At 59.1% G+C, this 57,671-nt stretch carries 47 protein-coding genes (1 of these 47 cut by a window edge); 18 read left to right on the top strand and 29 right to left on the bottom strand.

Annotated features, from left to right (window positions below; translation table 11 throughout):
* The 5 genes from DLM_RS03545 to DLM_RS03525 all read right to left on the bottom strand — a co-directional run.
* On the bottom strand, window positions 1–408 hold the 5' end (the start) of the coding sequence (locus DLM_RS03545) for a YeaH/YhbH family protein (RefSeq protein WP_089082792.1). 867 nt of this gene lie to the left of the window's left edge; only the first 408 of its 1,275 coding nucleotides appear in the window; its start codon is at window positions 406–408; the stop codon falls past the left edge of the window.
* A gap of 144 nt (window positions 409–552) precedes the next feature.
* Window positions 553–2,481, bottom strand: a complete 1,929-nt coding sequence (locus DLM_RS03540) for a PrkA family serine protein kinase (RefSeq protein WP_089082736.1) — start codon at window positions 2,479–2,481, stop codon at window positions 553–555.
* Between the two features lie 347 nt (window positions 2,482–2,828).
* A complete protein-coding gene (locus DLM_RS03535; protein WP_089082737.1) occupies window positions 2,829–3,146 on the bottom strand; it encodes a PilZ domain-containing protein in 318 nt (105 codons plus the stop codon).
* The gene (locus tag DLM_RS03530; protein ID WP_089082738.1) at window positions 3,133–3,690 is read right to left on the bottom strand and encodes an NUDIX domain-containing protein; all 558 of its coding nucleotides are present in this window, start codon (window positions 3,688–3,690) and stop codon (window positions 3,133–3,135) included. Before DLM_RS03530 ends, DLM_RS03535 begins: the two co-directional genes overlap by 14 nt.
* Entirely contained in the window at window positions 3,677–4,225 is a 549-nt protein-coding gene (locus tag DLM_RS03525; protein ID WP_089082739.1) for a DUF2062 domain-containing protein, read from the bottom strand. The genes DLM_RS03530 and DLM_RS03525 overlap by 14 nt, the downstream gene beginning before the upstream one ends.
* A 186-nt stretch (window positions 4,226–4,411) precedes the next feature.
* Here DLM_RS03525 and DLM_RS03520 point away from each other — a divergent pair, with 186 nt between their 5' ends.
* Window positions 4,412–6,196, top strand: coding sequence for an acyl-CoA dehydrogenase C-terminal domain-containing protein (locus DLM_RS03520; RefSeq protein WP_089082740.1), 1,785 nt, complete (start codon window positions 4,412–4,414; stop codon window positions 6,194–6,196).
* Between the two features lie 234 nt (window positions 6,197–6,430).
* On the opposite strand, the gene aldA is transcribed toward DLM_RS03520, so the two are convergent.
* The 7 genes from aldA to rhmD all read right to left on the bottom strand — a co-directional run bounded on the left by aldA (window position 6,431) and on the right by rhmD (window position 13,266).
* Entirely contained in the window at window positions 6,431–7,855 is a 1,425-nt protein-coding gene (gene aldA, locus DLM_RS03515; protein WP_420000708.1) for an aldehyde dehydrogenase, read from the bottom strand.
* A gap of 79 nt (window positions 7,856–7,934) precedes the next feature.
* Window positions 7,935–8,744 carry an HpcH/HpaI aldolase family protein gene (locus tag DLM_RS03510; RefSeq protein ID WP_089082742.1) on the bottom strand — a complete coding sequence of 270 codons (810 nt, stop codon included), beginning with the start codon at window positions 8,742–8,744 and terminating at the stop codon, window positions 7,935–7,937.
* 9 nt (window positions 8,745–8,753) lie between these two features.
* Window positions 8,754–9,521, bottom strand: coding sequence for an SDR family NAD(P)-dependent oxidoreductase (locus DLM_RS03505; protein WP_089082743.1), 768 nt, complete (start codon window positions 9,519–9,521; stop codon window positions 8,754–8,756).
* Window positions 9,522–9,755: 234 nt separating this feature from the next.
* Window positions 9,756–10,814 (bottom strand): L-rhamnose/proton symporter RhaT, encoded by a 1,059-nt coding sequence (gene rhaT / locus DLM_RS03500; RefSeq protein WP_089082744.1) that lies wholly within the window; start codon window positions 10,812–10,814, stop codon window positions 9,756–9,758.
* Window positions 10,815–10,818: 4 nt separating this feature from the next.
* Window positions 10,819–11,718, bottom strand: coding sequence for an amidohydrolase family protein (locus tag DLM_RS03495; protein ID WP_089082745.1), 900 nt, complete (start codon window positions 11,716–11,718; stop codon window positions 10,819–10,821).
* Window positions 11,706–12,065, bottom strand: a complete 360-nt coding sequence (locus DLM_RS03490; protein ID WP_089082746.1) for an L-rhamnose mutarotase — start codon at window positions 12,063–12,065, stop codon at window positions 11,706–11,708. The genes DLM_RS03495 and DLM_RS03490 overlap by 13 nt, the downstream gene beginning before the upstream one ends.
* Before the next feature lies 1 nt (window position 12,066).
* Window positions 12,067–13,266, bottom strand: a complete 1,200-nt coding sequence (rhmD, locus tag DLM_RS03485; RefSeq protein ID WP_089082793.1) for an L-rhamnonate dehydratase — start codon at window positions 13,264–13,266, stop codon at window positions 12,067–12,069.
* Between the two features lie 352 nt (window positions 13,267–13,618).
* Between rhmD and DLM_RS03480 the strand changes: the two genes are divergently transcribed.
* Window positions 13,619–14,512, top strand: coding sequence for a LysR family transcriptional regulator (locus DLM_RS03480; RefSeq protein WP_231960039.1), 894 nt, complete (start codon window positions 13,619–13,621; stop codon window positions 14,510–14,512).
* Between the two features lie 66 nt (window positions 14,513–14,578).
* Here DLM_RS03480 and DLM_RS03475 read toward each other — a convergent pair whose 3' ends face one another.
* Entirely contained in the window at window positions 14,579–15,250 is a 672-nt protein-coding gene (locus DLM_RS03475) for a YecA family protein (RefSeq protein ID WP_089082748.1), read from the bottom strand.
* A gap of 96 nt (window positions 15,251–15,346) precedes the next feature.
* Window positions 15,347–17,035, bottom strand: coding sequence for an AMP-binding protein (locus tag DLM_RS03470; protein ID WP_089082749.1), 1,689 nt, complete (start codon window positions 17,033–17,035; stop codon window positions 15,347–15,349).
* A gap of 194 nt (window positions 17,036–17,229) precedes the next feature.
* On the opposite strand from DLM_RS03470, the gene DLM_RS03465 reads away from it, so the two are divergent.
* From DLM_RS03465 to DLM_RS03430, 8 genes are all read left to right on the top strand, one after another.
* Window positions 17,230–17,634 (top strand): MerR family transcriptional regulator, encoded by a 405-nt coding sequence (locus tag DLM_RS03465; protein ID WP_089082750.1) that lies wholly within the window; start codon window positions 17,230–17,232, stop codon window positions 17,632–17,634.
* Between the two features lie 139 nt (window positions 17,635–17,773).
* Entirely contained in the window at window positions 17,774–18,943 is a 1,170-nt protein-coding gene (locus DLM_RS03460) for an isovaleryl-CoA dehydrogenase (protein ID WP_089082751.1), read from the top strand.
* A gap of 146 nt (window positions 18,944–19,089) precedes the next feature.
* Window positions 19,090–20,688, top strand: coding sequence for a carboxyl transferase domain-containing protein (locus DLM_RS03455; protein ID WP_089082752.1), 1,599 nt, complete (start codon window positions 19,090–19,092; stop codon window positions 20,686–20,688).
* Window positions 20,689–20,697: 9 nt separating this feature from the next.
* Window positions 20,698–21,495: an enoyl-CoA hydratase/isomerase family protein gene (locus tag DLM_RS03450; protein ID WP_089082753.1), complete on the top strand. Its 798-nt coding sequence runs from the start codon at window positions 20,698–20,700 to the stop codon at window positions 21,493–21,495.
* Window positions 21,496–21,505: 10 nt separating this feature from the next.
* The gene (locus DLM_RS03445) at window positions 21,506–23,473 is read left to right on the top strand and encodes an acetyl/propionyl/methylcrotonyl-CoA carboxylase subunit alpha (protein WP_089082754.1); all 1,968 of its coding nucleotides are present in this window, start codon (window positions 21,506–21,508) and stop codon (window positions 23,471–23,473) included.
* An 18-nt stretch (window positions 23,474–23,491) separates the two neighbouring features.
* The gene (locus tag DLM_RS03440) at window positions 23,492–24,385 is read left to right on the top strand and encodes a hydroxymethylglutaryl-CoA lyase (RefSeq protein ID WP_089082755.1); all 894 of its coding nucleotides are present in this window, start codon (window positions 23,492–23,494) and stop codon (window positions 24,383–24,385) included.
* Window positions 24,386–24,455: 70 nt separating this feature from the next.
* Window positions 24,456–26,417, top strand: a complete 1,962-nt coding sequence (locus DLM_RS03435; protein WP_089082756.1) for an acetoacetate--CoA ligase — start codon at window positions 24,456–24,458, stop codon at window positions 26,415–26,417.
* A gap of 155 nt (window positions 26,418–26,572) precedes the next feature.
* On the top strand, window positions 26,573–26,977 hold the full coding sequence (locus DLM_RS03430; RefSeq protein ID WP_089082757.1) for a hemerythrin domain-containing protein: 405 nt from the start codon (window positions 26,573–26,575) through the stop codon (window positions 26,975–26,977).
* A gap of 65 nt (window positions 26,978–27,042) precedes the next feature.
* On the opposite strand, the gene DLM_RS03425 is transcribed toward DLM_RS03430, so the two are convergent.
* The 6 genes from DLM_RS03425 to DLM_RS03400 form a co-directional block, all read right to left on the bottom strand.
* Window positions 27,043–28,698, bottom strand: a complete 1,656-nt coding sequence (locus DLM_RS03425; protein WP_089082758.1) for an ArnT family glycosyltransferase — start codon at window positions 28,696–28,698, stop codon at window positions 27,043–27,045.
* A gap of 105 nt (window positions 28,699–28,803) precedes the next feature.
* Window positions 28,804–29,019 (bottom strand): 50S ribosomal protein L31, encoded by a 216-nt coding sequence (rpmE, locus tag DLM_RS03420; protein WP_089082759.1) that lies wholly within the window; start codon window positions 29,017–29,019, stop codon window positions 28,804–28,806.
* Between the two features lie 226 nt (window positions 29,020–29,245).
* Window positions 29,246–30,619, bottom strand: a complete 1,374-nt coding sequence (gene cysS / locus DLM_RS03415; protein WP_089082760.1) for a cysteine--tRNA ligase — start codon at window positions 30,617–30,619, stop codon at window positions 29,246–29,248.
* Window positions 30,620–30,773: 154 nt separating this feature from the next.
* Entirely contained in the window at window positions 30,774–31,991 is a 1,218-nt protein-coding gene (locus tag DLM_RS03410) for a 6-phosphofructokinase (RefSeq protein WP_089082761.1), read from the bottom strand.
* A gap of 399 nt (window positions 31,992–32,390) precedes the next feature.
* Window positions 32,391–34,076, bottom strand: coding sequence for a glutamine--tRNA ligase/YqeY domain fusion protein (locus tag DLM_RS03405; protein WP_089082762.1), 1,686 nt, complete (start codon window positions 34,074–34,076; stop codon window positions 32,391–32,393).
* 142 nt (window positions 34,077–34,218) lie between these two features.
* A complete protein-coding gene (locus DLM_RS03400; protein ID WP_089082763.1) occupies window positions 34,219–35,073 on the bottom strand; it encodes a Kdo hydroxylase family protein in 855 nt (284 codons plus the stop codon).
* Window positions 35,074–35,369: 296 nt separating this feature from the next.
* On the opposite strand from DLM_RS03400, the gene DLM_RS03395 reads away from it, so the two are divergent.
* Together DLM_RS03395 and DLM_RS03390 are read left to right on the top strand one after the other, a co-directional pair.
* Window positions 35,370–37,655 carry a YgiQ family radical SAM protein gene (locus DLM_RS03395; RefSeq protein WP_089082764.1) on the top strand — a complete coding sequence of 762 codons (2,286 nt, stop codon included), beginning with the start codon at window positions 35,370–35,372 and terminating at the stop codon, window positions 37,653–37,655.
* Between the two features lie 115 nt (window positions 37,656–37,770).
* The gene (locus DLM_RS03390; RefSeq protein WP_089082765.1) at window positions 37,771–39,111 is read left to right on the top strand and encodes an HD-GYP domain-containing protein; all 1,341 of its coding nucleotides are present in this window, start codon (window positions 37,771–37,773) and stop codon (window positions 39,109–39,111) included.
* On the opposite strand, the gene DLM_RS03385 is transcribed toward DLM_RS03390, so the two are convergent.
* Window positions 39,108–40,775, bottom strand: coding sequence for a SulP family inorganic anion transporter (locus DLM_RS03385; RefSeq protein ID WP_089082794.1), 1,668 nt, complete (start codon window positions 40,773–40,775; stop codon window positions 39,108–39,110). The two genes, DLM_RS03390 and DLM_RS03385, sit on opposite strands and share 4 nt — an antisense overlap.
* Window positions 40,776–41,184: 409 nt before the next feature.
* Here DLM_RS03385 and ppk2 point away from each other — a divergent pair, with 409 nt between their 5' ends.
* The 6 genes from ppk2 (at window position 41,185) to DLM_RS03355 (ending at window position 48,089) form a co-directional block, all read left to right on the top strand.
* Complete coding sequence (gene ppk2, locus DLM_RS03380; RefSeq protein ID WP_231960173.1) at window positions 41,185–42,042, top strand: polyphosphate kinase 2; 858 nt, start codon at window positions 41,185–41,187, stop codon at window positions 42,040–42,042.
* Between the two features lie 103 nt (window positions 42,043–42,145).
* The gene (locus DLM_RS03375; protein ID WP_089082767.1) at window positions 42,146–42,703 is read left to right on the top strand and encodes a peptidylprolyl isomerase; all 558 of its coding nucleotides are present in this window, start codon (window positions 42,146–42,148) and stop codon (window positions 42,701–42,703) included.
* 85 nt (window positions 42,704–42,788) lie between these two features.
* Window positions 42,789–43,280, top strand: coding sequence for a peptidylprolyl isomerase (locus DLM_RS03370; RefSeq protein WP_089082768.1), 492 nt, complete (start codon window positions 42,789–42,791; stop codon window positions 43,278–43,280).
* A 109-nt stretch (window positions 43,281–43,389) separates the two neighbouring features.
* Window positions 43,390–44,112: a UDP-2,3-diacylglucosamine diphosphatase gene (locus tag DLM_RS03365; RefSeq protein WP_089082769.1), complete on the top strand. Its 723-nt coding sequence runs from the start codon at window positions 43,390–43,392 to the stop codon at window positions 44,110–44,112.
* A 531-nt stretch (window positions 44,113–44,643) separates the two neighbouring features.
* A complete protein-coding gene (locus DLM_RS03360) occupies window positions 44,644–46,230 on the top strand; it encodes a methyl-accepting chemotaxis protein (RefSeq protein ID WP_089082770.1) in 1,587 nt (528 codons plus the stop codon).
* Window positions 46,231–46,424: 194 nt separating this feature from the next.
* Window positions 46,425–48,089, top strand: coding sequence for an L-lactate permease (locus DLM_RS03355; protein ID WP_089082771.1), 1,665 nt, complete (start codon window positions 46,425–46,427; stop codon window positions 48,087–48,089).
* 91 nt (window positions 48,090–48,180) lie between these two features.
* Here DLM_RS03355 and DLM_RS03350 read toward each other — a convergent pair whose 3' ends face one another.
* The 8 genes from DLM_RS03350 to DLM_RS03315 all read right to left on the bottom strand — a co-directional run bounded on the left by DLM_RS03350 (window position 48,181) and on the right by DLM_RS03315 (window position 57,515).
* Window positions 48,181–48,828, bottom strand: coding sequence for a GntR family transcriptional regulator (locus DLM_RS03350; RefSeq protein WP_269461351.1), 648 nt, complete (start codon window positions 48,826–48,828; stop codon window positions 48,181–48,183).
* Window positions 48,829–48,979: 151 nt separating this feature from the next.
* Window positions 48,980–50,470: a mannitol dehydrogenase family protein gene (locus DLM_RS03345; protein WP_089082773.1), complete on the bottom strand. Its 1,491-nt coding sequence runs from the start codon at window positions 50,468–50,470 to the stop codon at window positions 48,980–48,982.
* A gap of 50 nt (window positions 50,471–50,520) precedes the next feature.
* Window positions 50,521–51,897 (bottom strand): MFS transporter, encoded by a 1,377-nt coding sequence (locus DLM_RS03340; RefSeq protein WP_089082774.1) that lies wholly within the window; start codon window positions 51,895–51,897, stop codon window positions 50,521–50,523.
* Between the two features lie 47 nt (window positions 51,898–51,944).
* The gene (locus DLM_RS03335) at window positions 51,945–52,964 is read right to left on the bottom strand and encodes a Zn-dependent oxidoreductase (RefSeq protein WP_089082775.1); all 1,020 of its coding nucleotides are present in this window, start codon (window positions 52,962–52,964) and stop codon (window positions 51,945–51,947) included.
* Window positions 52,965–52,979: 15 nt separating this feature from the next.
* The gene (gene manD, locus DLM_RS03330; protein WP_089082776.1) at window positions 52,980–54,194 is read right to left on the bottom strand and encodes a D-mannonate dehydratase ManD; all 1,215 of its coding nucleotides are present in this window, start codon (window positions 54,192–54,194) and stop codon (window positions 52,980–52,982) included.
* Between the two features lie 421 nt (window positions 54,195–54,615).
* Window positions 54,616–56,076 carry a protein adenylyltransferase SelO gene (locus tag DLM_RS03325; protein ID WP_089082777.1) on the bottom strand — a complete coding sequence of 487 codons (1,461 nt, stop codon included), beginning with the start codon at window positions 56,074–56,076 and terminating at the stop codon, window positions 54,616–54,618.
* 46 nt (window positions 56,077–56,122) lie between these two features.
* Window positions 56,123–56,590, bottom strand: a complete 468-nt coding sequence (locus DLM_RS03320) for a hypothetical protein (protein ID WP_089082778.1) — start codon at window positions 56,588–56,590, stop codon at window positions 56,123–56,125.
* A gap of 28 nt (window positions 56,591–56,618) precedes the next feature.
* Window positions 56,619–57,515, bottom strand: a complete 897-nt coding sequence (locus tag DLM_RS03315; protein WP_089082779.1) for a LysR family transcriptional regulator — start codon at window positions 57,513–57,515, stop codon at window positions 56,619–56,621.
* Window positions 57,516–57,671 lie beyond the last annotated feature (156 nt).

The raw sequence follows: 57,671 nt of genomic DNA, 5'->3' as shown, positions 1-57,671 counted from the left end.
GATCAGGTTGGGCAGCGCCAGGTCATCAAAAAACACATTGAGAAACTCTTCGCGCGACAGTTCAAAGACAAAATCGTCTTCGCCCTCGCCATCCTGGCTGGCCTTGCCGCCGCCCCCGCCACCGCCGCCACCTTGCGGACGGGCAATGCGGTCGCCACGGATGAATTCCTCATTGCCCGGATGCACCTGTTCGCGCACTCCGCCCTGGCCATGATGGAATACCGGCTCGGAAATATCCTTGACCGGAATCGACACCTTCTCGCCACTCTCGATGTCGGTGATGCTGCGTCCCTTCACCGCACGGGAAACGGCTTCCTTGATTTGCGCCTTGAAGCGGCGCAAGAAGCGTTCGCGATTGACCGCGGACTTGTTCTTGCCGTTCAGACGTCTGTCTATGATGTGGGACATGGCAACCTCGCTGTTGTCTCCTGCGGCCTGACGGGGCATACCTGCACACCTGTGCCAAGCCATGCCGGACCTGTCATTTAAGACAGGCCGGGCCAGAATTGGTGCCGCCATGCCGGGTGCACGCACCCGGCAAGCACGGCTTGGTCAGGAGGACTTGCGTACCCGCAGATACCATTCGCACAACAGGCGTACCTGTTTGGCGGTATAGCCCTTTTCCACCATGCGGTTGACGAAGTCTTCGTGCTTCTTGGCATCTTCCACGCTGGCCTTGGCATTGAAGGAAATCACCGGCAGCAGCTCTTCGGTATTGGAGAACATCTTCTTCTCGATCACCGTGCGCAGCTTTTCGTAGCTGGTCCAGGTCGGGTTCTTGCCGCCGTTGTTGGCCCGGGCCCGCAGCACGAAGTTGACGATCTCATTGCGGAAGTCCTTGGGATTGGAAATTCCGGCCGGTTTTTCGATTTTCTCCAGTTCGCCATTGAGCGAAGTACGGTCAAAGATTTCACCGGTGTCCTGATCGCGGTATTCCTGGTCTTGTATCCAGTAGTCGGCGAAGGTGACATAGCGGTCGAAAATGTTCTGCCCGTATTCCGAGTAGCTTTCCAGATAAGCAGTCTGGATTTCCTTGCCGATGAACTCGACATACTTCGGCGCCAGATACTCTTTCAGGAAAGTCAGGTACTTCTGTTCCTGCTCGGCCGGGAACTGTTCGCGCTCTACCTGCTGTTCCAGCACATACAACAGATGCACCGGGTTGGCGGCTACCTCCTGATTATCAAAGTTGAACACCTTGGACAGGATCTTGTAGGCAAAGCGGGTGGAAAGACCGTTCATGCCCTCGTCCACCCCGGCATAGTCGCGGTATTCCTGCAGCGACTTGGCCTTGGGATCGGTGTCTTTCAGGTTGTCGCCGTCGTACACCTGCATCTTGCTGAACAGGCTGGAATTCTCCGGCTCTTTCAGGCGCGACAGGATGGCAAACTGGGCCATCATTTTCAGCGTTCCCGGTGCGCACGGCGCATTGCCCAGCGAAGAGTTGCGGATCAGCTTGTCGTAGATCTTGATCTCTTCGGTCACGCGCAGGCAGTACGGCACCTTGACGATGTAAATACGGTCGAGGAAGGCCTCGTTGTTCTTGTTGTTGCGGAACTGTTTCCACTCCGATTCATTGGAGTGCGCCAGCACGATGCCATCGAACGGAATGGCACCAAAGCCTTCGGTTCCCTTGAAGTTGCTTTCCTGGGTAGCGGTCAGCAGCGGGTGCAGCACCTTGATGGGTGCCTTGAACATTTCCACAAACTCCAGCAAACCCTGGTTGGCCAGGCAGAGGCCACCGGAGTAGCTGTAGGCATCCGGGTCGTCCTGGGCGTATTTTTCCAGTTTGCGGATGTCCACCTTGCCCACCAGCGAGCTGATGTCCTGGTTGTTTTCGTCGCCCGGCTCGGTCTTGGCCACGGCAATCTGGCGCAGTACCGACGGGTAACGCTTCACCACCTTGAACTGGCCAATATCACCGTTGTACTCGTGCAGGCGTTTCACCGCCCACGGGCTGGGGATGGTTTTCAGATAGCGGCGCGGAATGCCGAATTCTTCTTCCAGAATGGCACCGTCTTCTTCCACATTGAACAAGCCCAGCGGCGACTCGTTCAGCGGGCTGCCCTTGAGGCAGTAGAACGGCACTTGTTCCATCAGCTCTTTGAGCTTTTCGGCAATGGAAGACTTGCCGCCGCCCACCGGCCCCAGCAGGTAGAGAATCTGTTTCTTCTCTTCCAGCCCTTGGGCGGCGTGGCGGAAGTAGGCCACCACCTGCTCGATCACCTCTTCGGTGCCGTAAAACTCACGGAAGGCGGGGTAAACCTTGATCACCTTGTTGGAAAAGATGCGTGACAGGCGCTGGTCGTGACGGGTATCCACCAGCTCCGGCTCGCCAATGGCTGCCAGCATGCGCTCAGAGGCCGTGGCATAGGCGGTGCGATCGCGCTTGCAGATCTCCAGATACTCCTGGATGGTGTATTCCTCTTCGCGCGTCTTGTCGTAACGGGAGGCGTAGTGGCTCAAGATATCCGGGTGCATGGCTCTCTCCTGGCTGGTTGCAGGGGCGCGCACGGCGTGCATGGTGCACCCGCTATCCCCTTGCAAAATGAGTGTACTGACTGGCTTTCAGGTTCTCTTTTTCTGGGTATAGCACATGCAGGGAAGAGCAAGAACAAAAGCAACAAAACAATTGAAAACACCAAATAAATTCATTAAGTAACTGAATTTGCTATGGAATTTTCCTGAAATGACAAAAGAAAATTCAATACAAAATGCTTGCCATATCGAATTTTCAAAAATAAGTCATTTAAAATCAACAACATAAAAAAGCACCCCCGACTGAAAGTACGGGGGTGCTTTTATGTATCAATTTGCAAGCAGATGTTTCAGTTTTTGCGCTTGATGATGCGGGTGCCGATTTCGTATACCAGACCACGCTTGACCTCATTGCAGCGGCGCACTTCCACTTCGGCTTCCAGCGGCTTGCCCGGCAAACCACCCACCGCAGGTGCCAGTACGATCACTGACAGCCTCTCGCCGTGCTGTGGCACAAAAGAACTGCGAAAGGCCATGCCGTCTACCGACAGGTCAACGCACTCGCCATAGTGGGTTTCCCCCGTGTGCAGGGACTTGATGCGGGCCTTGCAGCCCATCTGCAGACGGCGTGCTCCGCGGCGTTCGTGGTAAGGGTCAAACGGCGGCACCAGGCAGTCTCCCGTCGAGATGGGCTGCCAGCCAGTGCAGGCCGACGATGGACTTGCTATCGCAGATTTCCCCGCTCAGCGCCATCTGCATCACCTGCTGCAGCGGCAGGGTGAACACTTCCAGAAACTCGCCCTCATCCAGTTCGCGCTCACCCAGCTCCAGATCCTCGGCCAGGTAGTAGCTGATCTGTTCGTTGGAATAACCGATGCAGGGATACGCCGTGCCCAGATGCAGCCAGCGTCCGGCGCGATAGCCGGTTTCCTCCAGCAGCTCGCGGCGGGCGGTCAGTGCCGGGGCTTCGTCGGGGTCTATCTTGCCGGCCGGAATTTCCACAAACACACGGCCCGCCGGGTAACGGTACTGGCGCTCCAGCACCAGTTGGCGGTCTGCGGTCAGCGCCAGAATGGCGACCGCGCCCGGGTGCAGGATGTACTCACGGCTGGACTCGGAACCATCCGGCAGCAATACCTTGTCCTTGTGTACCTGAAGAAATCCACCCTCGTACACCAGTGCTGACTGCAATTTCTTTTCAACAAGATCCACGTGCTGCCTTTCTGTTTTTCCAGTTACGGACCACCGCACAACGCCAGCTCACCATGACCGCCACATAGCCCAGGGTGGACAGCAGCAGCCCCAACACCAGCAAACCCAGCAACAAGGGCCATCCCAGTGCCAGCAGCCAGTCCAGCATTTGCCGTCCCCATTGCCACCAGGCCAGCTCCCCCCATGCAGGAGGCTGGCTCATTGTACCTGCAGCCGGGTCGCCCAGTAACAGCAGTCCGCAGGAATACGCCAGAAAATAAAGCGGCAGGATGGTAAGCGGATTGCTGTACAGCGTAGCCAGCAGGGCTGCCGGCACATTGACCCTGAGCAATAGTGCCAGCACCAGGGCTGAAAAACGCTTGGGGGGGCCGGGCAGCAAGCCAGCGCATAAACCCAGCGCCACCCCCCGTGCCACTTTGCGGCGGTTCAAACTCCAGCAGGCGGGCTGATCCAGCCAGCTTCCCAGCCAGCCCAGACCGGGTCGATGCAACAACTGGTGTCGATAATCGCTGACACGGCGCAGGAAATTTCGCATCGCAGGTGTTGCTCCCCGTTGTCGTAACGCCACACAGACGCGCACCGGCTGACAAAAAGGAGTTGTCAAACGGCACGGAATAATTTAAACAAGCGTTTGAATTAAGCGGACCGACAAAAACCTACCGCCGCCAATGGCTATTCGACCCGGAAAACCCGGGCAGCGCAACCAACAAGGAGAGACCTCATGCCCGCATACAAAGCCCCGCTGCGTGACTTTGATTTTGTGCTCAACGAATTGATCAAGGTACAGGACATCATCCCCGGCTTGCCCGGCTACGAGGAAGCCACCCAGGACATTTTCACCTCCTACCTGGAAGCCGCTGCCCAGTTTTGCGAAAGCGAGCTGGCACCCTTGAACCGCCAGGCCGATGAAGAAGGCTGCCAGTTTGACCCCAGCACCAAGGCCGTCACCACCCCGCCGGGCTTCAAGGAAGCCTACAAGCAATATTGCGAGCTGGGCTTTCCGGCGCTGGACTGTGACCCGGCCTACGGCGGCCAGGGCATGCCCAAATCGCTGGCCTTCCCCATCATGGAAATGCAGTGTTCGTCCAATGTGGCCTGGTCGATGTACCCCGGCCTGTCGCATGGCGCCTATGCTGCCATCCACGCGCACGGCACCGAAGCACAGAAAGCCAGCTACCTGCCCCGCCTGGTGGATGGCAGTTGGACCGGCACCATGTGCCTGACCGAACCGCACTGCGGCACCGACCTGGGCCTGTTGAAAACCCGTGCCGAGCCCAAGGCTGATGGCAGCTACCGCATTACCGGTACCAAGATTTTCATCTCGGCGGGCGAGCACGACATGTCCGACAACATCATTCATCTGGTACTGGCACGCTTGCCGGATGCACCGAAGGATGTGAAGGGCATCTCGCTGTTCATCGTGCCCAAATTCCTGGCCGATGGCAGCCGCAACACCGTGGCCTGCGGCAGCCTGGAACACAAGATGGGCATCAAGGCCAATGCCACGGCAGTGATCAATCTGGATGAGGCACAGGGCTGGCTGATTGGCGAGGCCAACAAGGGCCTGGCCTGCATGTTCACCATGATGAACGCCGCCCGCCTGGGTTGCGGCATGCAGGGCCTGGGCATTGGCGAAGCCTCCTTCCAGGGCGCGCTGGCTTATGCGCGCGAACGCCTGCAAATGCGCGCACTCACCGGTGCCAAATGTCCGGACAAACCGGCCGATCCCATCATCGTGCATCCGGACGTGCGCCGCATGCTGCTGACCCAGAAAGCCTATACCGAAGCTGGCCGCGCATTGACCGCCCTGCTGGCGCTGCAACTGGATATCGAAGACAAGCATCCGGATGCCGCACAGCGGCAGGATGCGGCGGACCTGGTGGCCCTGCTCACCCCGGTGGCCAAGGCCTTCATGACCGACAACGGTTTTGAAGCGGCCAATATGGGCATGCAGGTATTTGGTGGCCACGGCTTCATTCGCGAATGGGGCATGGAGCAACTGGTGCGCGACTGCCGCATCTCGCAAATCTACGAAGGCACCAACGGCATCCAGGCCATCGACCTGCTGGGCCGCAAGGTATTGCTGGATCAGGGCCAGAAACTGCGCAAGTTCACCAAGCAGATTCACCAGTTCTGCCAGGCCAATGAAGGCAATGACAAGCTGGCCGAATACATTGCCCCGCTATCCAGGCTGATGAAGGATGTGGGCGAAGTCACCATGGGCATTGGCATGGCCAGCCTGCAGAACAAGGACGAAGCCGGTGCAGCCGCTACCGACTACCTGCGCCTGATCGGCCATCTGACCTATGCCTGGCTGTGGGCGCGCATGGCAGAAGTGGCGCATGCCAGCCTGGGCAAGGGGGACGATGCCTTCTACCAGGCCAAGATCGCCACTGGTCGCTTCTACATGGCCAAACTCTTCCCCGAAGTGCATACCCTGCTGGCGCGCATCAAGGGCGGTGCTGCACCGCTGATGTCGCTGGATGAAGAACACTTCGCGTTCTGATTGATTGCTGGCTCTACCCTTTGTAACGGCCCTGCGGGGCCGTTTTTTTGGCCGGCCACCCTGCTGCACATAAAAAAAAAGCCCGGAAAAACCGGGCTTATGAATAAAGGAATGAAAAAAAGAGAGCTCGTACTCTCGGTTTCATTCTAATCAAAACAGTCGCCGCATGTCATGCTTTTTGCATGACATGCCGGAGGAAGGCATGTGTTCATGCCCTAAGGCAAGGGATACAACTCAGGCCTGCAAATACACCACATGACTATGGGTGTATTCGTACAAGCCATGCTTGCCATCAGCCCCACCGATGCCGGACTTGCGTACCCCGGCATGAAAACCCTGCATCGCTTCGAAGTTTTCCCGGTTGATATAGGTTTCGCCGAAGTCCAGCTCTCGCATTGCCTGCATCGCCTTGGCCAGATCGCGGGTATACACGGATGAAGTCAGGCCGTACTCGGAATCATTGGCCAGGGCAATCGCCTCCTCCAGACTGTCCACCACCTGTATGGGTAATACCGGGCCGAATATCTCTTGCCGCATGACATCCATCTGCCCATGGCAGCCGGCCAGTACCGTGGGCTGGAAGTGGAATCCGGCCCCCAGATCCGCCACCTGACCGCCGGTGATCAACTGCGCCCCTGCCTGCACCGCCTGCGCCACTTTTGCCTGCACCCTTTCCAGTGCCTGGTGGTTGATCAGCGGTCCCATGTCGATATCCGCCTCCGCCAGCGGATCGCCATAGCGGGTTGCCGCCATGGCGCTGGCCACCTTGTCAATGAAGGCATCTGCCACCTTGCGCTCGACATACACCCGTTCGGCACAGTTGCACACCTGACCGCTATTGATGATGCGCGAAGCGTGAATGGCCCTGGCCGCCAGATCAAGGTCGGCATCGGCCAGTACGATGGCAGGGGCCTTGCCTCCCAGCTCCAGATTGAGTTTGGTGATATGCGGGGCTGCCGCTGCCGCAATGCGCGCGCCGGTCGCCACACTGCCGGTAAAGCTGATCATGTCGACATCCGCGCTGCCAGCCATGTCAGCCCCGGTCGCACCCCGGCCATACAGCACATTGAACACCCCGGCCGGCAAGCCTGACTGCGCCACCAACTGGCTGAACAGATGACAGTTGATCGGTGTTTCCTCGCTGGGCTTGATCACGATGGTATTGCCGGTCAGCAGGGCCGGCGCCATCTTGCGGGCAATCAGAAAGAAAGGAAAATTCCAGGGCAGGATGCCGGCCACCACGCCCAAGGGCTTGCGCAGCAGGAATATCTGCTCGCCGGCCCGGTCGCTGCTGATGACTTCTCCTTCGATGCGTCTGGCCCATTCGGCCATGTAGTCCAGGTAATCGGCCGTAAAGCCCACTTCAACCTTGGCCAGCGCCAGGGTTTTGCCTTGTTCTGCGCTAATGGTATGGGCCAGCACATCCACTTGCTGACGAATCAGGGCGGCAATACTGCGCAGAAAGCCGGCACGTTCGATGGCCGGGCGCGCAGCCCAGTCACGCTGGGCGGCTCGGGCTGCGCTGATGGCCTGTGCCACCTGCTGCGCGGAAGCCTGCGGGGAATGGGCCAGCATCTGGCCATTGGCCGGATTACTCACCCCATGGTGATCGGCACCTTCGATAAAACGGCCATTGATGTAATGACGCAATTGCTGAATTTCAGACATCGGAATGCTCCTGAAAAATCATGTTGGCATGGCCGCGGCACCCCCCGGCGTGGGCCTTGCCGGGGGAGATCTAATAAGCTTGCCTGCCGCTGGCAGGTGCAGGGGAGGCGCGGAAACGTGCCAGGCTGGCCAGCGCCGCCTGACGCAGCAGCGGGATATCGATGCTGATGGCAATGAAGCTGCAGCCCCACTCGGCATAGCGGCGGGCATCCTGCTCATTGGGCGCCAGAATGCCGCAGGCCTTGCCCTGTGCCAGACAGCAGTCAATGGTGCGGCGGATGCTGTGCTGGACCTCGGCATGGCTGGCATTACCCGCGTGGCCCATGCTGGTGGATAAGTCGGCCGGGCCGATAAAGATGGCATCCACGCCTTCCACTGCTGCTATCTGCGCCGCGTGTTCCACTCCGAGTGAAGATTCGATCTGCACCACCAGACAAAGCGCCTGATCAGCCTGCGGTATGTAATCCGCCACCGCATCCCAGCGGGTGGCACGAATCAGTCCGCCGCCGACACCACGTATCCCGGCTGGCGGGTAACGCATGGCCCGCACCAGGGCTGCGGCCTGCGCTGCGCTCTCCACCATCGGCACCATCAGGCTTTGTGCGCCGATATCCAGCACCTGCTTGATCAATGCCGGGTCGCCATGCGGGATGCGCACCACCGGATTGACAGGATAGGCGGCCAGCGCCTGTAGCTGTCCCAATAGCGTGGGCACGGTATTGGGGGCGTGTTCGCCATCGAGCAGAATCCAGTCATGGCCGGTGGTCGCCAGGATTTCCGCGCTATAGGCGGAAGCCATGCCGGCCCAGATGCCGTACAAGGACGAAGAGGTGGGCATCTGCCTTAAGGCAGATTTGAATTGATTGCTTGGCAGTTGCATGGGCAACTCCTATTGCAGATTGACATACATGCCGCCATCCACCAGCAGGCTGGCACCGGTGACATAACGTGCCAGGTCTGAAGCCAGGAACACCGCCGGGCCGACCAGATCCTCCGGCTGCCCCAGCCGCCCCAGCGGGATGCGGTTTTGCATAGTGCTGCGCTTGTGCGGGTCGGCCAGATCCTCCCGGTTGATGTCGGTTTCTATGGTACCCGGCAGCAAGGCATTGCAGCGGATGCCAAGCGGCCCCAAGGCAATGGCGCAGGACTGCATCAGCGACAGCAAACCGGCCTTGGTGGGGGTGTAGTGGGTTTGCATGCCACCGCCCACCAGGGCACTGATGGAACTGACGGCAATGATGGCGCCGCCTTCGCCCTGCTGCTGCATCTGGCGTGCGGCTGCCTGTACCGCAAAATAGGCACCGTTGAGATTGGTATTCACCGTGCGGTAATACGTTTCCTGCGGCATGTCCAGAAAGGCGTGGAAAGGACAGATGCCCGCATTGCTGATAAAGACATCCACTCCGCCCAACTGCTCCACGGCCATGGCAATCAGCGCGGCACCGGTGTCGGGGTCGCCAATATCACCCGCCTGATCGGCCACCTTGCGCCCCAGAACCTCAATCTGGTGACGCAGCGTCAGGATGTCATCCGCACTGCTGCGGCCACTGTGGCCCAGCATCACATCCGCCCCATGGCGGGCACAGCCCAGTGCAATGGCCCGCCCTATGCCACGAGACGCCCCGGTAATCACCACTCGCTTACCTGCTAACAACATCGCTTTACCTCCTCAGAAATACCGGCGATACCAGCCCGATGTGCTACAGCCATCCCTTGATCCCATGCCCACCACCGCAGGCCGGGACCAAGGACCAATCCCGTCTTTGCCAGCCGTGCTTAGAGCTGCTAACAAAACCTCGTAGAGAACCCGGGCCAAGGCGCGCCGCCGCAGACAGTACATGGCGTACGGCAAGGCGGCGCAACGCTGGAGCGGGGGTTTTGTTGGCGAGTCTTAATGGACTGCACTACCAAAACCCACCATGCCAATGGCTGCAATAATGACCACAATGCCCAGCAACAGGATGCGGCGTGTCTGCGGCGCAGTGCCGCGCCACTCGCCCAGGCAGACACCCCACAGATTGGAAATCAGGATGATGAAAGACATGTGCAGCACCCAGGAGCTGGTGGGGTTATGCAAACGGCTTTCGCCCATGCCATAGAAGAAGAACTGCAGATACCACAGCAAGCCGCCCAGCGCGCACAGCAGGTAATTGCGCAGCAAGGGAGTATTGCGATTGACGAACTCGCCCAGACTGCGACGGCGCAAGGACAGGTGCAGACACCACAGCGCATTGGTGGTAAGGCCACCGAGCATGATGACGGCAAAGGTCAGATTATTCATGAACAGGGAATTGGCACCGTGCGCCACCGCGGCCAGCGCCAGTGGTTTGCCCGCATTGATGCCGTAGCTGAAGCAGGCACTCAGGCAACCGGACACCAGCGCAACGGCGATGCCCTTTTTCATATTGAATTCCTGGACCGCACTTTGTTTGGTTGCCAGATCGACTTCGCGCTCCTTGCGCATGCCGGCCACCCCGCACAACACGATGCCGATCAGCGAGCCCAGCACCCCCAGCAGCACCATCTGCCCACCACTGCTGAGCAGCATCTGGCTCAGGCGCAAACCGTCCTCGCGGCCAAACAGGTCATTGAACAGCGGCGGCATCAGGGCACCCAGGGCGGATGTCAGGCCCATGATGATGGACATGCCCAGCGACAGGCCGATATAGCGCATGGCCAGGCCAAAGGTGAGGCCACCAATGCCCCATAACACGCCGAAGAAGTAAGTCCAGCCCAGTGTCCCGCTGTCTGCCGCCTCAAGAATGGAAGCAAAAGCCGGAATGGTCAGGGCAATGGCCAGCCACGGGGCAATCAGCCAGGAAAACAAGCCGCCCAGCAGCCAGAAGTTTTCCCAGGACCACAGCCGCACGCTGCGATACGGCAGATAAAAACTGGCGGACGAAAACGAGCCGATGAAATGAAACAACAGGCCCAGCAGAATGATGGCCATCTGGCTAGTCTCCCAATTGGTAAAAACGCCAGGCATTGTCGGCAAACATGGCACGCCGCTCATGTGCCGCAGCCTGCGCCAGCAAATTGTCATAGGCCTGCCACAGCCTTCGGTAGGAGGTGTACAGGCTGCACACCGGGAAATTGGAAGCGAACATGCAGCGTGCGCTGCCGAAGGCATCGATGGCCTCGTACACCAGCGGCCGCAGACTGTCCTCGGTCCAGCGGTGGTCGAGCATGCCGAAACCGCTCAGCTTTACCTGCACATTCGGGCAGGCTGCCAAGGCCCGCATGCCATCCCGCCACATGCGCCAGCCAGCCGGGGTGTGGCGATCCACATACATGCCGGCATGATTCAACGCAAAGCGCACCGCCGGATAACGCCTGGCCAGCGCGGCAGCTTCCTGCATTTGTGCGGGGTAGATTTGCAATTCGAAGATCAGGCCGTGGCGTTCCAGCAAGGCCATCCCGCACTGCCATTGCGCCTCGCGCATGTAGTGGCGGCCCACGTAGTCGAACTGCGGGTCGGCATGCACGTTGAGAATCTGCCGCACACCACGCACACGGGTGGAAGCTGCCAGTTGCCGGGCAAGCTGATCCGCCGCCTGCGGGCTGGACAGATCGAGAAAAGGCAGCAAAGCAACTGGCAAGGTATCGCCAGACAAGTCGAGCATGTGTTCCAGTTGACTGGTTTCCTCCAGCGCATCCGTCGCATTGGCTTCGACATGCACCACGCCTGCCAGCTCGATATCAGCCTGCTCGGCCAATTGCCGCAAGTCCGACCACCGGAAGTCACGCGCCAGCGCGGCGTAATCACCCAGCAGATTGGGCTTGCGCCGGGTCAGCCAGGGGTACTGATTTCCTTCCAGCCACCAGAAATGGCAATGGGCGTCTACGATGCGCATGGCGGCCCCTCCCCCGTGCTCAGCACGAACATGCTGTGCAAGGGGCGCTGTACCGGCGAGAGGTCCGGCATGGTGGCCATGATGTCGGCCATATAGGCCCACCATTGCTGCATTACCGGCAGGCTGGGCAGTTCAGCCAGCCGGTCGGGCTGGCTGCAGTACAACACGGCAAACAAGGCATCATCCTTGTCATCATGAAAAATGCGGTACTCGACAATGCCGGCATCCAGCAGCGCGCTGCGCAGTTCCGGCCAGATGGCGGCATGACGCCGTTGGTACTCCGCTGCCTGACCCGGATGCAACTGCATGCGGAAAGCCAGTGTGCAAAGTGCTTGTCCATGCGTCATTTCAGCCTCCCGGCGTGTGCAGGTAGGGGCGATGCAAGGCGCAGGCGGGATTAAGCTCCACGCCGAAACCGGGACGGTCCAGCCGCGATACCGGCATGCGGCCGTTTTCCGGCACCGGCTCGTGCAATAACTGCGGACTGAACATCGGCACCACCTGATCGGCCTGCGGTGCCATCATCAGGAATTCGGCAAACGGGCTGTTATGACGGGTGGCGACAAAGTGATAGCTGTACACGCTGGAGCCATGCGGAATCACCAACGCCTGATGCGCATCGGCCAATGCCGAGATTTTCAGCAGCTCGGTAATGCCGCCACACCAGCCGACATCGGGCTGGATGATGTCGCAGCAGCCCATTTCCAGCAGCATGCGAAAACCCCAGCGCGTGGCCTCGTGTTCGCCGGTGGTACATAACATGCCGGGCGGCAGTTGCTGCCGTAAGGCGGCATAGCCCCAGTAGTCGTCCGGCGGCAGTGCTTCTTCTATCCACTTCAGGCCATATTGTTGTGCCGCTTGCGCCAGACGGATGGCGTAATTCAGGTCCAGGCTCATCCAGCAGTCGACCATCAGCCAAAAGTCCGGGCCTACCCGCTCGCGCATGCTGGCCAGCAAGGCCAGGTTTTTTTGCAGGCCGTCCTCCCCCTCCGCCGGCCCGTGGTGCAGCGGCATTTTCCCGCCGATGAATCCCATTTCACGCGCGAGGTCTGGCCGTGCGCCGGTGGCATAAAACTGCAGCTCGTCCCGCACTGCGCCACCCAGCAACTGGTACACCGGCTCCTGCCGCACCTTGCCCAGCAAATCCCACAAGGCCAGATCCACCCCGGAGATGGCGTTGAGCACCAGGCCCTTGCGTCCGTAAAACAGGGTGCCGTGGTACATCTGGTCCCAGATGCGCTCGATATCGCAGACCCTGGCCCCTTCCACGAAACGCGCCAGATGGTGCTCGACGATAAAAGCGGCCGGTTCGCCGCCTGTCGTCACGGCAAAGCCGACATTGCCGGCGCTGTCCTCAACTTCCACCACCAGCGTGCCCAGTACATTGATGCCAAAGCTGCGTCGGCTCTGCCGGTAGGCCGGGTATTTGGACATCGGCGTGGCGATGTGGTCGTCAATCCAATGGCCATCGGCCTGATCGTGATAATCCGCACCACCACCACGCAGGGTAAAAGCACGGACGTGTTTGATGACTGGAATTTGCTTCATGGCGCACTGCTCCGACATTGAATATCTCCATTCATCCAGATCAGAAATAAGCAATATCCGGAATGAATTTGCAGAAATATCTTACGAAATTAATTTAAGCCGACAATAAAAAGCCGATATAAACAGGCTGAATTCCACACGGTGGGAAATCTCTTAAAGAAGCTTGGAAAATATCAGACCATTCACTAGCCGGCAGCAAAATGCGGCAACAGCAAAACTACGTCATACTGGCCAAACCAGCCAATTACTTTTAATTAACCGGCAATACCTTTTGCTTATGGATAACACAGCCCCACCATCATCACCGCAATACCGTCATTTACTGCAACGCCTGCGTTACAAGCATTTGCAGATGCTGGTGATATTAGGTAGCAGCCAGAATATGAAACGGACGGCGGAAGGCATGTATATGTCGCAGCCGGCGGCCAGCCGCATGCTGCAGGAAATCGAGGATATGTTTGACTGCCGGCTGTTTGACCGCCTGCCGCATGGCATGCAGCCCACCGCGCTGGGCATGGTGCTGGTGAAATTCGCCACTCGCAGCCTGCACCATCTGGAAGCCTGCATGGAGACGCTGGCCCTGCAGAAGAAAGAAGGCTTTGGCTATCTGTCAGTCGGTGCCATCATGGGTGCGGCACCCGAGCGGATCATGGCGGCGATTGCACGTTTGAAACAGGAAAGGCCCCGGCTGTGCATCCGCGTGATGGGAGACACCAGCGACGCAGTGGTCAGCTTGCTGGAACAAGGACGCATCGACCTGGCCATTGCCCGGCGCAGCCCGAAAACTGAAGATGCAGCCTTTAATTTTTGGCCATTGGGCAATGAAATATTGCGGCTGGTGGTGGCTAAAAACCATGTGTTATTGCAACAGCAACATATCGAATTGCCGGTATTACTGCGAGACTGGCCGTGGATATTGCAAGCGCCCAGCAGCCCGGCACGCATGGCATTGGAGCAATATCTGCTCCACGCCGCACTGCCCTTGCCCGGCAATATCATCGAGAGCAATTCGGTTTATTCCATGCTGCAACTGATTCAACGCACCAATGCGGTGATGCTGTTAGCCGAATCCGCCATGACAGACTATCTGGACATGGGCATCGTGCAGATCTTGCCAATCAGCATCTGCATACCGCTGCCGCCTTTTGGCATCCTCACGCGCAAGCATGAAGCGCTTAGCGAAGAACAGCGGATTTTTATTTCCTGCCTTGATCAATCCTGCACCATGGCCACCACATGGCAGTAAAAGAAAAAGCCTCCGTGTGGAGGCTTTTCGGTATGGCATGCACCAGCCCGCAGGCTGGCAGAAAACTCAGTTGCTACCGCAGCAGGCCTTGTACTTCTTGCCGCTGCCGCAAGGGCAAGGGTCGTTGCGGCCCACCTTGTCGCCTTCACGACGTACGGTGGCCGGGGCCTGCGCCTTGGCGCGCCAGTAGTTGAACACGGCAATCAGCGCTTCGGGCAACTGTTCCTTGCAGTCTTCCTTTTCCTCTTCGGTAAAGGTGACCAGATCTTCGCCGTCTTCTTCCTCGAACATGCCGCCCAGCACCAGAATCGGCATCAGCAGGTCTTCGAAGCCTTCATCGTCCGCCGCCTCAAACCAGTCGGTATCCACCACGTCCAGTGCGTACAGATAGGCATTGCACCACGGCCAGTAGTCGGCTTCGTCATCATCGGCATCGTCATCGGCGTAGAGGATCAGGTCCAGCGCACGGCCATCGGCCAGCACATGGGCGGTGACATCAAACAGCTTTTGCAGCAGGGCTTCCAGCTCGGCCTGTTCTTCGGCATTTTCAAAAGCCGGAGCATCGCCCAGCACTTCGGCCATCCACATATTGCGGTCGGCAGCATCCGGCCCGCTGGCCAGCGCGGCAAAGAAGCCTTGTACTTCGTCCGGGCGCATGGTGCTGCCACTGATCGACAGGGGCGTGAGCAACTGTTCCAGCCGGGCAAGATCGGCGTCATTGAATACGATATCAGTCATGGTGCGCTCCTAGCGGTCAGATTGAATGGGCGCATTGTAGCGAAAAAAGCCCCGGCTCGCCGGGGCCTGTGCATACAAAGTTTGATCCACCTGCGTTTACGCGGTCTGACTGTCGTTCAGCCCCAGTTTTTCCTTCATTTGCTGGCGCATGACAAATTTCTGGATCTTGCCGGTAATGGTCATGGGAAAGCTGTCGACAAATTCGATGTAGCGCGGAATCTTGTAATGGGCGATCTGGCCCTGGCAAAAAGCGCGCATGTCCTCGATGCTGGCCTGTTCGCCATCGCGCAGCTTGATCCAGGCACACAGTTCCTCGCCAAAGCGGTCGTCCGGCACGCCAATCACCTGCACTTCCTGAATCTTGGGATGACGGTAGAAGAACTCCTCCACCTCACGCGGGTAGATGTTTTCACCACCGCGAATCACCATGTCCTTCACCCGGCCCACGATATTCACATAACCCTCGGCATCCATCACCGCCAGGTCGCCGCTGTGCATCCAGCCGGATTTATCGATGGAGTCGGCGGTTTTCTGCGGGTCATCCCAGTAGCCCAGCATTACCGAATAGCCACGGGTCAACAGCTCGCCGGTTTCGCCATGCGGCACAATGTGGCCATCGTTATCGACAATCTTCACCTCCACATGCGGATGCACCTGCCCCACGGTGGACACGCGCTTGTCCAGCGGCGTGTCGGCACGGCTCTGGAAGCTGAGCGGGCTGGTTTCCGTCATGCCGTAGCCAATGGTGACTTGTGACATGTGCATCAGGGTGGTGACGCGCTTCATCACCTCGATGGGACAAGGGCTGCCGGCCATCACCCCCGTGCGCAGGCTGGACAGGTCGAATTGGGCGAACTGCGGGTGATCCAGCAAACCGATGAACATGGTGGGTACGCCATGCAGCGCGGTACAGCGTTCTTCCTGCACGGTTTGCAGCACGCTGAGCGCATCGAAGCTTTCTGCCGGGAACACCATGCATGCCCCATGCGTGAGGCAGGTAAGCGTGCCCAGCACCATGCCGAAACAGTGGTACAGCGGCACCGGGATGCACAGGCGGTCGGCCGGGCTGAAACCCATGGCCTGTCCGGTAAAGAAGGCATTATTGAGAATATTGTGATGCGACAGCGTAGCCCCCTTGGGGCTGCCGGTGGTGCCGGAGGTGAACTGGATGTTGATGGCATCATCGAATTGCAGGCGATCGCCCAACTGCTGCAAGGCGGCGCGCTCGGCTGGGGTCGGTTCGGTCAGCAGTTCGGCAAACCCCAGCATGCCTGGTGTGGCCTGCTGGCCCATGCGGATCACCCATTCCAGCCTGGGCATGCGGGCGGCCTTGAGCTGACCGGGCTGGCTCACCGCCAGTTCCGGCAACAAATCCTGCAGCATTTCAATGTAATTGCTGCTCTTGAAGCTGGGCGAAGCAATCAGTGCCCGGCAACCTACCTTGTTGATGGCATATTCCAGTTCGGAACGGCGATACGCCGGGTTGATGTTGACCAGCACCAGCCCGGCCTTGGCGGTGGCAAACTGCGTCAGCACCCATTCGGCGTTGTTCTGTGACCAGATGCCGATGCGCTCGCCCGGCTCAAGGCCAAGGCGCATCAGGCTGCACGCCATCCGGTCCACTTGCTCCTGTAACTGGGCATAGCTCCAGCGTATGCCCTGCTGGCGAACCACCAGGGCGTCCCGCTGGGCGTGGTGCTGGCAGGCCGCGTCAAACATCTGGCCGATGGTCTTGCCAATCAGTGGCTGCTGACTGGCTCCGTGCACGTAGCTGGCGTGCTGCATTGTGTGTCTCCTTGTTGTGGTCTCTTTATCCGGATGCGTCGTTTCCCTTGCGACGGCAGCCACGCTGCATGGCGCGGCCCATTTTTCTGGCATTAATCCCACAAGTTTACGATTACGTAAACGTAATGCAGCTATCATGATGAGAAGGCGTGGGAAAAACGCTACAATCCGTATAAATACTGAAAGCAGATACCATGACAGAACAGGAAGTCTTCACCATTTCGGATCTGGCACGTGATTTTGACGTCACACTGCGCACCATCCGCTTTTACGAGGAACAAGGGCTGATCGAGCCGCAACGCGATGGCCGCCAGCGCGTATTCACCCGCCGCGACCGCGCCCGCCTGCGGCTTATCCTGCGTGGCAAGCGCATTGGCCTGTCCTTGTCGGAAATACGCGAAATCATTGATCTGTATGATCTGGCCCGCGATGAAGCCAGCCAGTCGCTCAAGCTGCTGCATTTGCTGGTAGCCCGGCGCGAACAGCTGGAAGAACAGCGGCGTGACATCGACGTGGTGCTGGGGGAAATCGATGCGCTGGAAAAACACTGCCGTGGCGTAATCGACCAGATGACCACCAAGGCCGACAACCCCGCCTGAACACCTGCCCTCGTGCAGGTTTTTTTACCACACCATATTGACGCTTACGTAAACGTAATTCAATATTCAAAGCAGTAAGGCAACCATCACAATAGCCTGTCAGGCACAGCCGCCACGACCGGCACCGAGGAGAAACACCATGTACAGCAGCCTGCGTTTTGACCACGGCGACACTTACGACATGTTGCGCCAGAGCGTGAAGGATTTTGCCGACGCCGAAATCGCCCCGCGCGCCGCCGATATCGACCGTGACAACCTCTTTCCGGCCGACCTGTGGCGCAAGTTTGGTGAGCTGGGCTTGCTGGGCATCACCGCCGAAGAAGAATACGGTGGTGCCAATATGGGCTACCTGGCCCACATGATCGTGATGGAAGAAATCAGCCGTGCCTCGGCCTCGGTCGCCCTGTCCTACGGCGCGCACTCCAATCTGTGCGTCAACCAGATCCGCAAGAACGGCACCGCCGAACAAAAAACCCGCTACCTGCCCAGGCTGATTTCCGGCGAACACGTGGGCGCGCTGGCCATGTCCGAACCCAATGCCGGTTCCGATGTGGTCAGCATGAAGCTGCGCGCCGATAAAAAAGGCGACCGTTATGTACTGAACGGCAGCAAGATGTGGATTACCAACGGCGGCGATGCCGACACCCTGGTGGTGTATGCCAAGACCGACGTCAACGCCGGGCCCAGGGGTATCACGGCTTTTATCGTGGAAAAGGGCTTTGCCGGTTTCTCGCATGGCAGCAAGCTGGACAAGCTGGGCATGCGCGGCTCCAACACCTACCCGCTGTTCTTCGACAACTGTGAAATCCCGGCCGAGAACGTACTGGGCGGCGAAGGCAATGGCGTGAAAGTGCTGATGAGCGGGCTGGACTACGAACGCGCCGTACTGTCGGCAGGCCCGCTGGGCATCATGCAGGCCTGCATGGACATCGTCGTCCCCTATCTGAACGACCGCAAACAGTTTGGCCAGGCCATTGGCGACTTCCAGCTGATGCAGGGCAAGCTGGCCGACATGTACGTCAAGCTGTCTGCCAGCCGCGCCTATGTCTATGCCGTCGGCCAGGCGCTGGACCGGGGCGATACCGGCCGCCAGACCCGCAAGGACGCTGCCGGTGCCATTCTGTATGCCGCCGAAAACGCCACCCAGATGGCGCTGGACGCCATCCAGTGCCTGGGCGGCAACGGCTATATCAATGAATACGCCACCGGCCGCCTGCTGCGCGATGCCAAGCTGTACGAAATCGGCGCGGGTACCAGTGAAATCCGCCGCTGGCTGATTGGCCGCGAACTGATGGCGGAAACACGCTGAACATCGGGAGTAGAGAGTGGGGAGTCGGGAGTAAAACCGTCAACTCACCCACACCCTACTGACCACTAACACCGGGAGTAGAGAGTCGGGAGTGGGGAGTTCCCCACCCGTCACCTGCTACTCCCTACTCCCCACTCCCTAAAATCATGCCAGTCATCGAATCCAAACTCTCCCCTCGCGCGCCGGACTTCCAGGCCAATGCCGACAAGATGCGTGCGCTGGTGGATGACTTGAAACAGAAGGTCGCCCAGGCGGCACTGGGCGGCGGCGACAAAGCCCGTGACAAACACACCGCGCGTGGCAAGCTGCTACCGCGCGAGCGCATCAACCTGCTGCTGGACCCTGGCGCGCCCTTTCTGGAACTATCGCAGCTGGCTGCCTTTGGCATGTACAACGACGATGCGCCGGGTGCCAGCCTGATCAGCGGCATCGGCCGTATTGCCGGGGTGGACTGCCTGATCATCGCCAACGATGCCACGGTCAAGGGTGGTACTTATTACCCGATGACGGTGAAAAAGCATCTGCGCGCGCAGGAAATCGCCAAGGAAAACCGCCTGCCCTGCGTCTACCTGGTGGATTCCGGCGGAGCCTTTTTGCCACTGCAGGACGAAGTGTTTCCGGACAAGGAACACTTTGGCCGCATCTTCTACAACCAGGCCCAATTGTCTGCCGCCGGCATTCCGCAAATTGCCGTGGTGATGGGCAGCTGCACTGCAGGCGGCGCTTATGTGCCGGCCATGTCGGATGAAACCATCATCGTGCGGGAACAAGGCACCATCTTTCTGGGCGGCCCGCCGCTGGTAAAGGCCGCTACCGGCGAAGTCGTCACCGCAGAAGAACTGGGCGGTGGCGATGTACACGCCCGCATCTCCGGTGTGGCCGACCATCTGGCGCAGAACGACGCCCACGCGCTGGGCATTGCCCGCCGCATCGTGGCCGACCTCAACTGGCACAAACAAGGCGTGCTGGACCGCACCGAACCCAAAGCACCACGCCATGCCGCCGAGGAAATCTACGGTGTGATTCCGGCCGACCCGAAAAAGCCGTTTGATGTGCGTGAAATCATCGCCCGACTGGTGGACGATTCCGACTTTGACGAATTCAAGCAGAACTACGGCACGACGCTGGTGACCGGTTTTGCCCGGCTCAATGGCTGGCGCGTGGGCATCATCGCCAATAACGGCATCCTGTTTTCCGAATCTGCGCTCAAGGGTGCGCACTTTGTCGAACTGTGCTGCCAGCGTGGCATTCCGCTGATTTTCCTGCAGAACATCACCGGCTTCATGGTGGGCAAGAAGTATGAAAACGGCGGTATCGCCAAGGATGGCGCCAAGCTGGTTACCGCCGTGGCCTGCGCCAGCGTGCCCAAGTTCACCGTGCTGATTGGTGGCAGCTTCGGGGCGGGCAACTACGGCATGTGTGGCCGCGCTTACAGCCCGCGCATGCTGTGGATGTGGCCCAACAGCCGCATTTCGGTGATGGGTGGCGAACAGGCCGCCGGGGTGCTGGCACAGGTCAAGAAGGAACAACTGGGCGAGGCCTTCACCGCCGAGCAGGAGGAGGCGCTGAAAGCACCGGTACGCGAACAATACGAACGCCAGGGCCACCCTTATTACGCCAGCGCGCGGCTGTGGGACGACGGCATCATCGACCCGGCCCAGACCCGCGATGTACTGAGCCTGGCACTGGAAGCCGCCCTGTCCGCGCCCATCGACAAAACACGCTTTGGCGTGTTCCGCATGTAAGGAAGCGCCATGAGCCAGTATCAGACTCTTGATATCCATCGCAGCGGCAGCACCGCCACCGTCTGGATGAATCGCCCGGAACTGCACAATGCGCTGAACGAAACGCTGATTGCCGAGCTGACCGCCGCCTTCAAGGCCCTGCAACTGGACGACAGCGTGCGCGTCATCGTACTGGCCGGTCACGGCAAAAGCTTTTCCGCCGGGGCTGACCTGGACTGGATGCGCCGCGCCGCCGGCTACAGCGAGGCAGAAAACCTGGCCGATGCCCAGCGCCTGGCCGCCATGCTCAAGGCCATTTACCGCAGCCAGAAGCCGGTGATCGCCCGCATCCACGGCCCGGCCATTGCCGGTGGCACCGGCCTGGCTACCGTATGTGACATTGCCATTGCCACCGACGCCGCCCGCTTCGGCCTGACTGAAGTGCGCTTGGGCCTGATTCCGGCCACCATCGGCCCTTATGTGGCCGATGCCATCGGCTGGCGGCAGGCGCGGCGCTACTTCCTGTCGGCCGAGCGCATTGACGCCGCCACTGCCGCCCGTATCGGCCTTGTACATGAAGTTGTCGCCGCCGACATGCTGGACCAGCGCATCGCCGACATCGCCAGCGAACTGGCCAAAGGCGCACCACGCGCACTGGGGGCAGCCAAAGACCTGCTGGCCGAACTGCATGAAGGCTCACCCTGGGATGACGACCTGCTGGCCGACACCGCCAGCCGCATTGCCAGTACCCGCAGCGGACAGGAAGCCCGCGAAGGTCTGGCCGCCTTCTTCGACAAACGCCCGCCCGCCTGGCAACAAGAACAATAAGGACACTGCCATGTTCAAGAAAATACTCATTGCCAACCGCGGGGAAATCGCCTGCCGGGTGATCAAGACCGCGCGCCAGCTGGGCATTGCCACTGTTGCCGTTTATTCCGATGCCGATGCCGATGCCCGCTTTGTCAGACTGGCCGATGAAGCCTGGCGACTGGGTCCGGCTCCGGCGGCGGAATCCTATCTCAAGGCCGGGCTGATTCTGGACATTGCCCGCCAGAGCGGTGCCGAGGCCATCCACCCCGGTTATGGCTTTTTGTCGGAAAACGCTGACTTTGCCGCCGCCTGCGCTGCCGCCGGCATCGCCTTCATCGGCCCGCCGGCCAGCGCCATTGCCGCCATGGGCAGCAAGTCCGCCGCCAAGGCACTGATGGAGCAAGCAGCCGTACCGCTGGTGCCGGGCTATCACGGCGAGCGCCAGGAGCCGGATTTCCTGCACCAGCAGGCCGACCGTATCGGCTATCCGGTACTGATCAAGGCCAGCGCCGGTGGCGGTGGCAAGGGCATGCGCATTGTCGAGCGCAGCGAGGATTTCGCCGCTGCGCTGGCCTCCTGCCAGCGCGAAGCGGCCGCCAGCTTTGGTGACGACAAGGTGCTGGTGGAGAAATACCTGCCGCGTTCGCGCCATGTGGAAATCCAGGTATTTGCCGACAGCCTGGGAGGCTGTGTCTACCTGTTCGAGCGCGACTGCTCGGTGCAGCGCCGCCATCAGAAAGTACTGGAAGAAGCCCCGGCACCGGATTTGCCGGTCAGCACCCGGCAGGCGATGGGCGAAGCCGGCTGCGCCGCCGCCCGTGCGGTGGGCTATGTCGGTGCGGGGACGGTGGAATTCATCATGGCGGTACAGGACGATGGCCGCCCCGGTGACTTTTACTTCATGGAAATGAACACCCGCCTGCAGGTAGAACACCCGGTGACCGAAATGATCACCCGGCAAGACCTGGTGGCCTGGCAATTGCAAGTGGCCGCCGGTCAGCCGCTGCCGCTGCGGCAGGACGAGTTGAAGATTCACGGTCACGCCATCGAGGCGCGCATTTATGCGGAAGACCCGGACAAGGGCTTCCTGCCCGCCACCGGCCAGCTGATTCACCTGGCCACCCCCGCAGAAAGCGCTCAGGTACGCATTGATACCGGGGTGGAACAAGGCGACAGCATCAGCCCCTTCTACGACCCGATGATTGCCAAGCTGATCGTGTGGGGTGAAAACCGGGCTGCCGCCTTGCAACAGTTGGACGCGGCACTGGCGCAGTATCAGGTGGCCGGTGTCACCACCAATATCGCCTTCCTGCGCCGCATTGTGCAGCACCACAGCTTTGCCAGCGGTGCGGTGGATACCGGCCTGATCGCCCGCTATCAGGATGCCTTGCTGCCACCGGCCGTCCCGGCCAGTGGCGAGCAGCTGGCCGTGCTGGCGCTGGCCCAGACGCTGGGCGCGCAGACGGACTTCCCGGTGCGCGCGGGCTGGCGTCTGAATGGGCAACTGGAAACCATCCAGCAATTCATGCACGGCGACACCCTGCACAGCGTCAGCCTGCGCCATCTGGAGCACGGTTTTGCCGTGACGGTGGCAGGACAGACATATCAGGCCATGGCACGGCTGCAACACGGTGAATGGCATGTCACGCTGGACGGGCAACAACTGCGCGCCACCGTCATCTGCCAGCAGCAGCAGCGGGTGTTGTTCCTGCAAGGCGAACGGCTGGAAGCAAGCTGGGTGGACCCCTACGCCGCCAGCGCCGAAGAAGTGCATGGCGCCACCCACCTGAAAGCACCGATGCCTGGGCGGGTAGTGGCCTTGCTGGCCAGTAGCGGGCAGCAGGTGAGCAAGGGGGAGCCCCTGTTAATTCTGGAAGCCATGAAAATGGAACACACCATCCATGCACCTGCCGACGGCGTGGTGCAGGCCTTCTATTTCGCCGCTGGCGAACAAGTGTGTGATGGCGACGAGTTGCTCGACTTCGACGCCGACTGATCCGAAGGACAACACGCTATGCCAACCGTAAAAATCGTCGAAGTCGGCCCGCGCGACGGGCTACAGAACGAAAAGCAGCAGGTGGATACCGCCAGCAAGCTGGAACTGATTCGCCGCCTGGCTGCCAGCGGCCTCACCACCATCGAGGCCGGTGCTTTTGTCTCGCCCAAGTGGGTGCCGCAGATGGCTGACAGCTTGCACATACTGCAAGCACTGGAGCTGTCCGGGTCGGTAAATTACCCGGTGCTGGTGCCCAACGACAAAGGCATGGAACAGGCTCTGGCAGCTGGCGTGCGTGAAATCGCTGTGTTTGGTGCCGCCAGTGAAGGCTTCAGCCAGAAAAACATCAATGCCAGCATTGCCGAAAGCCTGGCCCGCTTTGACAGCGTGATGGCTACTGCCCGGCGCGAGGGCATCCGCGTGCGCGGCTATGTGTCCTGCGTGGTGGATTGCCCCTATGAAGGGCCGATTGCCCCGGCCAAGGTGGCAGAAGTGGCTGCCCGTCTGCTGGACATGGGCTGTTACGAAATTTCGCTGGGCGACACCATTGGCACTGCCACCCCCAACCGGGCGCTGGACATGCTGGAAGCAGTCAGCAAGCTTGTGCCAATTGCACAACTGGCAGGTCACTTCCACGATACCTACGGCATGGCCATCAGCAATATTCATGCTTGTTTTCAGGCTGGCATCAGAACATTCGATTCCTCGATTGCCGGGCTGGGCGGCTGCCCGTATGCTCGTGGGGCATCCGGCAATGTGGCCACCGAAGACGTGGTGTACCTGATGCATGGCCTGGGCGTGGACTGTGGCATAGACTTGCCCTCCCTGGTGCAAACCGCCTGGTTTGCCGCCGGTCTACTGGGCCGCGCCCCCACCTCGAAAGTGGCGCAGGCCATGGCAACGGTCCACTGAGCCGCCACGGCCACGCCGCAAAAACAAAGCAAGAAAAGCAAGAAAAGCAAGGTAAAGAAAGAGGAGAACCATGCAGCAGCTCACCCAGCCCATCTGGCAACCATCCGCCGAACGTATCGCAGGCTCCCACCTGCATGCCTTTACCCGCCTGGCCGAAGCAGCCTACGACCGCGCGCTGCCCGATTACCAGACACTGTGGCAAGCCAGCGTGGACGATCCGGGCCGCTTCTGGGCGCTGGTGTGGGATTACTGCGGGGTGCTGGGTGACAAGGGTGGCAGCGCGCTGGAGCAGGCGGACAATATGCTGGCTGCGCGCTTTTTCCCCGAAGCCCGGCTCAATTACGCAGAAAACCTGCTGCGTCACGATGGCGATGCCACCGCCCTGGTGTTCTGGGGTGAAGACAAGGTCAAATCCCGCTACAGCTGGCAGCAGTTGCGCCAACTGGTGTCCCGCTTGCAGCAAGCCATGCAGGCCGCCGGCATTGTGGCAGGCGACCGCGTGGCCGGTTTCCTGCCCAATATGCCGGAAACCGTGGCCGCCATGCTGGCCGCCACCAGCCTGGGTGCGGTATGGACCAGTTGTTCGCCCGACTTTGGCATCGACGGTGCCATCGACCGCTTCGGCCAGACCGAACCCAAGCTGCTGTTCTGCCCGGATGGTTACTGGTATGGCGGCAAGCAGATCGACATCCGCGACAAGATGCAGGCGCTGGCAGCCGGCCTGCCTTCGGTGCAGCAGTTCATTGCCGTCCCCTATCTGGGCGAAACCGCTGCTTTTGCCGCCAGCCTGCCGCGCACCATTACGCTGGACGATTTCATTGCCCGTTTCACTGCGCGCCCCTTGCAGTTTGTCCGGGTGAAATTCAACCATCCGCTGTTCATCCTGTATTCCAGCGGCACCACCGGCAAACCCAAATGCATCGTGCATGGCACTGGCGGCAGCTTGCTGCAGCATTTGAAGGAACACCAGCTGCACGCCGACATTCACCACGGCGACCACCTGTTTTACTTCACCACCTGCGGCTGGATGATGTGGAACTGGCTGGTATCCGGCCTGGCCAGCGGTGCGGCGCTGATGCTGTATGACGGCTCGCCGTTTGCCAATCAGGGACGCATTCTGTGGGAGTATGCGCAGCAATGGCAATTCACCCAGTTTGGCACCTCGGCCAAATACATTGATGGCCTGCGCAAGATCAACCTGACTCCTGCCACGCAATACCGGCTGGATGCACTACGTGCAGTGTTCTCCACCGGCTCGCCGCTGATGGCGGAAAGCTTTGACTGGGTGTACGCCAACATCAAGCAGGACATCAATCTGGCCTCCATTTCCGGCGGTACCGACATTGTGTCCTGCTTTGCGCTGGGCTGCGCCAACCTGCCGGTGTACCGAGGCGAACTGCAATGCCGTGGCCTGGGCATGGCGGTGGACATCTTCAACAGTTACGGCAGACCGGTACGGCAGGAGAAAGGCGAGCTGGTATGCACCCGCCCCTTCCCCTCCATGCCGGTGGGGTTCTGGCAGGACGAGCAGGGCAGCAAATACCGTCAGGCCTATTTTGGCCGCTTCGATAATGTGTGGTGCCACGGTGACTACGCCGAACTCACCGCCCACAACGGCATGGTGATTTATGGCCGTTCCGATGCGGTGCTCAACCCCGGTGGCGTGCGTATCGGCACCGCGGAAATCTACCGTCAGGTGGAAAGCTTCCCGGAAGTAGTGGAAAGCCTGGCCGTGGGTCAACGCTGGCAGGACGACGAGCGCGTGGTGTTGTTTGTCCGGCTGCAGCAGGGCCAGGTGCTGGATGACGCGCTGGTCAACCGGCTGCGTGAGCAGATCAAGCGTGGCGCCAGCCCGCGTCATGTCCCGGCGCGCATCATTGCGGTGGCGGATATTCCACGCACCATCAGCGGCAAGATTGTCGAACTGGCAGTGAAAAACGTGATTCACGGCGAGCCGGTGAATAATCTCAGTGCGCTGGCCAACCCGGAAGCGCTGCAACTGTTTGCCAATCTGCAGCAGTTGCAAAACTAGCCTGCCAGCGCCGCGGGCATGGGAGCTGGCTTGCCCCCCGGCCTGCCCGCCCAGCCTCGCCATCCACTCAGCAAGCCGGACAGGCTTGAGGGCCATCAAGGCAGCCCATCAGCCCAGACCGCAGGCTAAGGCCATTACCAGCAACAGGTTCCCGCATGAAACGCAGCCCCGCCCTTACTCCCCTCTCGCGCGATCACCACCATGCCCTGTCGCTGGCCATGCAGGCCGGCAAGGCGGCCCGTAGCGATGATGCCGACCAGTGGCAGCGCGCCGCCGACAACATCAGGCAGCATTACCGGCAAACCCTGCAAGCCCACTTTGCCGAAGAAGAACGCGCCCTGTTGCCTGCCCTGGCACAAGCCGGCAATGCACAGTTGGTGCAGCGCACGCTGGATGAACATGCTCATCTGCATCAGCTGATGCAGCATGCAAACCTGGCCAGTCCGGGCCTGCTGCAGGACTTTGCCGCTGCCATGAGCGCCCATGTCCGCTTTGAGGAGCGCGAGCTGTTTACCCTGGCGGAAACTCTGCCGGCAGTCATGGCGGCCTTGCAGCGCTGACGCAGGCAATGAAAAGGCCGGACACTGTCCGGCCTGCTGCCACCTGAACACGCCGCGGCCAACAACTAGTGGGCGGAGCGCCGGAACAGGCCGAACAGCTCGTACTTCTCGCGCGGTCTGGACCCCTGCCACAGCAAGGCCCAGCCGGGCTCGGCCAGTCCTTCGCTACGGGAACGCATCAGCAGCAGATAATCGCAGGGGCTGCTCTCCCCGGCAGGATAGGCCACCAGATCAATCCCGGCGTAATAGTGCCAACTGATGCGCGCCACCATATTCTGACGCTCGGTGGCAATGCATTGGGTATTGTCGGCCACCACCGCGGGCAAGGCGCGGCGCATGCTTTCCACCACCGGGCGATAGCTCTTGGCCGCATCCAGCCACGGCAGCCACAGACTGAGGGCCAGCCCCCAGCATAGGGTCAGCCCGGCTGCCCAGTTGGTAATGGCCTGCCGGCCACGCAAATGGCTGCGGGTGACTGCCCAGATCCAGGTGATGGTGGCCAGGACGGCAAAAACAGCCGCCAATACCGAGACATGCGGCACATAGTAAGGGCTGAAATACTGCGCGCGCCCGGCCAGGCGCTCCGGCCAGCCATAGTTCATTGCCGCCCAGCCGGCCCAGATCAGCAGGCCGAACACCCCGAACGCCATCAGGCCAAACCAGTTGAGAAAGGCTGCCGCGCCACGGCGCAGATTATCCAGCTCCACCGCGGCCAGCAGCGCCAGCGGCAGCAGCAAGGGCATGGCGTAATCCATGCTCTTGCGCTCGGACAGCGTCAGCATGATCAGCACCACGGCAAAAAACATCAGCGGCAACTGCAACATGGGCAGTTCGTACTTGCGGTTGCGGTACAGCGTCCAGGCGGCAAGCGGCCAGGCCGGCCAGGCAAACCAGATGGTATTGAAAGTGTAGTAGCCAAAGCCGTGGAACAGGCTGACCTTGCCAAAGCCATCCAGAGGTCCGAGCGCGTGATGCTCCCACCACAGACGGAACAGCGCCGGGTAGCCGCGTGCCAGTTCCAGCGGCCAGATCAGCGCCACCGGCAAGGCCACCAGCAAGGCCATGAACACGGTAATGGCATAGCGCTTGTTACGCCAGGCGGTGAAAGCCGGCAGGAAAATCACCACTGCCCACACCAGCATCACTTCCAGCAGGCTGGCACTCAGAAACAGCGCGGCACTGCCCGCGCCCAGGATGGCCCCGGCCAGACCGGGTGAGCGCAGGGTGAGCGACAGCGCATAAAATGCAGCGGCAAAACCGGTGAAAGTGGCCACCATCGGCGTCATCTGGTGACCGGTGACAATCAGGCCCAGGCAGCCAATCAGGATCATCACCACGCTGCGACCATGGCGGCGGCCGATCAGGTCGCGCCCGGTCATGCCGGCCAGCGTCAAACCCAGCGCCATGAATAGCGGTGTCGCCAGCCGGGCAGCATCATGCGCCGGCAGCAGCCATGGCGAAAACAATCGGGCCAGCCCGGCAGCCACCCAGTAGTACAGCGGTGGCGACTCCAGATAAGGCACCCCCTGTATGGTGGGCAGCAGCCAGTTGCCACTGCGCAGCATGCCTTCCACCACGGCCATCACATAGGGCTCGTCTGGCTTCCAGGGATCATGGCCGATAATGCCCGGCCACAGCCAGATAAAGCACAGCAATAACAGTACCCAGGGTTTTTCGGTGGGAACGGGAACGGTGGCGTTTTGCGGGGAGTACGTCAGCATCGAGGCGCGCGCCGGTAGGAGTAAAGCGCTATTTTAATGTGCAAGCGAGAACAGCGGAAATGAAAAAAGGCAGCCGAGGCTGCCTTTTTTCCAAAGCTTACAAGCTTAGCGCTTGAAGAAGCCACCGAACTTCTGGTTGAACTTGTCGATACGGCCGGCGGTATCAACAATCTTCTGCTTACCAGTGTAGAACGGGTGGCAGCTGGAGCACACTTCGATATGGAAGGCGTTTTTGCCCATGGTGGACTTGGTGGTGAAGGTGTTACCGCAGGAGCAGGTAACAGCAACTTCTACATAATTCGGGTGAATGTCAGCGCGCATTGTGAGCTTCCTTGGTTACGGGTACAGGGGTTTTGCCTGTACTACTTGGTGAAGGGACCCATTATCCGCGCTTTATCAGCACTTGACAAGTCGCCCGAAACGAAAACGGCGGCAGCCTTTGGAGCCGCTAACAAAACCCCCGCTCCAGGCCCGGGTTCTCTACGCGGTTTTGTTCGCAGCTCTTATCAGACTGCCGCCCCGGACTTACCCGGCCAGCAATGCAGGCTCAGGCACGACGCCAGCTGGTGCCCTGCGCATTGTCTTCCAGCACCACCCCCTTGGCGATCAGCTCGTCACGGATACGGTCGGACTCGGCCCAGTTCTTGTTGGCACGCGCATCACGACGCGCCTGGATCAGGGCTTCGATCTGCTCGGCAGTCAATTCGCCTTCACCTGCTCCGGCCTTGAGGAATTCCTCCGGCTCGCGCTGCAGCAGGCCCAGCACACCGCCCAGGTCCTTCATCAGGCGGGCCAGTTGCACATCGCGGCTCTTGTTGACTTCCCCGGCCAGCTCAAACAGCACCGCCACGGCTTCGGAGGAGCTGAAGTCGTCGTCCATCGCTGCCTTGAAGCGCGCAGCGTACGGGTTGCTCCAGTCAATGCCCGTGCTGTGCGGCAAAGCCAAGCCACGCAGCGCGGTGTACAGGCGGGTCAGGCCCTGCTTGGCATCGTTGAGGATGCTGTCGGTGTAGTTGACCGGGCTGCGGTAGTGGCTGCGCACAATGAAGAAACGCACCACTTCGCCGTCAAAATGCTGCAGTACGTCGCGGATGGTGAAGAAATTGCCCAGCGATTTGGACATCTTCTCGCCATCGACATTGATGAAGCCGTTGTGCAGCCAGTAATTCACATATTTATGGCCATGCGCGCCCTCGGACTGGGCGATTTCGTTTTCATGGTGCGGGAATTGCAGGTCTTCGCCGCCACCGTGAATGTCGAAGTGCTCGCCCAGGTGATGACAGCTCATCACCGAGCATTCGATATGCCAGCCCGGACGGCCTGCACCCCACGGGCTGTCCCAGGACGGCTCGCCCGGTTTGGCGGCCTTCCACAGCACGAAGTCCAGCGGGTCGCGCTTGTTGGGGTCGATTTCCACGCGCTCACCGGCGCGCAGCTTGTCCAGCGTACGGCCGGACAGCTTGCCGTAGCTCTCGAACTCACGCACGGCGTAGTACACGTCGCCATTGGGAGCCGGATAGGCTTTGCCATTGGCAATCAGTTGTTCGATCAGCGCAATCATGCCGCCCACATGGTGCGTGGCGCGCGGCTCGTGCGTTGGCGGCAGCAGGTTCAGCGCGGCGGCATCCTGATGCATGTCGGCGATGGTTTCCGCCACCAACTGGTCCGGCGTAATGCCACGCTCCAGCGCACGCTTGATGATCTTGTCTTCGATGTCGGTGATGTTGCGCACATAATTGACATCGTAGCCGGAGGCCTTGAGCCAGCGGTAGATCACGTCAAAGGCGGCCAGCATGCGGGCATGGCCGATATGACAGAGGTCGTACACCGTCATGCCACACACATACATACGCACCTTGCCCGGTTCGATGGGATGGAACTCTTCTTTCTGGCGAGTCAGGGTGTTGTACACGTTCAGCATGATCTCGATAACCTGTGCTTGGGTAAAAGGGGAAATTGTAGCAGAGTCGTCAAGCCCCCGCGAAGCGCCAGCACACTACCCGTTCTGCTGCGCGGAAAATGAAAAACCGGGCCAGTGCCCGGTCCCGAGTGACATCTGCCGCCAGTAAATGGGGTCACACCGGCGGCCATTCAATACGGCGGTAATCCGGCACGCCCTGACGGAAGGGCGGCATGCGCTCGCCCTCCATCAGCGGCAGCAGGTAGTCCAGAAAAGCCTGGGTCACGCCATAACCATCGGCAGAGATGAAGTGCGGTGGGAAAGCTTTTTCCAGATCGCCCACCTCAGAGAGCGGAAAGTCGGCCACTTCCCAGCGGTAGGGGTGATCGGACAGGCGGCGGATACCCGCCATCACACCACTGCGGCCGGCCTGCAGCCATTCCACACCCTTTTTCCCCATCTGGTAAGCCTGGGCGGCATCGGTGGCCGACACCAGATGCCCGGCTGCGCGTTGCAGATAATCCACCTGCGCCACATGGGCGGACAGGCCGCGCTCACGCTTGAGCAGCGCCGCCAGCCAGCTCCCCACCCCGCCTAGTTGCTCATGGCCATAAATGGCCGAAGCATTGGCCTCGGTGACAAAGCGCCCGGCGGCATCCACCAGGCCTTCCGCCACCGAAATGGCGCACTGGCCATGCGCCGCCAGACTGGCATCCACCGCAGCCAGAAACTTGTCCTGATCAAACGGCACTTCCGGCAGCAGCACGATATGCGGTGCCTGTCCGCCGTGAATGCGCGCCGCCGCCGGTGCCGCCGCCAGCCAGCCGGTATGGCGGCCCATGGCCTCCATGATGAATACCCGGCCGCGGCCCATGCTGATCATGTCCATGCCCACTTCCAGCATGGTGCTGGCCAGAAACTTGGCCGCCGAGCCATAGCCGGGGCTGTTGTCAGTCCCGACCAGATCGTTGTCTATGGTTTTGGGAATGCCGATCACATGCAGCGCATGACCGGTATGACGCTGGAAATCCGCCAGCCGGGCGGCACAGCCCAGCGAGCCGTTGCCGCCATTGATCAGCAGATAATGAATGCCGTGACGCGCCAGCACCGCTTTCATGCGCAGCCAGTCTTCGGGACATTCATCGAAACGGCCTATCATGCGGCGGCTGACACCAAAATGCCCGCCAGGCAGAAAACCCAGCCGGGCGATGTCGTGGTCGGAAACGCCATCGGTATTCACCAGCCGGTCCTCCAGCAGGCCAGCCAGCCCGTCGCGGGCGGCATACACCGAGATGCCCAGCTTGCGCGCGGTTTCTATCACCCCTTGCGCCGAGGCATTGAGTACGGCGGTGGGGCCACCGGATTGCAGATACAGCAGGCGAGGCTGGTTCATCACACTTCTCCGCAAAGCAAGACTGAATGGTTTTGATGCTAGGCAGGACAGGTGTAGCAGGCAAATTACATCACGCCAAAGTCGACGCGCATCAAATGCTGCGCTGGCGAAGCTTGTCAGTGCCCGCCGAACGGTGTACCCGATCAACAGACATGAAAAAAGCGGGCCGTATGGCCCGCTTCCGGCTGCTGACAAATTGATTTGGTGCGATTGCACCGGACCCGGCAAAGCCGGGCCTTTCGATGAAGTGACTGATTCCGCAGCCTTCCCATCTATTCCCAATCCCCCCGCCCTTTCCTTGAAAGGGAGCCTCGCTTTCCTCGCAGAAAGCGAGAGAGGGTTTGTCGATAATCCGAAGCAACCAGCAAGTCAGTGCTGACTTGCTGGTTTGGGCACAATTTACTTGCTCCAGTTGTCGCGCAAACCCACAGTCCGGTTGAACACCGCACGCACACCTTGCTGATGGTCGTAACGGTCGGTGACAAAGTAGCCCAGGCGCTCAAACTGGAAGCGCGATTCCGGGGCGGCCTTCAGCACGGCGTCTTCCACAAAAGCAGTGACGGTTTTCAGCGATTCCGGGTTGAGGAACTGGCGGAAGTCGACATATTCGCCATCGTCGCCACGCACCGCATCCGGACGCGGCTCGGTGAACAGGCGGTCGTACAGGCGGACATCGGCTTCAATCGCGTGCTCGGCCGACACCCAGTGAATCACGCCCTTGACCTTGCGGCCTTCCGGGTTCTTGCCCAGGGTGTCGTGGTCGATGGAGCACTTGAGTTCCACCACCTTGCCGTCGGCATCCTTGATCACTTCATCGCACTTGATGACATAGCTGTAGCGCAGGCGCACTTCGCCACCGGCAGTCAGGCGCTGCCACTTGGGCGGCGGCACTTCGGCAAAGTCGTCACGCTCGATCCAGATTTCACGGGCGATCGGCACTTCGCGCTCGCCGAATTCCGGGTGATGCGGATGGAAAGGCGCGCTGCGGCTGGCAGTCACGGCAGCATCAAAGTTGGTGAGCGTCACCTTGATCGGGTCCAGCACGGCCATCACACGCGGCGATTCGTTTTCCAGCATCTCGCGCACGGCGCCTTCCAGCACGCTCATGTCAATGATGTTTTCACCCTTGGACACACCAATGCGCTGGGCGAACAGGCGGATGCCAGCCGGGCTGAAACCGCGGCGACGCATGCCTTCGATGGTGGGCATGCGCGGGTCGTTCCAGCCATCCACCAGGCCGTCAGTCACCAGCGCCTGCAACTTGCGCTTGGAGGTGAGTGCGTACAGCAGCTCCAGACGGGAAAACTCGTACTGACGCGGATGGCAAGGAATGGTGATGTTGTCCAGCACCCAGTCGTACAGCGGGCGATGGTCTTCGAATTCCAGCGTGCACAGGCTGTGGGTAATGCCTTCCAGCGCATCGGAAATGCAATGGGTGTAGTCGTACATCGGGTAGATGCACCACTTGTCGCCGGTACGGTGGTGATGCGCGCGGCGGATGCGGTAGATCACCGGGTCACGCAGGTTCACGTTGCCGGAGGCCATGTCGATTTTCAGGCGCAAGGTCTTGCTGCCGTCCGGGAATTCGCCGTTACGCATGCGGGTGAACAGGTCGAGGTTCTCTTCCACGCTACGGTCGCGGAAGGGGCTGTTCTTGCCCGGCTCGGTCAGGCTGCCACGATAGGCGCGCATTTCCTCGGCGTTCAGGTCGCAGACAAAGGCCTTGCCGGACTTGATCAGCTCGACGGCATAGTCGTACAGCGCATCGAAGTAATCCGAGGCGAAACGGACATTGCCATCCCACTTGAAACCCAGCCACTCCACGCTGTCCTTGATGGACTGCACGAATTCGTCCGACTCTTTTTCCGGATTGGTGTCGTCCATGCGCAGATTGCACTTGCCCTGATAGTCTTCGGCCAGACCGAAGTTCAGACAGATGGATTTGGCATGGCCCACGTGCAGGTAGCCATTGGGCTCCGGCGGGAAGCGGGTGACGATGGCGCTGTGCTTGCCCGAAGCCAGGTCCTCGTCAATGATGTTGCGAATGAAGTTGCTGACTACTGGCGCGTTGTTTTCCGTGCTCATGATTCCGGCTGCAGACTGATTGAAAGCAATCGGTGATTGTAACCGATTTGCCCTTGCTGGGGAGTAGCAGTCCCGGCATGGCCGGTTTTGCCGGGGAAAAGCAGGCGGACTGGCGCTTTGCCCGGCCTGCCGCCCGCTTGGTTTACAGCAGGGTGCGCCCGGTGATGGCCTGCAATTCGGCCAGTGGTGAGCGCGCCGGGTCTAGCATGTCCTGTGCCGGCAGCCAGAATGTCTGCTCCAGCATGAACTGGCCGGACATCACGGCATGCGAGGCATGGTCGGAGAAACACACCCAGCCGCAGCCCGGCGGGAACGGCATGGTTTCCTGCGGGCAGGTGCGCTGGTAGTCCATGTCCGCCTTCATCGCATCGTGCAGATGCAGCATCAGGTGGTCGTAGGCGCTGCGCTTGCGCTTGGTGATTTTCAGCGCCGCCATCAGCGCCGCCGAGCCAGGCCACTGCCGTGGCAAACGCGGCAGCATGCGCCGCGCCATGTCGGCAAACGGCTCCCCGACGCGCCACACGCGCGGTTCACCATTGGGATTGGCATTGTAGAACACGCGCAAGATGCGCTCGCCATAAGTGGGCCGCGACGGGAAGGCATCCACATGCAGACGGCTGTCGTCCTTGCGCCAGGAAGTCTGGCGATCTTCCACCCGCATCAGGCGCAGGCTGGTGGGGGCGGCGCGCAGCTTGCCGCGGTATTCCGGCAGCAACTGCTCGACCAGGGCAAAGGCGCTGTCGCGATAGCGGGCAATCAAGGCGCGCACTGCGGCTTCGTTGGCAGGGTCAGCCACGCCATGCAACTTGCCACCATCTTGCGGTTCCAGGCTGATGTTCTTGCGTTTCGGGTCGGCAATGGCCGGGTTCAGCAAGGCCAGTTCGGTCGGCTGGATGGCAAACTCCAGCTGCGGCAAATACAGTACCTTGCCGCTTTCCAGTGCGGCCACCTGGGATTGATAGGGTTTTGCGTCCAAACGGACAATCTGACTGCTCATGTGCAACGTTTCCCGTGTTGTATGCCGCTGATGTGAAACAAAACCACATCAGCATGACAAACCAAGACCAGCCGCAAGAGTACGCCAAAGTGTGGCTGCGGTCACATTTGCAGCAGCCCGCAGCGGCGAACAAAAGCAGCAAACATCTGATTCCAACGGGGAATATTGCGCGCCACCCCTACTGACAACATGGCAATTCGCCATTAAAAACAACAATTTATGCTGATAAAAATCCGAAAGTACGGCATAATGCCCGGTTGCTTATCCATCTGCGCCAACAGCCGCTTTCATTCAGCATGACGACACAGCCAGCCGCCGCCAAACCGATTACCTCTTACCGCAAGTACTGGGCCAGCCGTTTTGGCACTGCCCCTTTCCTGCCGATGAGCCGCGCCGAAATGGACCAGCTTGGCTGGGATTCCTGTGACATCATCCTGATTTCCGGCGACTGCTATATCGACCATCCCAGCTTTGGCATGGCGCTGGTGGGCCGTTTGCTGGAAGCCCAGGGCTTCCGTGTCGGCATCATTGCGCAGCCGGACTGGCAGTCGGCCGAACCCTTCCGCGCGCTGGGCAAGCCCAATCTGTTTTTTGGCGTCACCGCCGGCAATATGGATTCGATGATCAACCGCTACACGGCGGACCGTCGTCCGCGCTCGGATGATGCCTACACCCCCAATGCCGAACCGAACAAGCGCCCGGACCGTGCCGTCACCGTGTATGCCCAGCGCTGCCGCGAAGCCTATCCCGGCGTGGGGGTGATGATCGGCTCCATCGAAGCCAGCCTGCGCCGCATCGCCCACTTCGACTACTGGAGCGACAAGGTCCGTCAGTCGGTGCTGATCACCTCCAAGGCCGACATCCTGCTGTATGGCAATGCCGAACGCGCGCTGGTGGAAATTGCCCATCGCGCGGCCAAGGGTGAAAAACTCAGTGAAATCCGCGACGTACGCGGTACCGCCTTCGTGGTGCAGCAAGGCTGGCGTCCGGACGACGAGTGGCAGGAGATGGATTCCAGCGTGGTGGACACCCCCGGCAAGGTGGACCCGCACCTGAATCCGTATCAGGAACTGCCGGAGCAAGCCGCTGAAGCCACCAAGGGCAGCGACCCGACTGCGCCGCAGGTGATCCGCATCGAATCACGCGAAGAGCGCCTGGCCAAACGCCGCGCCGAACGGGCCAAAACCGTCATCCGCATTCCGGCCTACGAAGCCGTGGCACACGACCCGGTGCTGTATGCACACGCCAGCCGCACCCTGCATCTGGAATCCAACCCCGGCAACGCCCGCGCACTGGTGCAGTTGCACGGCAGCCGCGATGTATGGCTGAACCCGCCACCCATTCCGCTGACCACCGAGGAAATGGACTTCGTCTACGGCCTGCCCTACGCCCGCAATCCGCACCCCAGCTACGGCGATGCGCATATTCCGGCGTGGGAGATGATCAAGTACTCGGTCAACATCATGCGCGGCTGTTTTGGTGGCTGTACTTTCTGCTCCATCACCGAGCACGAAGGCCGCATCATCCAGAGCCGTTCGGAAGAATCCATCCTGCACGAGATTGAGGAAATCCGCGACAAGACGCCGGGCTTTACCGGCCACATCTCCGACCTGGGCGGCCCGACCGCCAATATGTACCGCCTGTCATGCAAGGACCCGAACATCGAGCGCTCCTGTCGCAAGCTGTCCTGTGTGTTCCCGGACATCTGCGAGAACCTGAATACCGACCACAGCCATCTGATCCAACTGTACCGCAAGGCACGTGCCCTGCCGGGGGTGAAGAAGATCAACATCCAGTCCGGCTTGCGTTACGACCTGGCGGTGCGTTCGCCCGAATACATCAAGGAACTGGTGCAGCACCATGTGGGCGGCTATCTGAAAATTGCCCCGGAACACACCGAAGACGGCCCGCTGTCCAAGATGATGAAGCCGGGCATGGGCGCGTACGACAAGTTCAAGGAGCTATTCGAACGCTTCAGCCGCCAGGCCGGCAAGGAGCAGTACCTGATTCCCTACTTCATCGCCGCCCACCCCGGCACCAGCGATGAAGACATGATGAATCTGGCGCTGTGGCTGAAGAAGAACAACTTCCGTCTGGATCAGGTGCAAACCTTTACCCCGACGCCGATGGCCATGGCCACCACCATGTGGCATACCCGCCGCAACCCGCTCAAGCGCCTGTCGCGCAGTTCGGAAAAGGTGGACGTGGTGCGCGATGGTTATCGCCGCAAGCTGCACAAGGCCTTCTTGCGCTATCACCACCCGGACAACTGGCAGATCATTCACGATGCGCTGATCAATATGGGCCGCAGCGACCTGATCGGCCACAGCAAGCACTGCCTGATTCCGCCTACCCCGCCGGGTGACAAATCCGCTGCGGTGCGTCATCGTCTGGGCGCACCGGCGGCACGCCAGGGCAGCGGCAAACCCGGCCAGCCACGCACCGGTCAGGGCAAGGCCACGGCAGCGCAAGGCAAAGCCTTTGGCGGACGCCCGCAAGCCACCGGCCGGCCGGGAGCAAAACCGGGCAGCAAACCGGCAAGCCAGGCGGCGGGCAATAACCGCAGCAAGCACAAACGCTGATCCGTCATCATCGGCAATAAAAACGGCATCGCCTGGCGATGCCGTTTTTATTGGGCAGACTCCCTGATTGGCAGCTAAAGTAGCAGCCAACCGGATTCAGAACAGGACATGCAGCATGGGTGCCTCACTTAAGCTAGCCGAACTGCTAGGCTCGCTCAGTTATGCGCTGGACATTACCGAGGGACAGCCGGAAGGCCACTGCGTGCGCAGTTGCTGGATAGGCATGCACATTGGCCGCGCCATCGGGCTGGACAGCCAGTCACTGTGGGAGCTGTACTACGCCATCTTGCTAAAAGACTTGGGCTGCAGCAGCAATGCCGCCCGTATCAGTGCGCTCTACCTGACCGACGACCGGCAGTTCAAGCAGGACTTCAAACAAGTGGGACCGGGACTGCCGCAGATGCTGGGCTTTGTGTTCAGCCATACCGGTCGCCACGCCGGCTGGGCCGACCGGCTGGCCTCCATCGTCAACATCATGCGCAATGGCAAGGACATTGCCGACGAACTGATCCACACCCGCTGCCACCGCGGTGCCGACATCGCCCGCCAGCTACGCTTCAATGAAAACGTGGCGCGCGGCATCCAGTCGCTGGACGAGCACTGGGACGGCTCCGGCCGGCCGCTGGGCTTGCAGGGCGAAGCCATACCCGTTCATGCCCGCATTGCCCTGCTCTCACAGGTGATCGATGTGTTTCACATCACCAATGGCCGTGCCGGCGCACTGGCCGAGGTTCAGCAACGCGCCGGCAACTGGTTCGACCCACAACTGGTGGCCTGTTTTGCCAGCGTGGCCAGTGACGAAACCTTCTGGCAGGTGCTGGAATCCACAAGCGTCGATCAGGCGGTGCTGGCGCTGGAACCGGCCCAGCATCAGGTGGAAGTTGACGAAGATTATCTGGATGAGATTGCCGAAGGCTTCGGCCAGGTGGTCGACTCCAAAAGCCCCTTCACCGCCGGTCACAGCCAGCGGGTGGGTCATTATTCCGACCGTATTGCCGCCACCCTGGGCCTGGATGATGCGCGCCGACGCTGGCTCAAACGCGGCGCCCTGCTACACGATGTAGGCAAGCTGGGGGTGAGCAACCGCATTCTGGACAAACCCGGCAAGCTGGATGCCGAGGAATGGGCTGCGGTGCAACAACACGCCAGCTACACCCACGCCATTCTTGGCCGCATGCAGGTGTTTGCCGAGCTGGCCGACGTTGCCGCCGCCCACCATGAACGGCTGGATGGCAAGGGTTATCCGCGCGGTCTGGCTGGCGACGCCATCACCCTGGAAACCCGCATCATCACCACCGCCGACATTTTTGACGCCATCAATGCCGAGCGGCCATACCACCCGGCCACGCCGGTGGCCAAAACGCTGGACATCATGCAGCAGAACCTGCACGTGGCCATCGATCCGCGCTGCTTCGAGGCCTTGCGGCAGGTATTACGCGAGGAAGGCCAGCTCTAGCCCCACACCACGCCGCTGGTCAGCAACTGTTCGGCACGCTGCAGGGCGGCGGCCAGGTCCGGCTGCAGATTGTCCGCGCCCAGATCATCCACCAGCCGCGAGCCCTTGAGCATGTCCAGCACCTCGTCGGTCGCGCCGCACAAAATCAGCGTCTTGCCCTGCACCCGCAGCTTGTCGTTCAGACTGTCCAGCGCCAGCAGACCGGTGGTATCCAGCATCACCAGCCGGTGTAACTGCAAGATGATGACGCGCGCCTGCTCGGCCTGCTGGTGAATGATTTCCACACTGTCCGCCGCCCCGAAAAACAGCGCACCCTCCACCCGGAAAGCGGCACAGCCATCCGGCACATGCTTGCCGGCTATGGTGTGGCGCTCGAACAACTGGGCATATTCCGGCAACAAGCGGTTGACCGAGGTATGGCTGGCCATGCTGCGGATAAAGAACACCGCCGCCATCAACAGGCCGATCTGCACCGCCACCGTCAGGTCGAACACCACGGTCAGCACAAAGGTGACAATCAACACCGCGGTATCGCGCTTGGGAAACTGAAAAGCCTTGCGGATATCCCAGTCCCCCATTTTCAGCGCCACCGAAATCAGGATGGCCGCCAGCACCGCCAGGGGAATGCTGGCCGCCAACGGCGCAGCCACCAGCAAAATCAATAACAGCAACAAGGCATGCACCATGGCAGCCACCGGGCTTTTTCCCCCGTTGCTGATATTGGTGGCAGTGCGTGCCACCGCTCCGGTCGCCGGAATGCCGCCAAAAAACGGGGCCACCATATTGGCAATGCCCTGACCGATCAGCTCCTGATTGGAGTCATGCTTGTCAGACGTCATGCTGTCGGCCACCACCGCACACAGCAGTGACTCGATGGCCCCCAGCAGGGCAATGGTAAAGGCCGGTGCCAGCAGGTCGGACAGATGGGTCGGGTCCAGGTCCAGCCCGCCAAAGCTGGGCAAGCCTTGCGGAATGCCACCGAATTTGCTGCCCAGCGTGGCCACCGGCAGGCTGAACAAGGCGGTGGCCAGCGTCGCCAGAATCAGCGCCACAAAGGGCGCGGGCAACAGGCGGTTGAGTCGCTTTGGCCATAGCAGGATCAGCAGCAGGCTGGCCCCGGACAGCAGCAAGGTCGGCCAGTGGAAATTGCCCAGTTGCTCACGCAATACCTGCATCACCGCAAAGAAACCCGCCGGCATCTTTTCCACCGGCAAACCGAAAAAATCTTTCAGTTGGGTGAGGAAAATCAGCACGGCAATGCCGTTGGTAAAGCCGGTAATCAGCGGCAAGGGAAAAAAGCGGATCACCTGCCCCAGCCGGAAGATGCCCATCAACACCAGCATCACGCCGGACATAAAGGTGCAGATCAGCAGATTGGCCACGCCATACTTGGCCACGATGCCGTAGATGATGACGATGAAGGCCCCGGTGGGGCCGGTGACTGACAAACGGCTCCCGCCCAGCGCCGCCGCCAGGAAACCGGCAATCACGGCAGTAAAGATGCCCGCCTGCGGTGTGACACCGCTGGCCATGGCAAAGGCCATCGCCAGTGGCAAGGCGACAATGCCAACGGTAAGGCCCGCCATGATGTCATCGCGCAGCAACTGGCGGTTGTAGCTCTGCAGGGTATCAATAAGACGAGGACGAAAACCCGGACTCAACATGATCTGACTTTCTGTGATGGCAGGCTGCGACAAGAGGTGCCGTGCCTGCCTGTTTGTACTGTCATCATCGGCGTCGGCCTCGCGCAGCGCAAGGGACGCGCGCCCGACAGCCGTTTTTCTGACGTCGGACAGGCCATGGCAGAGGCATATCGACACCCCCAGTCAACAGGCGTAGCATGGTTTTAAGACCACTTCAGCATGAGGGAAAACCATGACGCAAGACAAAAATAACGATCCCGCCATCAGCACGCCCGTAGACAGCAAGCCTGCCGAGGAAAACACCGCCACCACCAGCCCAAGCGCCAGCCGCAAGCCTGCGCGCAGCACCAGCAGCCGCCAGAGCAACGTCAAGCGCGTGCATCAGGAATCGGTGAAGGCCATCGAAACCATCAGCCAGCAGCCGGTGGCGCTGCAGGTGGCCGAAGCCCCCCACGGCAGCAGCGAAGACAGCAGTACCGCCGAACTCCCCGCCAGCTTTCCCTACCGCACCCGCATGCGCCGGGCCGAGTACGAAAAGATCAAGATGGAGCTGCAGATCGAGCTGTTGAAAGTACAAAGCTGGGTCAAGGAAACCGGGCAGAAAATCGTCATCCTGTTTGAAGGCCGCGACGCTGCCGGCAAGGGCGGCACCATCAAGCGCTATATGGAACACCTCAATCCGCGCGGTGCCCGCGTGGTGGCACTGGAAAAGCCGTCCGAGCGCGAACGCGGTCAATGGTATTTCCAGCGCTATATCGAACATCTGCCGTCTTCCGGCGAAATCGTGTTCTTCGACCGCTCCTGGTATAACCGCGCCGGCGTGGAACGGGTGATGGGCTTTTGCAATCCGGACGAATACCTGGAATTCATGCGCCAGACCCCGCAACTGGAACGCATGCTGGTCAACAGCGGCATCCACCTGTTCAAGTTCTGGTTCTCGGTCAGCCGCGAAGAACAGCTACGCCGCTTCATCTCGCGCCGCGATGACCCGCTCAAGCACTGGAAGCTCTCCCCCATCGACATTCAGTCGCTGGACAAATGGGACGACTACACCGCAGCCAAACAAGCGATGTTCTTCCACACCAATACTGGCGATGCGCCCTGGGTGGTGGTGAAATCCGATGACAAGAAACGCGCCCGCCTGAACTGCATCCGCCATTTCCTGGCCAGCCTGGACTACCCCAACAAGGATCCACGCGTTGCCCATGCCGCCGACCCGCTGATTGTGGGTGCCCCCAAGCACATGCTGAATGCCGATGAGGACAAGTCGCTGCGTTTCGACGTGTGAGCCGCTTGATCAAGACCGCAGGGCGATAACAGCAGCCGCATCCGCGATGCGGCTGCTGTGCTAGAATCCGGCATTGTTCCCGCCGATAGCATCAGAAACGCCCATGAAAAAACTGCTCTCCAGTCTCGCCCTGTGCGCCCTGCCCCTGCTGGCTTACGCAGCACCGGTAGTGGAAATGACCACCAACAAAGGTGTGATCGAAATCACCCTGGATTCCGCCAAAGCGCCCAAGACCGTGGCCAATTTTGTCAGCTACGCCAAGGCTGGCTTTTACAACGGCACGGTATTTCACCGCGTCATCGATGGTTTCATGATTCAGGGCGGTGGTTTTGACGGCAAGCTGGAACAGAAGAAAACCAACGCGCCCATCCCCAACGAAGCCGCCAACGGCCTGAAGAACAGCATCGGCACCATTGCCATGGCCCGCACCGCTGACCCCAACTCAGCCACCGCCCAGTTCTTCATCAATGTGGCCAATAACGAATTCCTCGACTACAAAAACCCCAGCCCGCAAGGGATTGGCTATGCTGTATTCGGCAAGGTCAGCAAGGGCATGGACGTAGTCAACCGCATTGCCAAAACCCACACCGGCAGCATGAAAGGCATGGATGACGTGCCGTTCGAGCCCATCGTGATCCAGAAGGTGGTGGTCAAGCCCTGACCCCACCGGCACCCGTCAGCCAACTGCGGCGGGTAGATAGACAGCATCAAGAGCCCACGCTTCAGATTCATAAAAAGGAATACCCATGATCAAACTGACCACCAACTTCGGCGAAATCGTACTGGAACTGTTCCATGACAAGGCCCCGGTGACTGCCGCCAACTTCGAAGAATACGTCAAGAGCGGTCACTATGACGGCACCATCTTCCACCGCGTGATCAACGGTTTCATGATCCAGGGCGGCGGTTTTGATGCCGAGATGAAGCAAAAAGACACCCGCGATCCGATCAAGAACGAAGCCAACAACGGTGTTTCCAACAAGACCTACACCGTTGCCATGGCACGTACCATGGACCCGCACTCTGCCTCGGCCCAGTTCTTCATCAATGTGGCCGACAACGACTTCCTCGATTTCAAATCCGAAACCACCCAGGGCTGGGGCTATGCCGTGTTCGGCCAGGTAGTGGAAGGCCAGGAGGTGGTTGACCGCATCAAGACCGTGCGCACCGGTCGCAGCGGCGGTCACCAGGATGTGCCGGTAGAAGCCGTAGTCGTGGAAAAAGCCGAGATCATCTGATCCGCTGCAGGCCGCGCGTCAGCGGCGGCCAGTACCACAAGCCAGCTCCCTCCGCGTGAGCTGGCTTTGCTTTATCCTTTCTGACTTTTGTTGCTGCCATCCAATCATCATGAGCCATCACTTCATTTCCGACCTGCACCTGAGCGAAGACACCCCGGCGCTGTGCCAGCTATTTGCCAACACCCTGCGCCAATGGCAAGGCCAGATCGACAGCCTGTTCATCCTGGGCGACCTGTTCGAATACTGGGTGGGAGATGACGATGACAGCGCCTTTCTCAATGAGATGCTGGCGGCGATGCAGCAGTTCTCCCGCCACACCCCGCTCTATGTGATGCATGGCAACCGTGACTTCCTGCTGGGTGACGGCTTTGCCCTGCGCTCCGGTGCCGTGCTGCTGGCAGATCCCTACCTGCTGGAAGCATATGGCCGGTCTTATCTGCTCAGCCATGGCGATGCCCTGTGTACCGCAGATACCGCCTATCAGCAATTCCGTACCATCAGCCGCAATCCGGCCTGGCAGGCCGCCATGCTGGCCAGGCCGCTGGCCGAGCGCCACGCCATTGCAGCCCAGGCGCGCATGCAAAGTGAGGCGGCCAAACTGCAGCAAGGCCTGAGCGCCATTACTGATGTAAGCGACGATGCCGTAATGCAGTTGCTGGCACAGCACCACTGGCCGACCTTGATTCACGGTCACACCCATCGCCCCGCCACCCATCTGCACCAGCAAGGCAGCCAGCAGGCCGAACGCTGGGTAATACGCGACTGGCACGGCAGCAGCGGTGGCTATCTGCGGCTGGATGCCTCCGGCCTGACCGCTCTGCCGCTAGGCTAGGAATCTGCTCATCGTCTGCGCTACCTTGGGCTTAGCGCGTTAAAACGCCGGCAGAATGGATATCGACTCACGGTAAACTCCGCTTTCTTAGCGGTCTTCGCTTGTTCTCACCCCCGCTGGCGCAAGCGTCAACAAGCTCAACAGAACGCAGACCAGACCCTGCTGCAAAGCAGGGCCTGCCGGCCCTGGCTGGCACTGCTGGCGTCGCTGCTGCTTGCCTAAGAACGCTATGCGGTCTTGTGGCCACACAGCGCCTGCGCGTCCCGTCCCTACCCGACATCCCAGGCCAAATCCGACATCCAGCCTGGTGATGGTTATCGCCAGTTGCAGTAGCACCGGCCAGCGCCAAGCTGAACTGTTCTTTAGGCTGGCTTTCCCTGCCCCCTTCCCCCCATGTGCTATGCCTGTTAATGGGCAATGCGGAGGCCGCCTGTTTGCCGCCCCTCCTGCCCGACAACAACAGCAAACGGTCACCGCCTGCAGCGCAGGCAGATCAGGTGACTGCCATGTGCCAGCATCGGGGAAAATCTCATGTTCGATCATCACCGTATTTTTTCGGTGCGCCAGCGCTTTGTCTGGCTGACACTGGTATTGGCAACTTTACTGGCCTGCGTGGCCATGGCGGCTGCCCTGCTGATCCGGCAAATCACCATTGGTGGTCCGCAATATCAGCACATCGTGATGGCCAAGGATCTGGTTGCCGACATTCTTCCCCCGCCGTCCTACATCATCGAGGCCAATTTGCTGAGCTATCAGTTGCGCCAGGCCGCGCCTGCACAGCAGGCCAGCATCATCAGCCGGTTGCAACGCTGCGAACAGGCATTCAATCAGCACTATCAATACTGGCAACAACAAGCCCTGCCCCTTCCGCTACGTGATGCGCTCGTCGGCCAGGCACAGCAGTATGGGAGGGAGTTTTTCGTCTTGCTCAATCAGCAACTGATACCCGCCCTGCAAAAGCAGCAAACCGGCAAGGCAACTACCGTTTTTGCCACGATGCAGCAAGCGTATGCACAGCACCGCCAAGCCATCGACAACGCTGTTTCACTGGCGCAGCAGTATCAGATCCAACTGGAAAACGAAGCCGACAACAGCAATCAGCGCAACTGGCTACTGCTGGGGCTGGCACTGATGACGACGGTGCTGATCGTCGCCTTGCTGCTGCGCAGGAGCTACCGCCAACTGATTACCCTGCTGGGGGCCGAGCCGGCACAAACCCAGCAGCATATCAATGAACTGGCCGAAGGCTTGTGGCTCACCCGGCTGCAACAGGCTGAACCTGACAGCATGAGCGGCGTGCTGGACAGCATGATCAGCCGCCTGAGCCGGGTGATGCAGGGTATCCGGCAAACTGCGCGTGACATGGGCGCACTCTCCAGCCGCGTCGAGCATGCAGCCAGCCATATCGGAGATCAGAGCAGCAGCGAAGCCGCTCATCTGGAAGAAATTGCCACCACCTTGCAGCAGTTCTCCTCCATGCTGGACACCACCATGCACCGTGTGCAAGAAACCGAACACCAATGCGGCATTGCAGTAGAAGCCAGCCGCGAGGGCCGCCTGCTGGTGGAAAACACCCTGCAGGCACTGCACCACATCATCAACTGCATTGATCAGATCGACGATATTGTCTACCAGACTGATTTACTGGCCTTGAACGCCGGTATTGAAGCCGCCCGCGCCGGAGAGCACGGCAAGGGCTTTGCCGTCGTGGCACAAGAAGTGCGCAAACTGGCCCAGCGCAGCAAGGATGTGGCGCTGGAAATCCAGCAACTGTCACACCAGACCATGCAGCGCGCCGAACATGCCGATAGCGCCATGGGGGCGCTGGAACAAACCATTGTCCAGACTCAGCGCCTGATCGAGCATATTACCCATAGCAGCAAAGAGCAGAACCTTGGCATTGGCCAGATTTCGCAATCACTGAACCAGCTCAGCAATTCATCGGTGCAAAATGCCGAAGAATCGCTAAACATGGCCACTCTTTCCCGTGAAATGCTGCAACACACCGCAGCACTGCAACAGCGTATTGCCTATTTCCGTCTGCGCGATGAGGCTGGCGAAGCCGCCCCGCCGCCTGCCGAACACAAGCCTGCCCTCGACACCACGCCCCGCCGCTAGGACTCCGGCGACCGGACCTCGCCATGCCAATAAAGGGTAAACCCGCAAGGGCAAGCCCTAAATGACGATTTGATGCGTGATCACTACAGTTGCGCCATCCGCCACCAGTACAAAAACAGGCGGAACGCTCGATAACGGGCCCGTCACACGACGTGCAGCCCGATCAACGCCAACAATCATTGGAGAGAACCATTATGTGGTCCCACGTCTACGACCCACTGGGCAACCCGTGGCTGTCTACGCTGTGCGCAGCGCTGCCGGTCATCGTGCTGCTGGGCGCGCTCGGCATTTTCCATATCAAGGCACACATTGCTGCCATGATGGGTTTGATCACTTCCCTTGTCGTCGCCATCGGCATCTTCGGCATGCCCGGCAGCATGGCAGTCAGCGCCACCCTGATGGGTGCGGCCAACGGCTTGCTGCCAATTGGCTGGATCATTCTGAACGTGATCTTCCTGTACCAGTTGACCGAACGCAAAGGCCAGTTCGCCATCCTGCGTGAAAGCATTACCGGCGTCACGCAAGACCGCCGCCTGCAACTGCTGCTGATTGCCTTCTGCTTTGGTGCCTTCTTTGAAGGTGCCGGCGGCTTTGGCACACCGGTGGCCGTTACCGGTGCCATGCTGATTGGCCTGGGCTTCTCGCCGCTGGCGGCATCCGGCCTGTCGCTGATCGCCAACACCGCACCGGTTGCCTATGGCGCGCTGGGTACTCCGATCACCACCCTGGCCAAGGTGACCGGCATCGACGTGATGCTGATTTCCTCCATGGTGGGTCGCCAGATGACCCTTTTCGCTGTCATCGTGCCATTCTGGCTGCTGATTGCCTTCTGCGGCTGGAAGAATACCCTGCGCATCTGGCCTGCCGCCCTGGTGGCCGGTCTGTCCTTCGCCATTCCGCAACTGATCGTGTCCAATACCATGGGGCCGGAACTGGTTGCCGTCATTGCCTCGGTTTGCTCGATTGCCGCGCTGGTACTGTTCCTGAAGGTATGGCATCCGCAAGAGGTATACACCTCCACCGCCGGCACCATGGCCGGTGCCGCTGCCGAAGCCGCTGGCAAGACTGCACTGCAACCCAAGCATGGTTACTCCACCGGTGACGTGGTTCGTGCCTGGCTGCCGTGGCTGATTCTGTCGGTACTGGTATTTGCCTGGGGCTCGCCTAGCGTGAAAAAACTGCTGGACTCCATTTTCACCCTGGATATCCAGTGGCCCGGCCTGCACAACCTGGTACAGAAGATGCCGCCGGTGGTGGCCAAGCCACACCTGGAAGCCGCTGTCTACAAGCTGAACCTGCTGTCCACCACCGGTACCGGCATCCTGGTGGCCGGCATCCTGTCCGGCCTGATCATGGGCTATCGTCCGAGTGAGCTGGTCAAGGTGTACGGTCAGACCTTCTGGTCGCTGCGCTACTCGCTGATCACCATCGTGGCCATGCTGGCACTAGGCTACCTGACCCGCTACTCCGGCGTGGACATCACCCTGGGCCTCGCCTTCTCGCACACCGGCGTGCTCTACCCCTTCTTCGGCACCCTGCTGGGCTGGCTGGGTGTGGCGCTGACCGGTTCGGACACCGCCGCCAACGTGCTGTTCGGTGGTCTGCAAAAGGCTTCCGCCACCCAGTTGGGTCTGTCGCCGGTACTGATGACCGCTGCAAACTCCGCCGGTGGTGTGATGGGCAAGATGATCGACGCCCAGTCCATCGTGGTGGCGTCGACAGCGACCCAGTATTACGGCAAGGAAGGCGTGATCCTGCGCTATGTGTTCTTCCACTCGCTGGCCCTGGCCTGCCTGGTCGGCCTGGTGGTCACGGCAATGGCCTACCTGCCGCCGTTTACGCTGCTGGTATTGCATTAAAGCTTGATGGCATCTGGCACTGCCAGACAAAAAGCCCCGCCCAAGATTCTTGGCGGGGCTTTTTTTATCTGCAGCGAGCGCACAGCCTGGCTCAGTTGATAAACCAATCCTGATTGTGCCGGGCCACTTCCAGCACCGAGCGGCCAATCTCCTGCAGGTGGGCAGCCATTGCCACTTCGCTGGCATCGGCATCCCTTGCCTGCAAGGCAGTTACAATCTGCGCGTGCTGCTCAATCAGCAATTCCGGTGGTGATACCGCATCCAGGCTGAGAAAACGCACGCGGTCCATCGTGGCCTTAATGCTCTCGATGGTTTGCCAAGCCAGTGTGCAGGCTGCAAAGTGCGCCAACAACTGGTGAAACGCATCGTCTAGCTGTAAGAACACATCCGCCTGCCCATTTTGTGCCGCCAGTTGTTGTTGCTGCAGATTGTGCTCCAGCGTCAGCAACTGACCCGGACTGATCTGCGCCGCCAAACGGCGCGCCACCGCACACTCCACCGCCTGCCGGATAAAGCTGCCCTCCGCCACCTGGCTGACTGAAATCCTCACGACCAGCGTGCCGCGCTGCGGCAGAATCTGCACCAAGCCAGCCTCTGCCAGCTTGATGAATGCTTCACGCACCGGCTGGCGCGACACGGCAAACCGGCTGGAAATTTCCTTTTCGGATAACAACACACCAGGGGGAATTCTGGCGGTCACGATATCCTGCCGCAACAGACGGAAAATCTGTTGATTCACGGGCAGCATGCCGGTTAATAACGGAGGTATGCTCATGCAAGACGGCCATCCAGATCGATAAGCACCGCATACTAACAGAGTGAACCGCCACGCCCACGCCATGGCGGTATTCAGCAGCACTGCGCAGTGGCGGCCTGCTTCCTCGGGCTAATCAGTCCACCGCCACGGCATAGCCAAGCCGAGCACAAAGCTGTGCCGCACACGCTTTGGCACCGAACTGCTGCAGTTGATGGAAATACTGGCTGAGTAGCGCCACGAAATGTTCATTGCGTGGCAGATCTGTCGCAAACACCTGTTCCAGTTGTAATAAGGCCTGCACAGGCGACAGCGCAGGCCCTCGCGACTGCAGCAGCATGCTTATCTCGGCGGCCAACGGGTCACGCACCTCAATCGCACGCCCCTGCTCATCCACACCGGACACGTAGTACATCCAGGCGGCAAGCCCCAGCGCCAGGCAATCAAAGCGGCTGCCTCGTGCCAGATGAATACGGATGGGATCGAGCAGGCGCTGTGGAAGTTTTTGCGAACCATCCATGGCAATCTGCCAGGTTCGATGCTGCAGCGCCGGATTGCGAAAACGCTGTAATAAACGGGCAGCATAATCCTCGGCCGGCTGTGGACAATTCACCAGCGTCACCGCTTGCTCCTGCAGCATCAGGTGCTGCACCAGTTGCGCCAACGCGGCATCTTGCATGCAATCACTGATATGGCTATAGCCCGCCAGATAGCCCAGATACGCCAGAAATGAATGGCTGCCGTTCAGCATACGCAGCTTCATTTCCTCAAATGGGCTCACATCGGCAACCAACTGCACCCCCACCCGCTCCCACGCTGGGCGGCCTTGCGGGAAATGATCCTCGATCACCCACTGCCGGAATGGTTCCGATGTCACCCCGGCCGGATCATCCACCCCCCCCAGCACGGCGCGGATCTGGCTGCGGCTCACATCGCTGACCATGGGGACAATACAATCCACCATGCTGGACGGACAGGCCACATGCTGCGCTACCCAGTCCACCATTTCGGCATCCTCCTGCAGCGCTGCCAATTGCATTAATACCCGACGGGTAATCTCACCATTGGCCGGCATATTGTCACAGGACAACACCGTAAAAGCCGGTAAACCACGCTGGCGACGTAGACGTAATCCTGCCAGCAATACCGCAGGTGCCGACTGCGGCTGCAAGGGGTGGGCCGCATCATGCAAGATGGTGGGATGGTCTGGCTGCAATTGCCCCGTCGCCGGCGAGTGACAATAGCCTTTCTCGGTAATGGTCAAGGTCACGATCGCCAGCTCCGGATGTGCTAGCGCCTCCAGCACCGCCAGCAGGCCATCCTCAGTCCGCGATAGTGCCTGGCAAATAATGCCAACCACGCGGCAATGCCAGCCCTGCCCATCAATATCAGACACCGAATACAGTAAATCCTGCTGCTTCAGCGCGCGAATGGTACCGCTGCTATCCGACAAGCTGACTTCACAATACCCCCAATCACTGCCATGCCGAGCAGCCAACTCATCTGCATAAACTGCCTGATGGGCACGATGAAATGCCCCGCACCCCAGGTGCAAGAGCCGCGGACGCAGATCCTGCCGAGAATATCCAGGCTGCGGGACTAAGGCTGTCGCAATCGACTGACTCATGAGATTACCCAATGAAGAGGATGATGAGACCAAGCTGCACCGCACCCGCCCTAGCCCCTGCCATGCAAGTCTGCGGCGTCCGTAAGCAGATTCAAATCGCGGTCCTTCACCTCCGGCATCAGCAGTGCCGCAAGCAAGCCGATCGCAGAGTAAGCCATCACCATTACGGCAATCGGCCACCAACTACCGCTAAGATGACAGAAAATACCTGCCAGCATGGGGCCAAAACCGACCGCAACCAGCCCGCCGGTTTCTTTGGAAATTGCCATCCGGGTAAAACGCTGACGAGCACCGAACAACTCTGCCAACGTGATATTTTCCAGCGCAAACAAGCCCAACACCGCAATATTGTGAATCACAATAATACATACCATGATTAGCCCAACCCCATGATTCGGCTCCATGATCAAAGAAAGCAAGGGGTATATGAGAAAAATAGCCATCACATTCAACACAATATAAGGCAGCCTGCGCCCAAATTTATCAGACAGCCAACCCAATAGTGGAATACTAAAAAACCCAATCACGGAACTCATCATCAAGGCATCGGTAGGAATGCTTTTATCAAATAACAATGTTTGAACCAGATAACCCGTAAGAAAAGTCTGTATCAGCCCTGAGTTACCCGCCTGACCAAAACGCAGGCCGGTAGCAATCCAAAATGATCGACTACGAAACATGGAAAGGAAATGATCATCAGCCACAACATGATCAGTAGCGGCAGCCACTTGAATGTTCTTTTCTTTTTCCTGAACGAATACCGGACTCTCCTTCAGATTGGCACGCAGCCAGATAGCAAAAATCATGACAACAACACTGGACAGAAAGGGAATACGCCATCCCCACTCCATCAATTGCTGTCTATCCAAGGTATAAAATACCAGAGCCCAAATTGCAGTCGCCGCCAAAGTACCGCAATTGGTTCCCATGGCAACCAAAGAAGAAATAATACCGCGCCGCCCCACCGGGGCAAACTCAGCCAGCATGGTGCCGGCACCGGATATTTCAGCACCAGCACCCAGACCTTGTACAATTCGCAGCAAGACCAATAAAATGGGCGCCATAATGCCAATTTGCGCATAGGTGGGCAACACGCCAATCAGTGTGGTACACACTCCCATCATGGTAATTGTAATGAATAATACCTTTTTCCTGCCAATTGAATCGCCCATCCGGCCAAACACAAAAGCGCCTACAATACGGGCCAGATAACCAGCACCATAAGTGCCCATGGCCAGAATGAGCACCATGGCCTTACTCTGACCATAAAAGAAAATTTCATGGAAAACCAATGCAGCGCCAAGCGAATACAGCTGGAAATCCATAAACTCTAATGCAGTACCCAACCAACCCGAGACTGCAGCCTTGACCAAACCAGATGTCTCTTTTCCATCCAGATCCTGCTGCAACACTTTTGCCGTATTCATTACATTTACTCCAAAACATCATTACCATCATGTATCGGTAAATTGAATCAACCAGGAAATTCCAATAAGATTTTGCAACACTCCGCTGGCTCATTTTCAAACAAATGCAATGCCACGCCCACCTGATTAAAATCAAGCTTATGCGTAATTAAAGCATCAGGATTTAACTTTCCATCACCCATCCAGCAAATCACCTGAGGAAAACGCGCGCTATTCAAGCGTGATGAAAAAATGGCAAGTTCCTTGCTGGTCAGGTCTTTCTGGCTGATCATGCATGGTGCATCAGAAAAACCCATTATTCCAATCCGCCCTGCAGGCGAAGCCAATTCAATAGCCTGCTGCAAAATGGCTGGATGGCATGCTGCATCCACAATCAGAGTAGGCGCACGTCCATACTGCTGAAAATAGTCCAATAAATAAGCATCCTGATTAGTCACAACCTGATCTGCACCACACTCGATGGCACGATCCAGCCTTGATGCAATACGATCAGTCGCAACAAGATGTGCCACACCAAATACTTTTTTCAATACTTGAATCACCGCCAGCCCCATGGGACCGGCACCATAAACCAAGGCGACATCCTGCGCTGTTGGCTTTAATTGCGCGGTAATATTGGCCGCGATGCTGAATGGTTCAACCAGCGCCGCATGCAGTGCAGGGATTGTTTTTGGAACAATATGGGCATTGCTGGCAGGCACACAGGCAAACTCACTAAATCCACCATCACGGTGTACCCCAATCACCTGTAAATTCAGACAGACATTAGGTCGTCCAACCGAGCAGGGATAACATTGCCCACAACTGACCACCGGATCGATAACTACATGCTGGCCAATCCTGCTTGGCATCACGTCACGCCCAACCTGGTCAATGACACCAAAAAATTCATGCCCGATTACCCGTGGATATCTGGCAAATGGGTTATGCCCATGATAAATATGGACATCAGAACCACACACCCCGGCGTAGATGACTTTTACTCTTACCTCATCATCGGCAGGTTGTGGTATCTCGCGCTGCTGTATTTCCAGCACACCAGGCTGACTAATGACTATGCTTTTCATCACGGTTCCCCTTCCTTACCAATTCCACATCGTGCCATCTTCCAGCCTGGCTATCGGTAGACAAGCTGCTTCATAGGGATATTTCTCAGCAATCTTCTCATCAAAATCCACACCCAAACCCGGCTCATCTCCTGGGTGCATATAACCATTATCAAATATCCAGTTTCGAGGAAATGCTTCCAGCATGATTTCCGAATAACCCATATATTCCTGAATACCAAAATTGGGAACCCATAAATCAAAGTGCAAAGCGGCTGCCATACTGATTGGAGACAAGTCACTGGCGCCATGAGAGCCGGTGCGTATTTGATAAAGTGAAGCAAAATCAGCAATACGGCGCATACCACTGATTCCACCCGCATGCGTCACTGTCGTGCGAATAAAATCAATCAACTGCTGCTCGATTAATTGTTTGCAATCCCATATGCTATTGAACACTTCCCCAACCGCTATTGGGGTAACGGTGTGCTGTCTTATCAAGCGGAAACATTCCGGATTCTCTGCCGGCGTAGGATCTTCCATCCAGAATAAATGATATGGCTCAACATCTTTACCGAAACGTGCTGCTTCTATCGGCGTCAGACGATGGTGTATATCATGTAATAGGCAAGAATCCATGCCAAATTTATTACGAATCCTGTCGAATACTGTTGGTATGAAATTCAGATACTTTTCTGTTGACCACAATTGTTCTTCAGGATAAACCCCTTTAGCTGCCGGCTCGTATTTACCACCTTTTTGTTTTGCCAGCCCATAAGCAGATGACACACCAGGAATTCCACATTGCACACGTATCGCCTGAAATCCCATTTCAAGCAACCTGGCATAATCATCCAGTACGGCATCAATAGTACTTCCCGTGCAATGGCCATACACCATGACTTTTTCGCGCGAAGCGCCACCCAGCAGTTGATACACTGGCATGTTTGCTGCTTTCCCTTTGATATCCCACAAGGCCATATCAATAGAAGAAATAGCGGACATGGTTACCGGACCACGTCGCCAGTAAGCACCTTTATAAAAATATTGCCAGATATCTTCTATTTTCTGCGCATCCCGGCCAATAAGCTGTGGGCACAGATGGTCGCGCAGATACGCTGCAACGGAGAGTTCCCGCCCATTCAGGGTGGCATCGCCCACACCGCTTAACCCAGATTCCGTTGTTATTTTTAGCGTAACAAAATTTCGCCCAGGGCAACTTACGAACACATCTGCCTTGATTATTTTCATTGAATGCTCCAACAGCCATTAGCAAAACGCAGCAATGAAAATTAATACACAAGCACCTGCCATACAAGTATTTCACACTGCCCAAAATACCAGACCAAAATTTAAAAACTGAAAAATAATTTTAAATTATATGCCTTGAAATTATTACAATAGGAAATATCAAAATATCCAAGGGATTTTTTTGATATTCCCGATTAATGCTGGAATGACTATTGAGATCAATCGCTTCTGCGGTGAATCGGCTGCTTGGCATGAATGACATACTGAGCAAAGCGATAAGAAAATACTGGAGGGGGCGATGCGCCCTGCTACCCGCGGGTAGCAGGAATAGAGCTGGTAACAGGGCGCTAAAAGCGGAAAGAGGGATGGCCAGGTATGGCACGGCACCTGACAAGCATCGGGATGAAAACCGAGCGCCGGTTTAACTGGAACAGCTAACGCTGATTTCCTGCGCCCAGGCAGGAGGCTCGGCGGCGTAAGCCTGATACTGCGGCTGCTCGTCAAAGGGGTGCTGCAGACAGTGATGCAGGCTGGCGATTTGTGAAAAATCCCCCTGCTGAGCGGCTTGAATCGCCTGCTCGGCCAGATAATTGCGCAGGATATATTTGGGGTTGACCGCCAGCATGGCAGACCTGCGCTCGGCAGCCGGCCGGGTTTCCAACTGCAGGCGCGCAGTGTAGCGTGCCGCCCAGTCATCAAACAGGCTGCGATCCAGGAACATGTCCCGCAATGCGTGGTTGTCGCCCGCGCTGTCAAAGTCGGCCAGCCGGCGGAAGAATACGGTGTAATCGGTCTGATGCGCATGCATGGCCAACAGTAGCGCTTCGATCAGTGCGTCATCACCCTCATCCGGTACAGCAAGGCCCAGCTTGTTGCGCATCAGCCCCTGCCAGTGTTGTGAGTACTGCTCCCTATAACCGGAGAGTGCCTCCAGCAATTGCGCTTCACTCACCAGCGGCAAGAAGGCCGATGCCAGGCAATGCAGATTCCACAAGCCAACCTGTGGTTGCTGGTTGTAGGCATAACGTCCGGAATGATCGCTGTGATTGCATACATGCGCGGCATTGAAGCCATCCATGAAGCCAAACGGGCCGTAGTCCAGCGTCAGCCCCAGCACCGACATATTGTCGGTATTCATCACGCCGTGACAGAAGCCCACTGCCTGCCATTGCGCAATCAGGCTTGCGGTGCGAGTGACAATTTCACTGAATAATGCTGCGTAGGGCTGCGCTTGTTCTGCACATGCCGGGAAATGATGACGGATAAGGAAGTCCGCCAGGATACGGATTTCATCGTGCTGGCCGCGATGGTAAAACACCTCGAAACTGCCAAAACGGACAAAGCTTTCCGCCAGACGGGTGAGCACGGCAGCCGTCTCCGGCCTCTCCCGGTAAACCGGATCTGGCGAGCCAATCATGGCCAAGGCGCGGGTGGTGGGGATGCCCAGGCCATGCATGGCTTCGCTGCACAGATACTCGCGAATAGTGGAGCGCAACACGGCACGGCCATCACCCATGCGTGAGAACGGGGTTAAACCGGCACCCTTGAGCTGCCATTCCCAGCATCGTCCCTCGGTATCGAGCATATCGCCCAGCAAGATTGCACGACCATCGCCCAACTGGGGCACATAGACGCCAAACTGATGCCCGGCATACATCGCGGCAAGCGGCTGCATATCATGTGCCAGGCGATTGCCGGACAGCAATGCCAGCGCGTCTGGCTGCTCAAGAGTAGCCGGCAGGATGCCAAGGGTTTCGCACAAGGAAGCATTCAGCGCAACCAGATGTGGCTGGCTCAGTGGCTGGGGCTGCACCCTGCGATAGAAGGCAGGGGGCAGCGCGAGAAAACGTTGACCAAAGGTCAGAGTGGATATGGCTTGCATGACCCGATTCTAGACGCGGGCCAACAGGATAAACACCGGAAGACAATCAGGGTTTTTGTCGTCGCCAGACCCGACGCATGTCACGGGCGGCATTGAGTGAGGCAGAGGAAAAGCTGGTAGCAGCAAAATGGCCCACCTGACGGCTCATCTTGCTGACGGCGTTGCCGGAAGTCTGCCCCAGTTGCAGAGCCTGCTTCATCACGCTAAAAGAGGGATGGTTGCCTGACTGTTCCAGTTGCTGCAGCAGGCGGCGGTGCATGTCATTGAGTGACTTCTCTGTTGCCAGCATCAGGTCGCGCTGATTGTCGGCCTGTGCCTGCAGCAGGGACACACCGCCCAAGAGGCTGCCATCAATCCGGCCTTGCAAATCGGCATCGGCCTGCGGATAGCCGCGCAGCCAGGCCGCCGTCCAGCTCAGACAGGCATCCTGCTGGGCATCCAGCAGGCGTCGCTGGCTCAGTTCCATGGTACTCAGGTAACGCTGGAAGGCGCTGGCAAACCACTCGTAGGCCATGAATCGTCCTTGTCGGTTGGACAACACGCTAATGAGCTGCGACCGGGCTTAGGGCCCAGACACGGATCAACTCCTGCAGTAGCGCTTCCAGAATCGGATCACCTACCCGGTCCGAAGGATAAACGAACTGCAACTCGGCCAGTTTGCGCACACCAGGCACAACCGTCAATCGCCCGGCGGCTTCCCACTCCAGCGCTTCCTCTTCACGGGCCAGTGCAATGCCCACTCCACAGGCGACAAGTTCCAGAATGGAGGCAAGATTGTCACTTTCTGCGACTTTCTTCGGCGATATATTCAGTTCGCGCCAGAGTTCAGCTGTAATTTTGGACAGGCTGGAGAACTGCGACAGACCGATCCATGGCAGACGCCCCAGATCCTTGTGGTTGGCCAGATCGATACGAGTGTCCCAGTGTTTGGGAATGACAATGCGGAAGGGAAGGTTGGTCAACAGCACGGTATTGACGTTGACGTAGGGGTTTTTACCCAGATAGAAACCGGCATCAAGCTCCTTCTTGCGCACCAGGTTAAGCACTTCCCCCGTCACCCCGTGCTGCAGTCGCAGATCCAGCAGCGGGTATTTTTCCACCAGCGCAGCCACCCACTCCCCCATTTTGAGCGTGGCGGGAGTCAGGGTAAGGCCAATCTGCGCCTTACCACCGGTTTGACCTTTTAGGCTTTTGGCATGGTTGATGATTTCCCGCGCGGAGGCCAGGATGGATTGCGCCTGCGGCAGCAATTCCTGTCCTGCCCGTGTCATGGTGACGCCCCCTGCCGTTCTTTCGAACAGAGGCATGCCGACTTCTTCTTCCAGCGCCTTGATCTGGGCGGTTACGGCGGGCTGGGATAAATGCAACAACTCTGCGGCCTGCGTCAGGTGCCCTTGCTGAGCGACGGTGACAAAGGTCCTCAACTGATAGATTTCCATGTACGGCCTGTTCTCCCTGCCTGTAGCGAGCGGACTACATTTGTCTGTTTTACCGACCTTATCTTGGGAAACATTTTGCGGTCATTCCCTGCTGTTCCACAACATTTTCACGTACTTTTTTCAAAAAAAACCGCAGATGTAGCATGGGAAATGGAG

This window comes from Aquitalea magnusonii (assembly GCF_002217795.2).
Taxonomy (GTDB): Bacteria; Pseudomonadota; Gammaproteobacteria; order Burkholderiales; family Chromobacteriaceae; genus Aquitalea; species Aquitalea magnusonii_B.
This window is presented reverse-complemented; position numbering and strand designations above follow the sequence as displayed.

What these genes read in the sequence shown, in the direction of transcription:
- DLM_RS03540 (WP_089082736.1), bottom strand. Translation starts at nt 2,481, where the DNA reads ATGCACCCGGATATCTTGAGCCACTACGCCTCCCGTTACGACAAGACG.
- DLM_RS03525 (WP_089082739.1), bottom strand. Translation starts at nt 4,225, where the DNA reads ATGCGAAATTTCCTGCGCCGTGTCAGCGATTATCGACACCAGTTGTTG.
- DLM_RS03520 (WP_089082740.1), top strand. Translation starts at nt 4,412, where the DNA reads ATGCCCGCATACAAAGCCCCGCTGCGTGACTTTGATTTTGTGCTCAAC.
- DLM_RS03510 (WP_089082742.1), bottom strand. Translation starts at nt 8,744, where the DNA reads ATGCAACTGCCAAGCAATCAATTCAAATCTGCCTTAAGGCAGATGCCC.
- DLM_RS03505 (WP_089082743.1), bottom strand. Translation starts at nt 9,521, where the DNA reads ATGTTGTTAGCAGGTAAGCGAGTGGTGATTACCGGGGCGTCTCGTGGC.
- rhaT (WP_089082744.1), bottom strand. Translation starts at nt 10,814, where the DNA reads ATGGCCATCATTCTGCTGGGCCTGTTGTTTCATTTCATCGGCTCGTTT.
- DLM_RS03495 (WP_089082745.1), bottom strand. Translation starts at nt 11,718, where the DNA reads ATGCGCATCGTAGACGCCCATTGCCATTTCTGGTGGCTGGAAGGAAAT.
- DLM_RS03490 (WP_089082746.1), bottom strand. Translation starts at nt 12,065, where the DNA reads ATGACGCATGGACAAGCACTTTGCACACTGGCTTTCCGCATGCAGTTG.
- rhmD (WP_089082793.1), bottom strand. Translation starts at nt 13,266, where the DNA reads ATGAAGCAAATTCCAGTCATCAAACACGTCCGTGCTTTTACCCTGCGT.
- DLM_RS03480 (WP_231960039.1), top strand. Translation starts at nt 13,619, where the DNA reads ATGCTGGTGATATTAGGTAGCAGCCAGAATATGAAACGGACGGCGGAA.
- DLM_RS03475 (WP_089082748.1), bottom strand. Translation starts at nt 15,250, where the DNA reads ATGACTGATATCGTATTCAATGACGCCGATCTTGCCCGGCTGGAACAG.
- DLM_RS03470 (WP_089082749.1), bottom strand. Translation starts at nt 17,035, where the DNA reads ATGCAGCACGCCAGCTACGTGCACGGAGCCAGTCAGCAGCCACTGATT.
- DLM_RS03465 (WP_089082750.1), top strand. Translation starts at nt 17,230, where the DNA reads ATGACAGAACAGGAAGTCTTCACCATTTCGGATCTGGCACGTGATTTT.
- DLM_RS03460 (WP_089082751.1), top strand. Translation starts at nt 17,774, where the DNA reads ATGTACAGCAGCCTGCGTTTTGACCACGGCGACACTTACGACATGTTG.
- DLM_RS03455 (WP_089082752.1), top strand. Translation starts at nt 19,090, where the DNA reads ATGCCAGTCATCGAATCCAAACTCTCCCCTCGCGCGCCGGACTTCCAG.
- DLM_RS03450 (WP_089082753.1), top strand. Translation starts at nt 20,698, where the DNA reads ATGAGCCAGTATCAGACTCTTGATATCCATCGCAGCGGCAGCACCGCC.
- DLM_RS03445 (WP_089082754.1), top strand. Translation starts at nt 21,506, where the DNA reads ATGTTCAAGAAAATACTCATTGCCAACCGCGGGGAAATCGCCTGCCGG.
- DLM_RS03440 (WP_089082755.1), top strand. Translation starts at nt 23,492, where the DNA reads ATGCCAACCGTAAAAATCGTCGAAGTCGGCCCGCGCGACGGGCTACAG.
- DLM_RS03435 (WP_089082756.1), top strand. Translation starts at nt 24,456, where the DNA reads ATGCAGCAGCTCACCCAGCCCATCTGGCAACCATCCGCCGAACGTATC.
- DLM_RS03430 (WP_089082757.1), top strand. Translation starts at nt 26,573, where the DNA reads ATGAAACGCAGCCCCGCCCTTACTCCCCTCTCGCGCGATCACCACCAT.
- DLM_RS03425 (WP_089082758.1), bottom strand. Translation starts at nt 28,698, where the DNA reads ATGCTGACGTACTCCCCGCAAAACGCCACCGTTCCCGTTCCCACCGAA.
- rpmE (WP_089082759.1), bottom strand. Translation starts at nt 29,019, where the DNA reads ATGCGCGCTGACATTCACCCGAATTATGTAGAAGTTGCTGTTACCTGC.
- cysS (WP_089082760.1), bottom strand. Translation starts at nt 30,619, where the DNA reads ATGCTGAACGTGTACAACACCCTGACTCGCCAGAAAGAAGAGTTCCAT.
- DLM_RS03410 (WP_089082761.1), bottom strand. Translation starts at nt 31,991, where the DNA reads ATGAACCAGCCTCGCCTGCTGTATCTGCAATCCGGTGGCCCCACCGCC.
- DLM_RS03405 (WP_089082762.1), bottom strand. Translation starts at nt 34,076, where the DNA reads ATGAGCACGGAAAACAACGCGCCAGTAGTCAGCAACTTCATTCGCAAC.
- DLM_RS03400 (WP_089082763.1), bottom strand. Translation starts at nt 35,073, where the DNA reads ATGAGCAGTCAGATTGTCCGTTTGGACGCAAAACCCTATCAATCCCAG.
- DLM_RS03395 (WP_089082764.1), top strand. Translation starts at nt 35,370, where the DNA reads ATGACGACACAGCCAGCCGCCGCCAAACCGATTACCTCTTACCGCAAG.
- DLM_RS03390 (WP_089082765.1), top strand. Translation starts at nt 37,771, where the DNA reads ATGGGTGCCTCACTTAAGCTAGCCGAACTGCTAGGCTCGCTCAGTTAT.
- DLM_RS03385 (WP_089082794.1), bottom strand. Translation starts at nt 40,775, where the DNA reads ATGTTGAGTCCGGGTTTTCGTCCTCGTCTTATTGATACCCTGCAGAGC.
- DLM_RS03375 (WP_089082767.1), top strand. Translation starts at nt 42,146, where the DNA reads ATGAAAAAACTGCTCTCCAGTCTCGCCCTGTGCGCCCTGCCCCTGCTG.
- DLM_RS03370 (WP_089082768.1), top strand. Translation starts at nt 42,789, where the DNA reads ATGATCAAACTGACCACCAACTTCGGCGAAATCGTACTGGAACTGTTC.
- DLM_RS03365 (WP_089082769.1), top strand. Translation starts at nt 43,390, where the DNA reads ATGAGCCATCACTTCATTTCCGACCTGCACCTGAGCGAAGACACCCCG.
- DLM_RS03360 (WP_089082770.1), top strand. Translation starts at nt 44,644, where the DNA reads ATGTTCGATCATCACCGTATTTTTTCGGTGCGCCAGCGCTTTGTCTGG.
- DLM_RS03355 (WP_089082771.1), top strand. Translation starts at nt 46,425, where the DNA reads ATGTGGTCCCACGTCTACGACCCACTGGGCAACCCGTGGCTGTCTACG.
- DLM_RS03345 (WP_089082773.1), bottom strand. Translation starts at nt 50,470, where the DNA reads ATGAGTCAGTCGATTGCGACAGCCTTAGTCCCGCAGCCTGGATATTCT.
- DLM_RS03340 (WP_089082774.1), bottom strand. Translation starts at nt 51,897, where the DNA reads ATGAATACGGCAAAAGTGTTGCAGCAGGATCTGGATGGAAAAGAGACA.
- DLM_RS03335 (WP_089082775.1), bottom strand. Translation starts at nt 52,964, where the DNA reads ATGAAAAGCATAGTCATTAGTCAGCCTGGTGTGCTGGAAATACAGCAG.
- manD (WP_089082776.1), bottom strand. Translation starts at nt 54,194, where the DNA reads ATGAAAATAATCAAGGCAGATGTGTTCGTAAGTTGCCCTGGGCGAAAT.
- DLM_RS03325 (WP_089082777.1), bottom strand. Translation starts at nt 56,076, where the DNA reads ATGCAAGCCATATCCACTCTGACCTTTGGTCAACGTTTTCTCGCGCTG.
- DLM_RS03320 (WP_089082778.1), bottom strand. Translation starts at nt 56,590, where the DNA reads ATGGCCTACGAGTGGTTTGCCAGCGCCTTCCAGCGTTACCTGAGTACC.
- DLM_RS03315 (WP_089082779.1), bottom strand. Translation starts at nt 57,515, where the DNA reads ATGGAAATCTATCAGTTGAGGACCTTTGTCACCGTCGCTCAGCAAGGG.